The organism is Kineosporia babensis (assembly GCF_021129305.1).
Lineage (GTDB): Bacteria > Actinomycetota > Actinomycetes > Actinomycetales > Kineosporiaceae > Kineosporia > Kineosporia babensis.
The window spans coordinates 287221-341483 of the sequence record NZ_JAJOMB010000001.1 but is presented as its reverse complement, the minus strand read 5'-3'; the positions used below and the strand labels follow the sequence as shown (position 1 = coordinate 341483).

The 54263-nt window shown below is 68.4% G+C and carries 61 protein-coding genes (2 of these 61 only partly in view); 32 read left to right on the top strand and 29 right to left on the bottom strand.

What is annotated here, in order from left to right; translation table 11 throughout:
- The 6 genes from LR394_RS42620 to LR394_RS01480 form a co-directional block, all read left to right on the top strand.
- Window positions 1–631, top strand: the 3' portion of a protein-coding gene (locus LR394_RS42620; RefSeq protein WP_407936968.1) for a sensor histidine kinase. The gene continues 461 nt to the left of window position 1, outside the view; the window shows 631 of its 1092 coding nt (coding positions 462–1092); its start codon lies beyond the left edge, outside the window; its stop codon occupies window positions 629–631.
- Entirely contained in the window at window positions 601–1263 is a 663-nt protein-coding gene (locus tag LR394_RS42615) for a response regulator transcription factor (protein ID WP_231438482.1), read from the top strand. The genes LR394_RS42620 and LR394_RS42615 overlap by 31 nt, the downstream gene beginning before the upstream one ends.
- A gap of 100 nt (window positions 1264–1363) precedes the next feature.
- Complete coding sequence (locus LR394_RS01495) at window positions 1364–2893, top strand: molybdopterin-dependent oxidoreductase (RefSeq protein ID WP_231438481.1); 1530 nt, start codon at window positions 1364–1366, stop codon at window positions 2891–2893.
- Between the two features lie 92 nt (window positions 2894–2985).
- The gene (locus LR394_RS01490; RefSeq protein WP_269328467.1) at window positions 2986–3660 is read left to right on the top strand and encodes a fasciclin domain-containing protein; all 675 of its coding nucleotides are present in this window, start codon (window positions 2986–2988) and stop codon (window positions 3658–3660) included.
- A gap of 119 nt (window positions 3661–3779) precedes the next feature.
- Window positions 3780–4304, top strand: a complete 525-nt coding sequence (locus tag LR394_RS01485; RefSeq protein WP_231438480.1) for a hypothetical protein — start codon at window positions 3780–3782, stop codon at window positions 4302–4304.
- 40 nt (window positions 4305–4344) lie between these two features.
- Window positions 4345–5685 (top strand): plasmid pRiA4b ORF-3 family protein, encoded by a 1341-nt coding sequence (locus tag LR394_RS01480; RefSeq protein ID WP_231438479.1) that lies wholly within the window; start codon window positions 4345–4347, stop codon window positions 5683–5685.
- Here LR394_RS01480 and LR394_RS01475 read toward each other — a convergent pair.
- The gene (locus LR394_RS01475) at window positions 5654–6136 is read right to left on the bottom strand and encodes a MarR family winged helix-turn-helix transcriptional regulator (RefSeq protein WP_231438478.1); all 483 of its coding nucleotides are present in this window, start codon (window positions 6134–6136) and stop codon (window positions 5654–5656) included. The two genes, LR394_RS01480 and LR394_RS01475, sit on opposite strands and share 32 nt — an antisense overlap.
- An 84-nt stretch (window positions 6137–6220) precedes the next feature.
- Here LR394_RS01475 and LR394_RS01470 point away from each other — a divergent pair, with 84 nt between their 5' ends.
- From LR394_RS01470 to LR394_RS01460, 3 genes are read left to right on the top strand one after another with little or no spacing between them, the layout of a single operon-like run.
- On the top strand, window positions 6221–7042 hold the full coding sequence (locus LR394_RS01470) for an alpha/beta fold hydrolase (RefSeq protein ID WP_231438477.1): 822 nt from the start codon (window positions 6221–6223) through the stop codon (window positions 7040–7042).
- 52 nt (window positions 7043–7094) lie between these two features.
- The gene (locus tag LR394_RS01465) at window positions 7095–7850 is read left to right on the top strand and encodes a histidine phosphatase family protein (protein ID WP_231438476.1); all 756 of its coding nucleotides are present in this window, start codon (window positions 7095–7097) and stop codon (window positions 7848–7850) included.
- Between the two features lie 53 nt (window positions 7851–7903).
- On the top strand, window positions 7904–9430 hold the full coding sequence (locus tag LR394_RS01460; RefSeq protein WP_231438475.1) for a plasmid pRiA4b ORF-3 family protein: 1527 nt from the start codon (window positions 7904–7906) through the stop codon (window positions 9428–9430).
- A gap of 16 nt (window positions 9431–9446) precedes the next feature.
- Here LR394_RS01460 and LR394_RS01455 read toward each other — a convergent pair whose 3' ends face one another.
- From LR394_RS01455 to LR394_RS01440, 4 genes are all read right to left on the bottom strand, one after another.
- Window positions 9447–9707: a hypothetical protein gene (locus LR394_RS01455; RefSeq protein ID WP_231438474.1), complete on the bottom strand. Its 261-nt coding sequence runs from the start codon at window positions 9705–9707 to the stop codon at window positions 9447–9449.
- A gap of 139 nt (window positions 9708–9846) precedes the next feature.
- Entirely contained in the window at window positions 9847–10098 is a 252-nt protein-coding gene (locus LR394_RS01450; protein WP_231438473.1) for a hypothetical protein, read from the bottom strand.
- The gene (locus LR394_RS01445) at window positions 10095–10697 is read right to left on the bottom strand and encodes a toxin glutamine deamidase domain-containing protein (protein ID WP_231438472.1); all 603 of its coding nucleotides are present in this window, start codon (window positions 10695–10697) and stop codon (window positions 10095–10097) included. The genes LR394_RS01450 and LR394_RS01445 overlap by 4 nt, the downstream gene beginning before the upstream one ends.
- An 18-nt stretch (window positions 10698–10715) precedes the next feature.
- Window positions 10716–10976, bottom strand: coding sequence for a hypothetical protein (locus tag LR394_RS01440; protein WP_231438471.1), 261 nt, complete (start codon window positions 10974–10976; stop codon window positions 10716–10718).
- 208 nt (window positions 10977–11184) lie between these two features.
- Here LR394_RS01440 and LR394_RS01435 point away from each other — a divergent pair, with 208 nt between their 5' ends.
- Entirely contained in the window at window positions 11185–11667 is a 483-nt protein-coding gene (locus LR394_RS01435) for a RodZ family helix-turn-helix domain-containing protein (protein WP_231438470.1), read from the top strand.
- A 150-nt stretch (window positions 11668–11817) separates the two neighbouring features.
- On the opposite strand, the gene eda is transcribed toward LR394_RS01435, so the two are convergent.
- Both eda and edd read right to left on the bottom strand, forming a co-directional pair.
- Entirely contained in the window at window positions 11818–12465 is a 648-nt protein-coding gene (gene eda, locus LR394_RS01430; protein ID WP_231438469.1) for a bifunctional 4-hydroxy-2-oxoglutarate aldolase/2-dehydro-3-deoxy-phosphogluconate aldolase, read from the bottom strand.
- Window positions 12462–14372, bottom strand: coding sequence for a phosphogluconate dehydratase (gene edd, locus LR394_RS01425; protein WP_231438468.1), 1911 nt, complete (start codon window positions 14370–14372; stop codon window positions 12462–12464). The genes eda and edd overlap by 4 nt, the downstream gene beginning before the upstream one ends.
- Before the next feature lie 101 nt (window positions 14373–14473).
- Here edd and LR394_RS01420 point away from each other — a divergent pair, with 101 nt between their 5' ends.
- A complete protein-coding gene (locus LR394_RS01420) occupies window positions 14474–15667 on the top strand; it encodes an ROK family transcriptional regulator (RefSeq protein ID WP_231438467.1) in 1194 nt (397 codons plus the stop codon).
- Here LR394_RS01420 and LR394_RS01415 read toward each other — a convergent pair.
- Together LR394_RS01415 and LR394_RS01410 are read right to left on the bottom strand one after the other, a co-directional pair.
- Complete coding sequence (locus LR394_RS01415; RefSeq protein ID WP_231438872.1) at window positions 15657–17171, bottom strand: protein kinase domain-containing protein; 1515 nt, start codon at window positions 17169–17171, stop codon at window positions 15657–15659. The genes LR394_RS01420 and LR394_RS01415 overlap by 11 nt on opposite strands.
- Entirely contained in the window at window positions 17132–17398 is a 267-nt protein-coding gene (locus LR394_RS01410; protein ID WP_231438466.1) for a hypothetical protein, read from the bottom strand. The genes LR394_RS01415 and LR394_RS01410 overlap by 40 nt, the downstream gene beginning before the upstream one ends.
- Window positions 17399–17826: 428 nt before the next feature.
- On the opposite strand from LR394_RS01410, the gene LR394_RS01405 reads away from it, so the two are divergent.
- From LR394_RS01405 to LR394_RS01395, 3 genes are all read left to right on the top strand, one after another.
- Window positions 17827–18378, top strand: a complete 552-nt coding sequence (locus tag LR394_RS01405; protein WP_231438465.1) for a hypothetical protein — start codon at window positions 17827–17829, stop codon at window positions 18376–18378.
- Window positions 18368–19726 carry a DUF4407 domain-containing protein gene (locus tag LR394_RS01400; RefSeq protein WP_231438464.1) on the top strand — a complete coding sequence of 453 codons (1359 nt, stop codon included), beginning with the start codon at window positions 18368–18370 and terminating at the stop codon, window positions 19724–19726. Before LR394_RS01405 ends, LR394_RS01400 begins: the two co-directional genes overlap by 11 nt.
- Before the next feature lie 150 nt (window positions 19727–19876).
- Window positions 19877–20491, top strand: coding sequence for a hypothetical protein (locus LR394_RS01395; RefSeq protein WP_231438463.1), 615 nt, complete (start codon window positions 19877–19879; stop codon window positions 20489–20491).
- Between the two features lie 4 nt (window positions 20492–20495).
- Here the strand turns inward: LR394_RS01395 and LR394_RS01390 are convergent, their stop codons facing one another.
- Entirely contained in the window at window positions 20496–21599 is a 1104-nt protein-coding gene (locus LR394_RS01390; protein ID WP_231438462.1) for a hypothetical protein, read from the bottom strand.
- Between the two features lie 34 nt (window positions 21600–21633).
- A complete protein-coding gene (locus LR394_RS01385) occupies window positions 21634–22755 on the bottom strand; it encodes an SPFH domain-containing protein (RefSeq protein ID WP_231438461.1) in 1122 nt (373 codons plus the stop codon).
- 150 nt (window positions 22756–22905) lie between these two features.
- Between LR394_RS01385 and LR394_RS01380 the strand changes: the two genes are divergently transcribed.
- From LR394_RS01380 to LR394_RS01360, 5 genes are all read left to right on the top strand, one after another.
- Window positions 22906–23580 (top strand): uridine kinase family protein, encoded by a 675-nt coding sequence (locus tag LR394_RS01380; RefSeq protein WP_231438460.1) that lies wholly within the window; start codon window positions 22906–22908, stop codon window positions 23578–23580.
- Window positions 23581–23603: 23 nt separating this feature from the next.
- Window positions 23604–25505 carry a site-specific DNA-methyltransferase gene (locus LR394_RS01375; protein WP_231438459.1) on the top strand — a complete coding sequence of 634 codons (1902 nt, stop codon included), beginning with the start codon at window positions 23604–23606 and terminating at the stop codon, window positions 25503–25505.
- 5 nt (window positions 25506–25510) lie between these two features.
- Entirely contained in the window at window positions 25511–27619 is a 2109-nt protein-coding gene (locus LR394_RS01370; RefSeq protein ID WP_231438458.1) for a DEAD/DEAH box helicase family protein, read from the top strand.
- 112 nt (window positions 27620–27731) lie between these two features.
- On the top strand, window positions 27732–29099 hold the full coding sequence (locus LR394_RS01365) for a TolB family protein (RefSeq protein ID WP_231438457.1): 1368 nt from the start codon (window positions 27732–27734) through the stop codon (window positions 29097–29099).
- A gap of 105 nt (window positions 29100–29204) precedes the next feature.
- Window positions 29205–29873 carry a hypothetical protein gene (locus LR394_RS01360; protein ID WP_231438456.1) on the top strand — a complete coding sequence of 223 codons (669 nt, stop codon included), beginning with the start codon at window positions 29205–29207 and terminating at the stop codon, window positions 29871–29873.
- Here LR394_RS01360 and LR394_RS01355 read toward each other — a convergent pair.
- The 5 genes from LR394_RS01355 to LR394_RS01340 form a co-directional block, all read right to left on the bottom strand.
- Window positions 29870–30829, bottom strand: coding sequence for an SDR family NAD(P)-dependent oxidoreductase (locus LR394_RS01355; RefSeq protein ID WP_231438455.1), 960 nt, complete (start codon window positions 30827–30829; stop codon window positions 29870–29872). The genes LR394_RS01360 and LR394_RS01355 overlap by 4 nt on opposite strands.
- Before the next feature lie 23 nt (window positions 30830–30852).
- Window positions 30853–31455 carry a hypothetical protein gene (locus tag LR394_RS01350; protein ID WP_231438454.1) on the bottom strand — a complete coding sequence of 201 codons (603 nt, stop codon included), beginning with the start codon at window positions 31453–31455 and terminating at the stop codon, window positions 30853–30855.
- Window positions 31456–31491: 36 nt separating this feature from the next.
- Window positions 31492–31782, bottom strand: coding sequence for a helix-turn-helix domain-containing protein (locus LR394_RS43545; RefSeq protein WP_407936957.1), 291 nt, complete (start codon window positions 31780–31782; stop codon window positions 31492–31494).
- A 145-nt stretch (window positions 31783–31927) separates the two neighbouring features.
- On the bottom strand, window positions 31928–32170 hold the full coding sequence (locus LR394_RS01345; protein WP_231438453.1) for a hypothetical protein: 243 nt from the start codon (window positions 32168–32170) through the stop codon (window positions 31928–31930).
- Window positions 32171–32251: 81 nt separating this feature from the next.
- Window positions 32252–33151, bottom strand: a complete 900-nt coding sequence (locus LR394_RS01340; protein ID WP_231438452.1) for a LysR family transcriptional regulator — start codon at window positions 33149–33151, stop codon at window positions 32252–32254.
- A gap of 72 nt (window positions 33152–33223) precedes the next feature.
- On the opposite strand from LR394_RS01340, the gene dapA reads away from it, so the two are divergent.
- Together dapA and LR394_RS01330 are read left to right on the top strand one after the other, a co-directional pair.
- Window positions 33224–34135 (top strand): 4-hydroxy-tetrahydrodipicolinate synthase, encoded by a 912-nt coding sequence (dapA, locus tag LR394_RS01335; RefSeq protein ID WP_231438451.1) that lies wholly within the window; start codon window positions 33224–33226, stop codon window positions 34133–34135.
- A 115-nt stretch (window positions 34136–34250) separates the two neighbouring features.
- Window positions 34251–34511, top strand: coding sequence for a hypothetical protein (locus LR394_RS01330; RefSeq protein WP_231438450.1), 261 nt, complete (start codon window positions 34251–34253; stop codon window positions 34509–34511).
- Here LR394_RS01330 and LR394_RS01325 read toward each other — a convergent pair.
- Window positions 34500–35099 (bottom strand): 2'-5' RNA ligase family protein, encoded by a 600-nt coding sequence (locus LR394_RS01325; RefSeq protein WP_231438449.1) that lies wholly within the window; start codon window positions 35097–35099, stop codon window positions 34500–34502. The two genes, LR394_RS01330 and LR394_RS01325, sit on opposite strands and share 12 nt — an antisense overlap.
- A 45-nt stretch (window positions 35100–35144) precedes the next feature.
- Here LR394_RS01325 and LR394_RS01320 point away from each other — a divergent pair, with 45 nt between their 5' ends.
- Window positions 35145–35999, top strand: a complete 855-nt coding sequence (locus tag LR394_RS01320; RefSeq protein WP_231438448.1) for an NAD-dependent epimerase/dehydratase family protein — start codon at window positions 35145–35147, stop codon at window positions 35997–35999.
- On the opposite strand, the gene LR394_RS01315 is transcribed toward LR394_RS01320, so the two are convergent.
- Both LR394_RS01315 and LR394_RS01310 read right to left on the bottom strand, forming a co-directional pair.
- Complete coding sequence (locus tag LR394_RS01315) at window positions 35996–36472, bottom strand: nucleoside deaminase (RefSeq protein WP_231438447.1); 477 nt, start codon at window positions 36470–36472, stop codon at window positions 35996–35998. The two genes, LR394_RS01320 and LR394_RS01315, sit on opposite strands and share 4 nt — an antisense overlap.
- A gap of 71 nt (window positions 36473–36543) precedes the next feature.
- Complete coding sequence (locus LR394_RS01310) at window positions 36544–36990, bottom strand: BLUF domain-containing protein (protein ID WP_231438446.1); 447 nt, start codon at window positions 36988–36990, stop codon at window positions 36544–36546.
- Window positions 36991–37197: 207 nt separating this feature from the next.
- Here LR394_RS01310 and LR394_RS01305 point away from each other — a divergent pair, with 207 nt between their 5' ends.
- Window positions 37198–37677, top strand: a complete 480-nt coding sequence (locus LR394_RS01305) for a PGPGW domain-containing protein (RefSeq protein WP_231438445.1) — start codon at window positions 37198–37200, stop codon at window positions 37675–37677.
- A gap of 10 nt (window positions 37678–37687) precedes the next feature.
- The gene (gene thyA, locus LR394_RS01300; RefSeq protein ID WP_231438444.1) at window positions 37688–38584 is read left to right on the top strand and encodes a thymidylate synthase; all 897 of its coding nucleotides are present in this window, start codon (window positions 37688–37690) and stop codon (window positions 38582–38584) included.
- Between the two features lie 62 nt (window positions 38585–38646).
- On the opposite strand, the gene LR394_RS01295 is transcribed toward thyA, so the two are convergent.
- Together LR394_RS01295 and LR394_RS01290 are read right to left on the bottom strand one after the other, a co-directional pair.
- Window positions 38647–39996, bottom strand: a complete 1350-nt coding sequence (locus LR394_RS01295) for a family 43 glycosylhydrolase (RefSeq protein WP_231438443.1) — start codon at window positions 39994–39996, stop codon at window positions 38647–38649.
- A gap of 168 nt (window positions 39997–40164) precedes the next feature.
- On the bottom strand, window positions 40165–41031 hold the full coding sequence (locus LR394_RS01290) for a DODA-type extradiol aromatic ring-opening family dioxygenase (protein WP_231438442.1): 867 nt from the start codon (window positions 41029–41031) through the stop codon (window positions 40165–40167).
- Between the two features lie 152 nt (window positions 41032–41183).
- Between LR394_RS01290 and LR394_RS01285 the strand changes: the two genes are divergently transcribed.
- The 4 genes from LR394_RS01285 to LR394_RS01270 all read left to right on the top strand — a co-directional run bounded on the left by LR394_RS01285 (window position 41184) and on the right by LR394_RS01270 (window position 43667).
- A complete protein-coding gene (locus tag LR394_RS01285; protein ID WP_231438441.1) occupies window positions 41184–42020 on the top strand; it encodes a CPBP family intramembrane glutamic endopeptidase in 837 nt (278 codons plus the stop codon).
- Between the two features lie 63 nt (window positions 42021–42083).
- Window positions 42084–42863 carry an alpha/beta hydrolase gene (locus tag LR394_RS01280; protein ID WP_231438440.1) on the top strand — a complete coding sequence of 260 codons (780 nt, stop codon included), beginning with the start codon at window positions 42084–42086 and terminating at the stop codon, window positions 42861–42863.
- Between the two features lie 87 nt (window positions 42864–42950).
- The gene (locus LR394_RS01275; RefSeq protein ID WP_231438439.1) at window positions 42951–43400 is read left to right on the top strand and encodes a hypothetical protein; all 450 of its coding nucleotides are present in this window, start codon (window positions 42951–42953) and stop codon (window positions 43398–43400) included.
- A 78-nt stretch (window positions 43401–43478) separates the two neighbouring features.
- Window positions 43479–43667 carry a hypothetical protein gene (locus LR394_RS01270; protein ID WP_231438438.1) on the top strand — a complete coding sequence of 63 codons (189 nt, stop codon included), beginning with the start codon at window positions 43479–43481 and terminating at the stop codon, window positions 43665–43667.
- Between the two features lie 49 nt (window positions 43668–43716).
- On the opposite strand, the gene LR394_RS01265 is transcribed toward LR394_RS01270, so the two are convergent.
- The 3 genes from LR394_RS01265 to LR394_RS01255 form a co-directional block, all read right to left on the bottom strand.
- Entirely contained in the window at window positions 43717–43902 is a 186-nt protein-coding gene (locus LR394_RS01265; RefSeq protein ID WP_231438437.1) for a hypothetical protein, read from the bottom strand.
- A 329-nt stretch (window positions 43903–44231) separates the two neighbouring features.
- Window positions 44232–45200, bottom strand: a complete 969-nt coding sequence (locus LR394_RS01260; protein ID WP_231438436.1) for a hypothetical protein — start codon at window positions 45198–45200, stop codon at window positions 44232–44234.
- A 3-nt stretch (window positions 45201–45203) separates the two neighbouring features.
- The gene (locus LR394_RS01255) at window positions 45204–45794 is read right to left on the bottom strand and encodes a SigE family RNA polymerase sigma factor (RefSeq protein WP_231438435.1); all 591 of its coding nucleotides are present in this window, start codon (window positions 45792–45794) and stop codon (window positions 45204–45206) included.
- A gap of 207 nt (window positions 45795–46001) precedes the next feature.
- Here LR394_RS01255 and LR394_RS42610 point away from each other — a divergent pair, with 207 nt between their 5' ends.
- Window positions 46002–47810 (top strand): tetratricopeptide repeat protein, encoded by a 1809-nt coding sequence (locus tag LR394_RS42610; RefSeq protein WP_231438434.1) that lies wholly within the window; start codon window positions 46002–46004, stop codon window positions 47808–47810.
- Between the two features lie 63 nt (window positions 47811–47873).
- Window positions 47874–48482 carry a DUF4386 family protein gene (locus tag LR394_RS01245; RefSeq protein ID WP_231438433.1) on the top strand — a complete coding sequence of 203 codons (609 nt, stop codon included), beginning with the start codon at window positions 47874–47876 and terminating at the stop codon, window positions 48480–48482.
- A 76-nt stretch (window positions 48483–48558) separates the two neighbouring features.
- Here LR394_RS01245 and LR394_RS01240 read toward each other — a convergent pair whose 3' ends face one another.
- The 5 genes from LR394_RS01240 to LR394_RS01220 all read right to left on the bottom strand — a co-directional run bounded on the left by LR394_RS01240 (window position 48559) and on the right by LR394_RS01220 (window position 53092).
- Complete coding sequence (locus LR394_RS01240; protein WP_231438432.1) at window positions 48559–49458, bottom strand: hypothetical protein; 900 nt, start codon at window positions 49456–49458, stop codon at window positions 48559–48561.
- Between the two features lie 163 nt (window positions 49459–49621).
- Window positions 49622–50368 (bottom strand): hypothetical protein, encoded by a 747-nt coding sequence (locus LR394_RS01235; protein ID WP_231438431.1) that lies wholly within the window; start codon window positions 50366–50368, stop codon window positions 49622–49624.
- Window positions 50369–50438: 70 nt separating this feature from the next.
- A complete protein-coding gene (locus LR394_RS01230; protein WP_231438430.1) occupies window positions 50439–51656 on the bottom strand; it encodes a Dyp-type peroxidase in 1218 nt (405 codons plus the stop codon).
- Window positions 51653–52261 carry a copper chaperone PCu(A)C gene (locus tag LR394_RS01225; RefSeq protein WP_231438429.1) on the bottom strand — a complete coding sequence of 203 codons (609 nt, stop codon included), beginning with the start codon at window positions 52259–52261 and terminating at the stop codon, window positions 51653–51655. Before LR394_RS01225 ends, LR394_RS01230 begins: the two co-directional genes overlap by 4 nt.
- A 189-nt stretch (window positions 52262–52450) precedes the next feature.
- Window positions 52451–53092 carry a hypothetical protein gene (locus tag LR394_RS01220; RefSeq protein WP_231438428.1) on the bottom strand — a complete coding sequence of 214 codons (642 nt, stop codon included), beginning with the start codon at window positions 53090–53092 and terminating at the stop codon, window positions 52451–52453.
- Between the two features lie 371 nt (window positions 53093–53463).
- On the opposite strand from LR394_RS01220, the gene LR394_RS01215 reads away from it, so the two are divergent.
- A complete protein-coding gene (locus LR394_RS01215) occupies window positions 53464–53757 on the top strand; it encodes a DUF1540 domain-containing protein (protein ID WP_231438427.1) in 294 nt (97 codons plus the stop codon).
- A gap of 284 nt (window positions 53758–54041) precedes the next feature.
- Window positions 54042–54263, top strand: the 5' end (the start) of a protein-coding gene (locus LR394_RS01210) for a hypothetical protein (RefSeq protein WP_231438426.1). 528 nt of this gene lie beyond the right edge of the window; 222 of the gene's 750 nt are visible here — the first part of the coding sequence; the start codon lies at window positions 54042–54044; the stop codon falls past the right edge of the window.

Below are 54263 nucleotides of genomic sequence, written 5' to 3'. Positions count from 1 at the left end.
TGAGCGGGCGGCACAGGCGGAGGCACAGACGGCGGTGCTGGCCGAGCGGGCCCGGATCGCCCGAGACGTCCACGACGTGCTGGCGCATTCTCTGGCCGGCATCAACATGCAACTGGAACTGGCCGACGCTCTCCTTGACACCGGCGACCTTGACCGTATTCGCCAGGCCACTGCAACTGCGCAGGGCCTGGTCAAGGAGAGCCTGCAGCAGGCTCAGTGGACCGTGCACGCCCTCCGGGAAGACGCTCTACCCCTGGTTGAGAGCCTTACGTCCATGCTCGAATCGTCCGGGCATAGAGACGCGCTGACGGTCACCGGGACCGCCGGCGAGCTACCGGCCCAAGTAGTACAGAACCTGCTCCGCATCGCTCAGGAAGCCTTGACCAATGCCGGGCGGCACGCCCCCGGGGCAACGGTGCAGGTCGAGTTGGAGCACCGGGCCGAAGGTGTGGTGTTGCGGATCAGCAATGGACGGGTGGACGCACCGGTGTCGGTCAGTCCGGGAAGCGGGATGGGCCTGATCGGGATGCGCGAACGGGTGGCCCTGCTCGGGGGGACGATCGAGGCCGGTCCCGTGGTGGAAGGAACGTATATGGGTGGGTGGCGAGTGACTGCGGTGATTCCGGCGTGATCCGGGTGGTGGTGGCCGACGACCAGGCGGCCGTGCGTGAGCCCCTGGCCACGGTGCTCGACCTGCTGGACGACATCGAGGTCACGGCCGCGGTCGGCGACGGCGCCCAGGTGCTGGCCGCGCTGGCGGCCGGCCCGGCCGATGTGGTGCTGATGGATCTGCGGATGCCGGTGATGGACGGGATCGAGGCCACCCGGCGGATCACCGAAGAATTCCCGGATGTCGCCGTGGTCGTGCTGACCACCTTCGCCGACGACGAATCGATCATGGCCGCGCTGAGCGCCGGAGCGTGTGGCTACCTGACCAAGGACTCCGGCCGTCAGGACATCGCCCGGGCGATTCGCGCCGCTGCGGCCGGGCAGGCCGTCCTCGACCGGGCCGTGCAGGCCCGGCTGCTCGCCTCGGCCCGGAGCGCTGCGCCGTCCGGGGCTGAGATCCCGGCCGATCTGACCCCGCGCGAGCGTGAGGTGTTCACCCTGATCGGTCAGGGCCTGTCCAACCGGGCGATCGCCGGGCAGTTGTTCATCAGCGAGGCTACGGTGAAGACCCACATCAACAACCTTTTCGCCAAGGCTGGTATCCGCGACCGCGCCGATGCTGTGCGCCGGGCGGTGTCGGCCGGCCTGGCCTGATCCGGTAGAGCCGAAGCCGGACAAACCCTGAGGCCGAAGCCGGACCAAACCCTGAGGCGGCCGGCACCGAACCAGCTCTGATTCAAGGAGCTGGTTCGCCATGACCAAGCAGTCCGATCAGGAAAAGGCCGAACTGAGGCCGGTTCGGGGCGCTCTGTCCGGTTTGGTTACCGCAGCACTGGCTTTAGGTGTGGCCGAACTGGCGGCCGGGGCGATCGGCCGTTCGGTGGCTCCCGCCATCGTGGTCGGCGGAGCCGCGATCGACCGTACACCCCGGTGGCTCAAGGAATTTGCCATTGAGCAGTTCGGTGAGAAGGACAAGATTGTTCTTCTCAGTGGCATTTTCGTCACGGTGGCGCTACTTGCGGCAGTCATCGGTGTCATCGCCACTCGCTGGCGGCGCATCGGTCTCACCGGTGCCGCCTGCTTGGGCCTGATCGCCGCGCTCGCGGCGGCCACTCGTCCCCAGTTCGAACCGATCGATGTGGTGCCCTCTTTGGTCGCCGCGGTGGTGGCGGTGCTGGGGCTGGCCTGGTTGCTCTCGCTGACCGCGGTCGGGCATTCGGCCGGTCGAAGGGCGGTATTGGGGACGTCGTTGCTGGCTTTGGCGGCGATGGCCACCGGGGTTGCGGGGCGGCAGATCCAGAACCTGCGGACCGACGTGGCCGCGTCCCGAAGAGCTCTACGGTTGCCCAGGCCGGCCCTGCCCGCGGCTTCACTTCCTGAGGGCGCTGAGCTGAATGTGCCCGGTGTGAGCAGCTTCTACACCAAGCCGGCGGACTTCTACCGGGTCGACACGGCCTTGTCGGTGCCGAAACTGACCACGGACGAATGGAAGTTGCGGATCCACGGGATGGTCGGCGAGGAGCTGACCCTCTCCTTCGACGATCTGCTGGCCCGGCCGATCGTTGAACACGACATCACCATGACCTGCGTGTCCAACGAGGTCGGCGGCGGACTGGTCGGAACGGCGCGTTGGCTGGGTGTCGAGCTGGCGCCCCTGCTAAGAGAGGTGGGGGTGGACGCGAAATCCGATCAGCTGGTGGGTACCTCGGTCGATGGGATGACGATCGGCACCCCCGTTTCGGCGGTTCTGGACGGCCGTTCGGCCCTGCTGGCGATCGCGATGAACGGTGAACCGCTGCTGCCGGAGCACGGATTCCCCTGCCGAATGGTCGTCGCCGGTCTCTACGGCTACGTTAGTGCGACCAAATGGCTTGTCGATCTTGAGCTCTCACGTTTCGACGCATTCGACCCGTACTGGGTGCGCCGCGGCTGGGATCAGCAGGCCCCGATCAAGACCAGTTCCCGCATCGACACGCCGCGCCCGCTGTCCCGGGTGAAGGCCGGAAGGATTGCCGTGGCCGGTGTGGCCTGGGCTCAGCATCGCGGTATTTCACAGGTACAGGTGCGCGTCGACGGCGGCGCCTGGCAGGAGGCCAGACTGTCGGCCGAGGTGAACGACGACCTCTGGCGGCAGTGGGTGTGGGAATGGGACGCCCCCTCGGGCTCACACACCCTGCAGGTGCGGGCCGCCGACAGTTCGGGCGAGATCCAGACCGAGGACCGGGCCGAGCCCTTCCCGAACGGATCCTCCGGCTGGCAGTCCGTTCTGGTGACCGTCGAATAAATCTTCCTCGCAGACCAATCCGCCGCCAAGGCGGTACCGAACCACGGGCGAAGGTCCGAAAGCAGCACCCTCACAACGGAAGCAGGTTCATCATGAACACCTCGATCCGCAGGATTCTTGTGGCCGGCGTTGCTCTGAGCACCACCATCGGCCTGGCCGCCTGTGGCAGCGACTCGGAGTCCGACACCGCGTCCGAGCCGATGGACACCTCGATGGCCGCCACCCCGTCCACCGCCGGTGAGTCGATGGACAGCTCCGGCGGGGCGATGACCGGCCTGGTCGGCTCGGGCTGCGCCGCCTACGCCGAGGCGAACCCGGACGGCGCCGGCTCGGTCGAGGGCATGTCTGCCGACCCGGTCGCCACCGCGGCCAGCAACAATCCCATGCTGAAGACGTTGACGATGGCTGTTTCCGGTGAGCTGAACAAGAAGGTGAACCTGGTCGACACGCTGAACGGCGGCGAGTTCACCGTCTTCGCGCCGGTCGACGACGCCTTCGCCGAGGTGCCGGCCAAGACCATCGACACCCTGAAGAAGGACGACAAGCTGCTCACCCAGATTCTCACGTACCACGTTGTGGCCGGTGAGCTTTCGCCGGACCAGGTGGCCGGTGAGCAGACCACGGTCGAGGGCGGCACGGTGGACGTCACCGGCTCGGGCGACGACCTGAAGGTCAACGGCGCCAACGTGGTCTGTGGCGGGGTTAAGACGGCCAACGCCACGGTCTACCTGATCGACCAGGTTCTGATGCCGGCCGACGCCAAGTAAGGCGCTTTCCAGCTCGGGAGGTGTGGGGCCACGGCTCCACACCTCCCGCTGTGCGTTCCCGGTCGGCAGTACTACGGTTGCCGCTGCGCTGGACAACCTCGAGGCACTGGAGACCGCACGTGGAGATCGACGTCGTAGAACCCGCCGTCCGGGATGCCTTCGCGGCGTCCGTCGACGAGGAGCCGGAACAGTTCCACGCCGCGATCGAGGCCATCCTGGACCGGGGTGACGACTTCACCATCGCCGCCTTCCAGCTCGCCATCAACGTGGCCGCCGTGATCCTGCAGGACCTGCACGAGGGCGAACTGCCGGGCGAGGAGGAGATCGGCGACCTGGCCGAGGACTTCGCCGAGACTCAGGAAGAGTGGTCCGAGGTCAGCGCTGAGCTGGCCCGGACGTACATGAGCGCAGCCCTGGGTGAAGAGGCCGTTCTGGACGTGATGAGCCCGGGCGACGTCGCGGTGACCGGGTTCGCGCTCGGCGGCTGGCTGTTGTCCGCGTTCCTGCCCGAGGCCGATGAAGCCGCAGAAGCCGACCAGGCCGATGAAGCTGCTGACAGCGGCGAGCCGGGCGCGACCAAGGACTGGGACGACTACCTGGACGACATCCTCAAGGTGCTCTCCAGCGCCCTGGCCGAGGACTGACGATTCCCGGGCCGCGGCGGGCACCTGGCACGATGCTGCGATGGCCAAGGGAAAACGCCGCAGCCCGAACCGCACCGCCACTCGCGCCACCACCGCCGCCCCGGCGGCCGAGGCCGAGCTGATCAGCCTGCCGGAACCTCGGCAACTGAGCGACGAGGCGCATCTGCAGGTGCCGCCGGAGCAGCTCAGCGAGATGCGGGACATCACCCAGGGCGTGCTGGAGGACCTGGCCGCGGTCCGGACCCGGATGGACGCCGACCTGACCCTGGCCAGCGTGTTCCGGGTGTTCTCCGAGCTGGACGGCGACGAGCTGGACGAGCTCGACATCATGGCGGTCACGTCGATCATGGCGCAGCAGATGGTGGATCTGTGCCTGCGCGCCCCCTCCAGCACCGGCTTGGGCCTGCTGATGCTGCTGGCCGAGCAGGGCACCGTCACCAGCCGGATAGCAGCTCAGGCGGCGGCGGACCAGCTGCTGGCCGATGGAGTCGAGCCGCCCCGTTGGGCTGCCACCGAGCTCAAGGTTGTGCGGGCCTGGCGGGTCGGCGACGGGTACGGCGAGGCGGTCGGGGTCCTGTTCGCCTACGGGCATCGGGAACACGCGGTGACGGTGATGTTCGATCGGGACCTCGAGGGCTCGATCGTGGACGTCCTGTTGGCCGCGGACTCGACGGCCAGCGTTCTGCGGGCGGCGGCTCAGGAGCAGTTGGTCGAACGACCGGACCAGACGTTCGAGGACCTCGATGATCGCCGGGCCCTGGGGATGCTGCGGGAGGCCCTGGCCGGCGAACCGCTGCCGTTCAACGAGGAGTCAGCCGAACGCGTCTCCACTTTGCTTTATCTGGTGCACGCCCGGGCCCAGCAGATGGCCGTGCAACTGGAGGAGCCCGAAGTCGCGCTCTTCGACGACAAGCTGCTCACCCGGCTGTGGGAGATGCTCGAGTTCGGCGAAAACCCGCTGGCAAAGGGCATTTACCAGCTCAAGGTCACGATCGACGGCAGCGAACCGGCGATCTGGCGGCGGGTCGAGGTGCCGGGCACGATGGACCTCGATTCGCTGCACGTGGTCATCCAGGCCGCCTTCTCCGGGGACGACGCCGAGGCCTTCTCGTACCGGTACGGGCCGCAACCGCAGGAGATCATGGGCTCACTGCTGCAGGTGACCCAGATCGCGTCCGTCCTGGATGCGGCTCAGCCGCGTATCACCTGTGTGTACGGCGCCGAGGGGGAACGGCTCCTGGACATCGTGCTCGAGAAGACCGTTCCCGGGCAGGGCGATGTTCCGTACCCGCGATACCTGGACGGGCAGAACACCTCGCCCGAGGGCGTGGCTCCGGATGCGGCCGCGATCAACCGTCAGCTGGAGTCGTTCCACGACTGACCCAACCCGGGGTGTCGAAGCGCATCGGCTCGGTGCCCACCAGCGTCTGCAAGTGGGTCTCCAGGGCCCGCAGGTTCGTCTCGCCGATCTGCTGCGCCCACTGGGCGCGCAGGTCGTCGAAGATCGCTTCGCCGGTGCTCAGCACCTGCTGGCCCAGGTCAGTTACCTGTAGACGTTTGCGGCGAGCGTCCTCGGGGTCGGGACCGATCGCCACATAGCCGCGTTCCTGCAGCGTGGCGATGGTCTTGGCGGCGGACTGCTTGGTCACGGACATCCGGCGGCCGAGCTCCGAGGCGTTGTCCGCGCCGGCCGCGATGGCCCGCATCGCGAAGTCGTGCACCGGCCGGTGGTCCGGATAACCACGTTCGGCCAGCTCGGCGGTGGCCGAGTCGGCCAGGACGCGGAAGCCGCCGAGAAGAAGCAGGGCCAGGTCGGCGCCGGATCGGGACATACCCACAGACTAGCCAGCGCTAGACAATCGACAACCAAGCTGTCTATATTTTCGACAGTCAGGTTGTCGATTCGGGAGGTTGTCGTGATCGAGCACCATCACGAGGGTTCGCTGCACTACGTGTCTGCCGGCTCCGTCGGCCCGCCGGTCCTGCTGGTGCACGGGTTTCCGGAGAGCTGGTGGGCGTTCCACCGGATCATTCCGCGGCTGGCTGCTGCGCATCGGGTGTTCGCCGTGGATCTGCGCGGTTTCGGTGATTCGGACGTGGCGCCAGAAGGTTTCACGAGTGCGGACGCGGCCGAGGACCTGCATGCGCTGATCGCCCGGCTCGAGGTCGGGCCGGTGCACCTGGTGGGCCAGGACATCGCCGGGGCAACGGTTTTCCGCCTGGCTTCGGCCCATCCGGAAGACGTGCTGAGCTTCACCGCGATCGAGATGGGCCTGGCCGGATTCGGGCTCGAGGCGCTGGGAGACGTGACGCACGGCGGATCCTGGCACATCGGGGTGATGGCGGCGCCCGGCATTCCCGAGATGCTGCTGGCCGGCCGTGAGTCGCAATTCCTGGGAGACTTCGCTTTTCCGGCGATGACCGCGGTCGCGGGTGCGATCTCGCCGGAAGATGTGGCCGAATTCGCCCGGGGCTATGCCCGGCCCGGCGGCTGGCGGGGTGCGGCCGGTCTGTATCAGTCGATGCTCTCGGAGGGCACGCAACTTCAGGCTCTGCCCAAGCTGACCATGCCCGTGCTCGCTGTCGGCGGTGGGGGAGGCGCCTTCACGGCGAAGACGATGGAACAGGTTTCTGCGTCCCCGATCGAAGCTGTTCTGCTGGAGGGGGTGGGGCACTACGTGGCGATGGAGGCCCCCGATGCCCTGGCCGATGTTCTGCTTCGGCATTTCGGCCGGTAGCCGCACCGCAATAGGCCTTGCCGGAACGAGCTGCTCTGCTTGACTGAAGTACATGCAGCTGGTTCTGGTCCGGCACGGTCAGTCGTCCAACAACGCCCACTTCCTGGCCGAACTGGCCGCGCACCGGGCCCGGGTCGCCGAGGATCCCGGCGGCGCGCGGATCGGTGAGGAACTGGTCGGGTACCAGAATCGGGTTCCGGAGCCGGAGCTCACCGACCTGGGGGTGCGGCAGGCACAGGCGCTCGGCAGTGCGTTGGCCGAGGGTCGGCTGCCGTTCGCTCCCACCTACCTGTACGCCAGCCCGATGATCCGGGCGGTGTCCACCGCGCGTGCGTTGTCAGAGGCGTCCGGACTGCCGATCCTGTTGCAGCCGGATGCTTACGAGGTCGGCGGGGTTCAGGAGGTCGATCCCCGGACCGGAGTCCGAAGCAGGTGTGACGGGGCCGCATTACCGGCACTGCAGGGGTACGGCGGCAACGTTCTGGCTCCGCCGGGGCTGTTCCCGGCCGACGGCGGGCCGTGGTCCGGAGGATTCGAGACCGATCTGGAGGACGCGCTGCCGCGGGCCCAGCGGTTGTTGTCCGATCTGCTGATCACGCACCGGGTCGATGATGTGGTGGTGCTGGTCTGCCACCAGTTCTTCGCGCAGTTCGTGATGGCGGCCGCGCTGAAGTGGGAACGACCGCCGTGGAGGCGGTTTCGGCTGGACAACACCGCGCATGCGTCGTTGCGCCTGGAGCACGGAGAAGTCCTGACCGAGTGGGTGAACCGGGTCGAGCACCTGGACCCGGCCGACGTGACCAACTGATTTGCACCCCTGCGGTGTTGGCCTCGGGCGCCGCCGCCTGGCAGTCTCGACCCATGGCGAAGCGGCACAAGCGGGCCCCGAAGCGAACCGCAACTCGTTCCTCGGCGCCGCTGCAGGTGGTCCGGGACGACCTGTCCCTCCACGAATCCGATTCGGTATCAGGTGAATCGCCCGGGCCGACGGTGATCGACCTGGTCGACCGGCTGGACGACGACCTGGAGCTGCTGACGGTCGACGACGCCGAGGCGATGATCGGGGTGATGGCCCAGACCACCCTGAAAACGCTGAAAGAGGTGCGGCACCGGGCCGCGGCCGAAGAGGCGCTGAGCGCCCTCTTCGAAGTCTTCGGTGAGGGGGCACTGCCCAATCCTGAGGACGGCCCCGTCGGGGGCCCGGCGCCGAAGGAGCGCGCCGACGTCATCGAGCACGCGATCGCCCTGAACGCGCTCCTGCACAAGGTGACCGCCTATTGCGCAGCGCGGCCCGGCCCGACGGAACTCGGCCTGCTGCGCCTGATTCAGGATCTCGGACCGGAGCAGGCCCGGCGCACCGCCGCCCAGGCCGCCGACGAGCTGGCCGCGGCGCAGATCATTGCGCCGCGCTGGGCCACCGAACAGGCCGAGCTGGTGGTGGAACGAGCCTGGCGCTGGGGCGCCAAGTCCGGCGAACTGACCGCCGTCGGCTTCCAGCTCGAGCACGGCCACCGCCCCCAGGCGTTCTCGGTGCTGATCGACCACAGCCAGGGCGGCGGGATCAGCAACATCGTGCTGGTGGCCGGGAAGCGTGCTGCGGACCTGCGCGAGCAGCAGGCCGGATCGATGCGGGCCGAACCCGACGCGTTCTTCGAAGACGCCGACCCGGCCAAGGCTTTGAACGAACTGGCCGAGGCCCTGACCCGCAAGCCCTGCCCGGCAACTCCGGACGACGCGCTCAGCATCTACGCCGACCTTGGGCTGGTGCATCTGCGGGCCCGGCAGCTGGGCGCCGGCGACATCACTCTCTACGCCGACGCAGTGCTGCGGGACGGGCCGGAGGAGCTGCAGGAAGAGTCAGAGAAGCTGCCGGACGGGCCTGAGCAGCCCTCGGCAATCCTCAAGCTCAAGGTCACGCTGACCGGGAGCAAGCCCCCGATCTGGCGTCGCCTCGAGGTTGCCGACCAGAGCACGCTGAGCGAGCTCCACGCCGCCATCCAGGCAGCCTTCGGCTGGACCGGTTCACACTCGCCCGCGTTCGAGCAGAACAAGGAACTGGTGGACGACCTGCTCAGCCCCCTGGTTCAACTGCTCAGCACCAAGGGCGACAAGCTGGTCTACCGCTACGACGCCTGGGAGCACCAAGTCGCCGTCGAAGAGGCGCTGACGCCGAGCGAGGACGCGTCCTATCCGCGGTGCACCGGCGGCCGGCGGGCCGCTCCGCCCGAAGACAGCGGCGACATCAAGGGTTACGCGAACCTGCTGGAGATCCTGGAGAACCCCGACCACCCCGAGCACGCTCAGCGCCGGGAACACTCCGGCCCGATCGACGCCGCACTGCTGGACACCGAGGCAATCGACCAGCGAATGCAGTTGCTGCAGAGGTGAGTTGAGGCGCTAGGCCCTAGCCGTTCTCGGCCACGCTCAGGGCCAGCGCCTTGATCTCGTCCGCTCGTTCGGCCGCGCCCTTGAGCAGGTCGGTCAGCGCGTCGAGCTGGGTCTTCACCTCGGCCAGGCCCTGGACCACGTTCTCCGCCCCCAGCGCCGCGGCGGTGCTGCCGACTTCCTCGGCCTGCTGGGCGGCGCTGCCGCTCTCGTTCGTCGCCTCGTCGATCTTGCTGGTCACGCCGCTGATGAGTTCCGCGAGTTCGTCGATCTTGGACATCCGGGGGCGCCCCTGTCGTTTGCAACGTTGTCCGATAAGGGGTGAACCATATCGAAACCGGCAATTGTTGACCACCGTTCGTGTGCAAACTATGACCTTTGGTGAAGGCACCGGATCCGGAGAAAGACAAAGCCGGTGCTCAGTCGTATTCGCCCGAGGCGTCCGCGCCCAGCTGGCGCAGCACCTCCACGATCGACTCCTGCGAGGGGTGCACGACCCGCACGTCCTCGGCGGTGGCGACGTAGATGATGTTGGCCCGCTTGGCCGGGGTGATCACCCACAGGTCGTCGCGGATCCGGCCGAAGTCGAGGCTGAGGTCGTCGAAGCGCTGGCGACTGCCCTTCTCGGCGGCCCAGTGGTTCAGGTGCGAACGTACTTCTTCCTCGGTCATGCGGTCCTCCAACGGGATTCGCCGGGTAGCCGGAACACGGACTCGATCCCGACGATGCGCATCCGGGCCGGTGGCGGCCAGTTCCCGTACACGCCGAGCTGGGCGTCGGCGAACCGGAGGCCGTCCTGGGCGACGTGGGCGTTGAACCAGTGGCCGGTCCGGCCGAACGTCTTTCCGCCGGCCTTGAAGCTCTCGAAGTCGATGCCGATGATCGCGACGGTACCGGCCGGGCAGTCGGCGAGCTGCTTGGCGATGTGGTCGTAGGCCCGGATCTGGAAGTCGTTCAGATTCTCGGATTTCTCCGCCCGCAGGGAGTTCTCGGGCCGGGCTCCGGTCCAGGCCCAGATCTCGTCGTACTCGCCGACCAGGACGTCGCCCGCGGCGGCCACGGCCCGGTCGGTCTGGACGGTGGTGGCGAACGCGCGGGCGCAGTCGCCGCAGTTGTTCTCGAAGATCGCGTCCTGGTGGCGGCGGGGATTCACCCGGGCGATCCAGGCCGACGGATTGTCCCGGCCTGCCTGGTCCACCAGTTCCTGCAGCTCGGCGGTGTCTTCGGGATGGGCCACGTACCGGTACGGCTGGACCTGCGCGCGCGGCACACCGGCCAGCTCAGCCCTTCAAGGTTCCCCGGCCAGGTTCTCGGTCAGCGTCCTGATGTCCTGCGCCCGTTGCGAGGCGTCCAGCAGCAGGTCGGTCAGCTCGTCGAGCCGGCTCTTGACCTCGGTCAGGCTCTCGGTCGTGCTCCCGGCGCCGAGCGCGGCCGCGCTGGAACCGGCCTGCCGGGTCTCCTGCGCCGAGACGCTGCTGGCGAGGGCCGCGTCGTTGACCTTGCCGACGGTGCTGCCGATGCGTTGCGCGAGCTCCTCGATCCGGGACATCCGGGCTGTCTCCTCAACCGCGCCGATGCTGATTCCGGACAAAGTACCCAAAAGGCTGGATATCCCACCACGCCCGATGCCGGTCCAGAGCGGTCCGCAGATGAGAGCCCTTTCATCCGGCTCTCCTGAACGCCTCACCGGCGCCCGGAAAAGTACTCGTCATCGGCACCGAGGGGGTGCCGGACGAGAAGCGCCGAAGGAGACAGTCATGAAGGTTCGTAAGACTTGGGTCGTTGTCGGTACCGCCGCCGTGCTGGGTGTGGGCGCCGCGACTGCGGGTGCTGCGCTGGCCGACAGCGGGGTGAGCCTGAACGACCGCGCCACGGTTTCGTCCTCGGTGACCGAGCAGGGTTCGTCGGCTCAGGACGCTCAGCTGGACAACGACACCGCCGACACGGCGAACACGTCCAACACCGCGGACACCCCGAACGACACGGACAACACCCCGAACACCCCGAACGACGTGGACACCGCGAACACCCCGAACGACGTGGACAACACGCCGAACGATGTGGACACCGCGAACACCCCGAACGACGTGGACAACACGCCGAACGATGTGGACACCGCCAACACCCCGAACGACGTCAACACCCCCGACGACCGGGACGACGTGAACACGGCCAACACCCCGAACGACCGGGACGACAACGACGACGTGAACACGGCCGACACGCCGAACGAGCGCTGATCGTCGTCCACCCCCTCCCGTCCGGCCGGCGGCCTTGCGGATCTGGCGATCAGATCCGCAAGGCCGCTGGAGGAGAGGGTTTTTCGGGTAGGGCAACACCAAACTTGAGACGCCCGACCGCCTCAGCGGCCAGCGTCCCCTGGTCTGGGGTTACGCAGTCGGTCGAAGACCCTGAGTGGCGGCCGCGAGCGACGTAATGTGCTCCCAGTCACCTTCTTTCACCGACGACTTGGGAGTCAGCCAGGTTCCGCCGACGCATCCCACGTTGGGAAGAGCGAGGAACTCGGGCGCCGTCTGGGGGGTGACGCCGCCGGTCGGGCAGAAACGCAGCTGCGGCAGCGGTCCACCCACGGCCTTGAGCAGCGAAGTCCCGCCGACCACGGTGGCCGGGAAGAGCTTGGCCTCGGTGATGCCCCGCTCGATCAGGCGCATCATGTCCGACGGCGTGGCACAGCCGGCCAGGAACGGCAGGCCGACCCGCTCGAACCCGTCCAGCAGCCGGTCCGTGCTGCCCGGGCTGACCAGGAATCGCGCACCCGCCGCGGCCGAGGCCTCGGCCTGCTGCTCGGAGCAGACGGTGCCGGCGCCGATCAGCATCTCGGGCACCTCACGGGCGATCGCGGTGATTGCCCCGATCGCGGCCTGGGAGCGCAGCGTCACCTCGATGATGCCGATCCCGCCGGCCAGGAGGGCCTGGGCCAGGGGTACGGCGTTCTCGACGTCCTCCACGACGACGACCGGGATCACCGGGGAGACGTCGAGCAGGGAAGCGGTGGTGGTGGTCTGTACGGCGGTCATGCGGGGAGTCTTTCCTCAGTTACGGAGATGACGCGGGGCTCAGTGGGCTCGGCCGGGAACGTGCTGGTGGTCATACCGAGCGTGTCCCCGAAGACGCTGGCCCCCAGGTCGGCCGGGCCGACCGTGGCACGGAAGGCGGCGAACAGTTCCCGCCCGGCCCCGAACACGGGTGCCGCGTTGGGGGCGCTGGCCGGACGGGCCGCGAATTCGGCGGGGTCTACGTCCGCCTGCAAGGTGCTGGTGGTGCAGTCCAAGGTCATCACATCGCCGTCCTGCAGCCGGGCGATGGGTCCGCCGAAGGCCGCCTCGGGGGTGACGTGAATGGCCGCCGGGATGGCACCCGAGGCGCCGGACATCCGTCCATCGGTAACCAGAGCCACCTTCTGCCCACGGTCCTGCATCAGAGCCAGGGCAGAGGTGAGCCCGTGCAGTTCGGGCATGCCGTTGGCGGCCGGGCCCTGGTGCCGGATGACGATGATCGCGTCCTCGGTGAGCTCACCCGCCCGGAACGCCTTGAGGAAGTCGGCGTCGTTCTCGAACACCCGGGCCGGCGCCGTGATGACCTGGTGCTGCGGCGCCACCGCGGAGACCTTGACCACGGCCTGCCCGAGATTGCCGTGGACGATCCGCACGCCGCCCTCGGGGGAGAACGGATCGCTGACCGGGCGCAGCACGTCCAGGTCCAGGGACTTGGTCGGGCCGGGCCGCCAGGTGAGCTCGCCGTCCACGACGATCGGCTCTTCCGTGTAGCGCCACAGACCCGGGCCCGCGACGGTCTGGACGTCGTCGTGCAGCAGCCCGGCGCTGAGCAACTCGTGGATGAGCAGGCCGATCCCGCCGGCGGCGTGGAAGTGGTTTACGTCCGCCGAGCCATTGGGGTAGATGCGCGACAACAGGGGTACGACGCGTCCCAAATCACTGATGTCGTCCCAGGTCAGCGCGATGCCGGCGGCACGGGCGATGGCCACCAGGTGCAAGGTGTGGTTGGTCGAGCCGCCCGTGGCGAGCAGCCCGACGACGCCGTTCACGATCGCCTTCTCATCGATGACACGCGCGATCGGCGTGTACTCCGGGCCCTGGGCGGTGATCCCCGCGACCCGCGCGGCCGCCGCGTCGGTCAGTGCATCCCGCAGCTCGGTACCCGGGTTGGGCAGGCTCGCCCCCGGCAGGTGCAGGCCCATGACCTCCATCAGCAGCTGGTTGGAGTTGGCCGTGCCGTAGAACGTGCAGGTGCCCTCGCCGTGGTACGAGGCCGCCTCGGTGTCCAGCAGTTTCTGCCGGTCCACCAGCCCCTGCTCGTAGAGCTTGCGGACCTTGGCCTTCTCGCCGTTGGGGATGCCGCTGGTCATCGGCCCGGCCGGGATCAGCACGGTGGGCAGGTGCCCGAACGACAGCGCCCCGATCAGCAGCCCGGGCACGATCTTGTCGCAGACCCCGAGCATCACCGTGCCGTCGAACATGTCGTGCGAGAGCGCCACGGCCGCGGACATCGCGATCACGTCCCGGCTGAACAGCGACAGCTGCATGCCGTCGCGGCCCTGGGTGATCCCGTCGCACATGGCCGGCACGCCGCCGGCGAACTGCGCGATGCCGTGGGCGCGGATGACCGCCTTCTTGATCCGGGCGGGGTAGTGCTCGAACGGCCGATGGGCGGAGAGCAGGTCGTTGTAGGCCGAGACGATCGCGATGTTCGGCTTGGCGTTCCCGCGCAGCACCACCTTGTCCTCGGGGGCCATCGCGGCGAACCCGTGGGCGAGGTTGGCGCAGCCGAGCCGGCCGCGGGCGGGAGCGGACTGAATAGCTGCGTCTATACGCTCGAGGTACGCGGCGCGGGTGGTCTCTGAGCGCCGCGTGATGCGGTCAGTGACTTCCTGAATGGCCGCGATGGGCCCAACGGGTCCGTTCATGCCTCGGAGCCTAGGCCAGTTTGGTCTTCGAAGAACAGGGGTTTTGATTTTGAAAAGCTAAATTAGAGTGAACGGGTGGAGACGCTTGGAAGGGCCTGCGCGTGAGCGGTGCTGTGTCGGCGGTCACAGCTGGTGACGTGCTTCAGCTGGTTCGCGACGGCGAGGCGAGTTCGCGGGGAGATGTGGCGCGGCTCACCGGGCTGTCCCGGACCGCGGTCGCGGCCCGAGTAGATGCGCTGGTCGCGGCCCGCCTCGTGACCGAGACCGAATCCCCGGGGACCGGCGTCGGGCGGCCTCCCAAACGTCTCGAATTCGAAGCCGGGGCCGGGCTGGTGCTGGCCGCCGCGATCGGCCGCAGCCGCGCCCAGCTCACCGTATGTGACCTGACCGGGCGGGTTCTGGCCGCCGGCGAACATGAACAAGAGGTAGGCCAAGGGCCGGACGATGTTCTCCCGCGGGCGGTTGACCGGCTGCGGGCGCTGCTGCTGGAGGTCGGCGCAGACCCGGCGGACGTGCTGGGGATCGGGGTGAGCATCCCGGGCACGGTCGACCCGATCGCCGGCACCAGCCTGAACTCGGCCATCATGCGTGGCTGGGACGGCGTGCCGATCGCCCCGTACTTCGCCTCGCTGTCGGCCGCGCCGGTGGTGATCGAGAACGACACCAACGTCATCGCCCTGGCCGAACTCGACGCCCACCTCACCCGCTACCAGGACGCCCTGATCGTCAAGGCGTCCACCGGTCTGGGGGCCGGGATTGTCGCCGGCGGCGCTCTGCAGCACGGCGCCCGAGGCGCGGCCGGCGACATCGGCCACGTGAAATACCGCGGCGCTTCGGATGTTCCGTGCCGCTGCGGTGAGGTCGGCTGCCTGGAAGCGGCAGCCGGGGGTTGGGCCCTGGTGCGTGACCTGACCGCGCACGGGCGCTCGGTCTCGCACGTCCGGGATGTCGTTGCGCTCGCTCTGGAGGGCGACGTGGTGGCCCGGCGGGCGATCCGGGGCAGCGGGCAGGCCATCGGCGAAGTCCTGGCTGCGGCCGTGACCTTGCTGGATCCGGCGGTGATCGTGGTGGGTGGAGACATGGCCCCGGCCTACGACCTGCTGGTGGCCGGGCTGCGCGAAACCCTTTACCGGGACGCCACCACCGTTGCCGCCCGCGACCTGGATGTGCTGGTCGCGAGTCATGGCGCCGACTCCGGGGCCCGAGGTACGGCGGTGTTGGCGCTGCGACGAGTGCTCAGCCCGGCCGCGATCGACGAGCGGCTCAATCGGGCGCTGCGAGCAGTCAGGGTCTAAGCGTCGGGCGGGGTTGCTCTTGCGCCGGTCGCCGGGTGCGAGCAGGGCCGGCGACGAAGCGGAGAGCCCCGGCCAGGACAGCCAGGACGACGAACAGGCCCATCGACATCGTGGCCAGTGCCACCCAGAACGGGCGCAGGTTGACGGCCAGCAGGTGCAGCAGCAGCCCGAGCGCGAAGAAGCTGCCGATCAAGGAGGCCGGCCGGCTCAGCCACGAGTTCGTTCCGGCTCCGCGCGTGGATCGGCGGTTGATCACGATGCACACGGCCAGGATCAGCGGGTAGGCCAGCAGGGGCTTCCAGGCGGGGCCGTCGATCAGGGCGCGCAGCACGGGGGTGAGGAAGTCGGGCAGCACCTGGGTGTAAGCGCTGATGCTGGACATGAAGCGCTCGCCCTCGGCCATGATCGCCGGATTCTTGGGTAGGCCCTGACGTTTGGCGACCAGAAGGTAGGTGGGCTCGATGCAGCTGATCAGGAAGGACCACCACAGCAGGGCGCGCACCCGTAGGGAGACCTGATAGCGCCGAGTCCGGTCGACGGCGAGCCTGCCAAGGTTGGGCCGGCCGTGCGACCCGAGCCTGCGAACCCCGGCCCAAGCCGAGCCGGCTTGCGTCGACACCCAGGCGCCCGCGTCCTTGGTTCTTTGGACGAGAGCTTCGCGGACGAGGGGATCGAGCTTCAGAGTTTCCGAAATGCGGGCAAATTGCGGCTGGGCGTGGTTGTGAGCCAGAGCGTTCTGAGGTAGCGCGCGGTGCACCGGAACCCGCTCGTGCCGCAGCCAACGCCTGATTTCGGGTGCGCCCCAGCGCTGTTCCGGGTTGCGGGTGAGGAGCCCGGCCACCAGGGTTCGCTGCCGTTCGTCGGTGATGCCGGAGACGTCGACCTCGGTGGTGGCCAGCAGCAGGCGGGCCGTGTCGGAGCTGGTGGAAGCTTCGGGGCCGCGGATCATCTCGAAGACGATCTTGCCCAGGCTCCAGTACGGGCTCTTCGCGTGGCTGGCGTGGCTCAGCGCCTCGGGCGCCATGTACGCCAGCTTCACCTGCAGCGTGCCGAAGGCCTGGCTGGGACCGGTGCCCTTGATCCCGCCGAAGTCGCCCAGCACCAGGTCGATCGGATCGCGCCGGCGCAGCAGGACGTTGCCCGGCGAGAGGTCGATCTGGCGGCCGAGCCGGTTGGTCTCCCAGAAGTCCAGCGTGGTGACCAGTCGGGCCACGATCGCCTCGATCCGGGCGGGAGTCAGTCCCTGGCGTCCTTCGTCCCGGATCAGATCGCTCAGCGAGCCCTCGGGCACGTACTCCAAGGCCTCCCAGGCCAGCTTGCGGGAGCCACGCTGCGCGAAGCCCCAGTCGATCAGCCGGGGAACGTGCTTACTGAAGACGTCCTCGCCCAGCTGCTCACGCAGCCGATGGAGGTCCTCGCGCACCTTCTCGTTGAAGTCCTCGGCCTGAAGGCGCTCGTACAGCTTCAGCGCGACCAGGCGGCTGTGGCCCCGCTCGCGGACCAGCCAGACGTCCGCCTCTCCCCCGTTCCCAAGAGCGGATCTTCGCCCTGATCGACTGCGAGCACAAAGCGTTCGCTGAGCTCGTCGGGAAAGCGCAGATAGGCCAGATGCCCGGCTGGCTCGTCCGCGTGGGCGGGCCAGGCCAGCGTGGGGGCGACATCCCCAGGCTTCTGGACGATGGTCGCATCGGGCCTGGCTGCCGTGGTGGGGTCCGGATCGTCCGTGTCCAATGCCCCATCCTCCTCAGAACCTTTCAACCGCCCCGGATCGGGGCGCTGCATCCTGAATAGCACTGTCCGTGAGCGGCAGGCGAACGCGGTGGTCGGTCGGATGCTCTGAGTGAGGACGTCGGTGTATGTCGGTCTTTTCGGTTTCTATTGGGGCATAGCGGCTTCGGCGGCAGGCTCTGCAAGCCTGGTCGGATCGCTCAAGCGACTCATTGCCGAGGAAGCTGCCAAGCAGGCTATTCGGGGCAATCGAGGCGAGGAGCCGCGTGATTGAGCCAGCCAGAAGCACCGTACGGCCTAATCCGGCGGCCGTTTCCCGATGTTGCTCCGGGCGAGTGACTTACGTCGATGTACTAGCGATTGATCTTGCTCGGCAATGACTATCCGTGAGTGCAACTTCCGCCCGTCGCCGAACGCCTGATCGGCCAGCCGTGTCTGTGCTGACCGCAGTGACGCTGCTGGGCGCGGTGCTGGGCGGCGTCCGGGTTCTGCCGCTCCCACCGCCCGTGGTTCATCGGCTCGAGCTCGCCGACCGGTTTCTGGTGTCCGGCGACTCGGTGCTGCTGTACTGGCACGTGGAGCATGCCGACCGGATCGCGGTCTGGGAAGGCATCTGCGTCAAGCACGAGATCAACGTTCGCTCAGGTCGGGGTGTTTCGCCGCTGCCGCTGCGCACCGGCGGCTGGCTGCGCGTGGAGATCGCCAACCACCGGCACACCCGGCGCCTGAAACTCGGTCCGTTGCAGGTGGTGAAGGTACCCACGATCTCGCACGTGAGCCTGCCCGACCTGGACCTGCGCCGGATCTCCGACGCCCGGATCGAGAGCCTGGCCGGCCTGCTGAACCGGATCGGTGAACGTGTTCCCAGCTGGCGCACCGCCCGGCCGCCCGCGCCGCCCGGATCGGTGTGGGATCCGCTTGCCGACACTCTGCCCCTGCCGATCGTGGATCATCAATCCGAAAGCCCTGACCATGAAGAATGATTCACCGATCGGTATCACCGACGTCCTGATCTGGCTGTCCGGCGGCGACCGCGAGACTCTGGATCGTTCCCCGGCCGACCGGGCCCGGCACATCGGCTACGGCAGCATGTTCCTGGCCACCGCGGCCTTCGCCGCCGTCTCCGGTGCCGTGGCCCTGAGCATGACGATGGACGTCGGCCCGGTCGCGGCCACCGTTGCGGGCGTGGCCTGGGGCCTGCTGATCCTGGCGATCGACCGGATGCTGGTGCTCAGCATGACCCGGACGAAGGGGTTCCGGGGCTTCTGCGTCAGCCTGGGCACCGCCGCCCTGCGGATCGGCATGGCCCTGGTGCTCGGGGCCGTGGTGTCCACCCCACTGGTGCTGCGCATCTTCCAGCCGGAGATCGAGACCGAGATCAAGGTGATGCACGCCGAAGAAGCGGCCGCCTTCAAGGACCAGCTCGACGCCGACTCCCGGTTCAGCGGCATCCCCGCCCTGCAGCAGCAGATCGCGCAGCAGCAGGCCATCGTCGACGCCGGGCCCAGCGCATCCCCCGAGTCGGACCCGGCCGTGAAGACCGCCCGCGCTGCCCTGGCCACTGCGCAGGCTGCCTACGACGAGGCCGAGGAAGCCGTGGTCTGCGAGATCGAAGGCACCTGCGGCACCGGCCGGCGCGGCGCCGGCATCGCGTACGACGAGAAGGTCCGGATCCGCCAGAACGCCGCGAGCGACCTGCGCGCCGCCCGCGCCGACCTGCAGACCGCGCTGGCCACAGCCGGCTCGACCAGCCTGCAGCGCTCACGTAACCAGGTGGCCTCGGCCCGCGAACAGCTCGAGACCGACCGGGAGGAACTGGCCGACCTGAAGGCCGACAAGACCGCCGCCGAACGCGCTCAGCGCAGCACCCTGGCCGACGCCGACGGCCTGATGGCCCGGCTGGAGGCCCTGCACCGCCTGCTGGACAAGAAGCCGGCCCTGGCCTCCGCGCACTGGCTGCTGATGGCCCTGTTCATGATCATCGAGACGCTGCCGGTGCTGACCAAGACCCTGCAGCTGCTGGCCCCGCGCTCGTTGTACGAGTACCTCAGCGAACTGCGCGACGCGGACACGCTGGCCCAGGCCCGGGAGGCCTCCGACGAACGCCGCGAGGTCGAGCGCATCCGGTCCGAGGTGACCCGGGCGGCCGAGAACGACCTGACCGAGCGGCGGATCGACCTCCAGAAGGACGTGAACGCCCAGGTGGTGGCCAAGCAGAAGGAGGTCACCGAGGCGGCCCTGAACGCCTGGGGCGAGCAGGTCACCGCGCACACCGTGGAAGAGGTCGGACGCTGGGTGCCGCCCCGGACCACGGTCATCGACCTCGACTGACGAGCGGTGAGGCGGGCTCACCATCCGTACCGGGGTACGCCCGACCGGGGTAACGATTGCGGACCGATCATCGCAATGGCCGCGTCCAGGCGCTATAACTCCAGGTGGGGCTATCGGGGCAGGAGTTTGCTCCGGGGATTGGGGAGGACAGTGTCCGGCGCACTCGGTGAGCACTTCGCGACTCGGCGGATCAAGCGGTACGTGAAGGCTTATCAGGGCTCGTTCCACCGCCAGATCGAAGTGGTTCGCGAGGCCACGCCGGCCGGGCACGCGATCGAGGTGCTGGCGCGGATGCACCGCACGGCCGATCGCCAGGCCAGCAGTGCGGCCGGCCACCTGACCCCCGTAGAGCACCAGAAGGCGGCCGACCTAGGCCTTTTCCGGCTGGCCCAGGAATGGGGCACCGGATACCCCGCCCTGCGCGGCGCGATCCACGACCACCTCTGGCGCCGCAGCTTCGTCCTTACGTATTCCGGTGCGCTGGAATGGTTCACCGCCGCCCGCAACCGCGGTGAACTGAACGAGCCGATGACGCAGCTGCAGTGGCGGGCGATCAGCCACGCCATCGCGGCCAGCGAGGCGGCGACCCGGCCGATCTCCTACGACGAGCAGTTCACCCGGCCCCGGGTGGCCCGGCTGAAAGCTGAGGCGATCGGCCGGGTCTCGCGCCAGCACACCGCCGCGACCACGGTCAGCATCGAGCGCCGCACCCCGGAGCGCCAGGTGGCGGTCGAGCACGAGCGCCGCCTGGTCGCCACGGTGTGACCGGCTACTTGAACGCGTAGTAGGCGCCCACCACGGCGCCCACGACCACCAGCGCGGCCAGGATCGCCGAGACGATCTTGACCCAGCTGTAGGGCCGGTCGCCGATCATCTCCCCGGTCCGGGCGTTGATCATCACCCGCCAGACCTGGTTGTCGAACCGGTAGGCGGCCAGCCAGACCGGTAGCAGCAGCAGCTTGAAGGTCACCGCGTCCCACGAGGTGTTCATCGAGCTCACCCGCTGCTGGTCGCCGCCGATGTCCCGGGCGCAGTCGTTGCGGATCTGCCCGGAGGCGATGTCCTGGAACTTCACCAGCCCCTCGGGCGGCTCGACCTCGTACCGCAGGGTCTGGTAGCCGGCCAGGAACTCGGGCCGGTAGGGCACCACCATCGGCAGGTCCCAGGGCTCGAGCTTCTCCACCCGGTCGGCGGGTAGCCGCTGGACCGCGGAGACCAGCACATCGTCGAAAATCCGCCGCACCGTGCCGTACACCGGCGTCCAGGCGATCTTGCGGACCTGCCGCTCGCGCTCCTCGCCCTCGGAGTCGCGGTACGTCTCGGTCTCGTAGTAGTAGTCGCCGCGCTGGCCGTGGTAGACGGTGGTGGTGTCGCTGTCGTACGTCCAGAACGGCAGGTAGGTGCCCTCGAGCGACTCCCGGGCGGCCAGCGTCTTCAATGAGTTGGGGGCGAACCAGCGGCTTTTCACCCAGGCCTGGAACAGCTCCATGGCCTTGCCCGGATCGATGGCGAAGGGCAGGACCCCTTCCGGGGTGATCACCAGGTCGGCGTCCTGCTCCAGCACCACCGCGGCCCCGCAGAACGGGCAGGCGTCGGACATGTGGTCGGTCTCGGTCCGCGCCCCGCAACCGTTGCAGGTCATGGTGAGCGGGGCGATCTGGGTGGCCGGCTTGGCCTGGGCGGTGGCCAGCCACTCGTCGTAGGAGTGCTCGCGCACCACCCGTTCCGGCTCGCGTTCCACCTCCTGCTCGAAACCGCAGTAGGGGCACTTCAGCGCCGTGGTCCCCGGAGCGAACGTCAGCCGCGCGCCGCAGGAGGCACACGGGTACTGCTGCTGGGTGTACTGCGGCGTCGCGCTGTCGCTGTCTGTCATCCCTGACCTGCTCGCTCGGATACCAACGAAGGAACTACTGCGGGGGCAGCGGCGGCGGGCCCTGCGGCAGCAGACGGGCGATCTCCGGAACGTTGGACGCCTGCGTCCACTCATTGAGGCCGGCTCGCCACACGAGCGTGGTGGCGGTGAGCTGTCTGCCGGAGACCTGGGCCTGCAGTCCGGCCTCGTCCAGAGGACCGAGTTGCTGACCGTTCACGGCGACGTACCACTGGGCGGCCGTCGGCAGCGGCGGGGGACCGGCGGGAGCCGCCGGGGCTGTGGCCGGGGGCTGCGCGGCGGGCTGCTGGTACATCGAGGCGGCGGCCTGCTGACCGATACCCACACCCAGGCCGATGCCCATCGCGTCGCCGGCGCCGCCCGGGTTGTTGGAGGCGTTCTCGATCGCGTTGGCGGTCTGGAACTGGGTGTACTTGTTCAGGTCACCGAGCACACCCATCTGGGTGCGCTTGTCCATCGCCTGCTCGACCTCGGGCGGGAGCGAGACGTTCTCGATGATGAACTTCGGCACCGCGATGCCGTTGGGAGCCAGCTCCTCGGTCAGCGTGCCGGCCAGCCGGGCGGCGATCTGCTCCTGGTGCAGGGCCAGGTCGAGCACGGCCACCTGGGCGTGCGCCAGAGCCCCGGCCAGACGCCCGACGATGAGCTGGCGCAGGAACTCCTTGACCTCGTCGGTCTTGAACAGGCCGTCGGTGCCGACCAGCTCCTTGAGGAACCTGGCCGGGTCCACCACCCGGGCCGAGAAGGCGCCGAAGGCCCGCACCCGGACCATCCCGAAGTCGGCGTCACGCAGCATGATCGGGTTCTGCGTGCCCCACTTCAGCTCGGTGAACTGCCGGGTGCTGACGAAGTAGACCTCGGCCTTGAACGGCGAGTTGAACCCGTACTTCCAGCCCTTGAGCGTGCTCAGGACCGGCATGTTCTGGGTCTCGAGGGTGTGCGTGCCGGGCTGGAAGACGTCGGCGATGGTGCCCTCGTTGACGAAGACCGCCACCTGGGACTCGCGCACGATGAGCTGGGCGCCCATCTTGATCTCGTTCTGATACCGCGGGAACCGGTAGACCATCGTGTCGCGGCTGTCGTCCAGCCACTCGATGATGTCGACCAGCTCACCGCGGATCTTGTCGAACAAGCCCACCATTCCTCCTGCAGTCTGTTGCCCGGCCGGAACCTGCCCGGCCCGCGGGATCTTGCTCTCGAACAGACGACGCCCGCATCACCCACGTTGCATGGCCGACGTCCGCACTTGGCGCCCCACCCTCTCGCACCCGCCCCGTACCTTGCCTGAATGCGGACGGGACCGGGAGAGCCCAACGACCGAACCTGGCAACGGACGTCCCTGGCCGGGTTGGCGGGGTCGCTGGCCGGCCGCCGGGTGGTCGCCGTGGACGGTCGCGGCGCCAGCGGCAAGACCTCGCTGGCCCGGCGTCTGGCCGAGCACACCGGCGCCACGGTCGTCCACTCGGACGACGTCGCCTGGAACCACTCCCGCTTCGACTGGGACGAGCAGATGATCAGCGGCGTGCTGACCCCGTACCTGGCCGGTACGGGCGTGCACTACCAGCCGCCGGGCTGGGCATCGCACGGCCGGGACGGGCACATCACGGTTGCGGCCGATGCCGCGCTGCTGATCATCGAGGGGGTCGGCGTGTCCCGGCGCTCGCTGGTGCCCTACCTGGACGTGGCGATCTGGGTGCGCTCGGACTACGCGGACGCCAAGCGGCGCGGACTGGAGCGGGACATGGCCGAGCAGGGCACCGACCACGCCACCGCCGAGCGGCTGTGGGACGAGTGGGAGGCCGAGGAGGTGCCGTTCCTTCAGGACGACCGGCCCTGGGAACGTGCGGACGTGATCGTGGGCGCGGTGCCGGAAACGCCCGAACTACGTTACGACCCGAGCACGGAGGTACTGATCGGCGCGGGGCCGGGCTCCTACACTCCACCTGGACCGACTCCGAGCTGAGGAACCCGGTGGAGAGACTGCGGATGACTTCGCCCGACGCGGCGGACGGGAACGTGGACAAGCTCGCCGAACTCTTCCCCAGCGCGGTCACCGAGCAGGTCGGCGCGGACGAGGTGGTGCGCCGGGTGATCGACTTCGACATGCTGCGCCAGGAACTGGCCGGCGCCGCGGTGGAAGGGCCCCAGGAGCGCTACCACCTGGAGTGGCCGGGCAAGCGGAAGGCCGCGCTGGCGGCCAACACCCCGGTCGCGAAGACGTTGCGCCCGGTCCGCGCGGACTCGGTCGACTTCGACACCACGCGAAACCTGTTCATCGAGGGCGACAATCTGGACGCCCTGAAGCTGCTGCAGGAGTCCTACCTGGGCCAGGTCAAGCTGATCTACATCGACCCGCCCTACAACACCGGTAACGACTTCGTGTACAACGACGACTTCTCGGTCGGAACCGCCGAATATCTGCTTTCTTCAGGGCAGATGGACGCTTCGGGGGCCCGTCTGGTGCCCAACCCGGAGTCGGGTGGCCGGTTCCACAGCGACTGGCTGAGCATGATCTACGCCCGGCTGAAGCTGGCGCGTTCGTTCCTGAGCGACGACGGGATCATCGCGGTCAGCATCGACGACAAGGAACAGGCCCGGGTGGCCCAGATCCTGGACGAGCTGTTCGGCGACGACGGCCGGGTCGCCCAGGTGGTGGTCCAGGCCAACAAGGGCGGGCGGGACTACCTGGCACTGGCCCAGACCCATGAGTACCTGCTGATCTACGGGCGCAGCGGCGGCGCCGGGATCTACGATCTGCCGCGTGATGTCTCGGACCTGCCGCTGGCCGACGAGGTGGGCCGGTACGTGGCGCGTGACCTGCGCAATCGTAATCCGCGGTTCAGCCGGGCGAACCGGCCGAACCTGTTCTACCCGTTCTACGTGAACCCGGCGCTGACCGATGCGAACGGCTATGCGGCGGTGTCGCTGGAACCCTCGGACGAGTACCCGCTGGCGGCGGTGCCGTTGAACCGCGAGGGGGTGGAGAGTTGCTGGCGGTGGGGCCGGGAGAAGGTTTCCGCGGCCATCGTCGCCGGTGATCCGAAGGCCTCGACGGTGGTGGCCCGGCAGGTGCGGGGCGGCGCCTGGAACGTGTACGAGAAGCACCGGCCCTCGACCCAGAAGGTGAAGACGGTCTGGGACGAGAAGGAGGTGCGCACCGAGGCCGGTACCCGGGAGATCCGGGAGCTGTTCGGGGCCACGGTGTTCGACCACCCGAAACCGGTTGACCTGCTGAAGAAACTGATCGCCATCGCCACCACCCCGGACGCGCTGGTGCTGGACTTCTTCGCCGGATCGGGGGCCAGCGCGCATGCCGTGATGGCGCTGAACCGCGAGGACGGCGGGCGGCGCCGGTTCATCGCGGTGCAGTTGCCGGAGGCGTGTGCACCGGGGACCGAGGCTTTCAAGGCCGGATTTGAGACGATTGCGGAGGTCGCCAAAGAACGCCTGCGGCGGGCCGGGCGGGCGCTGGCGGCCGATCGCCCGTTGCTGGACAAAGGGTTTCGGGTGCTGCGGGTGGACAGCACGAACCTGGTCGATGCCGTGCGGGCGCCCGGGCCGGGCCCGCGGCGGGATCTGGTGGCCGACCTGGTCAAGCCGGATCGCACGCCGGAGGATCTGCTGTTCCAGGTGCTGCTGAGTTCGGCGCTACCGTTGGATGAGCCGATCGCTCAGGAAAAGCTGAATGGTAAGCAGGTTTTCGTGGTCGGTGAGCTGACCGCCTGCTTCGACGCCGGGATCGACCTTGACCTGATCCGGGCCCTGGCCGAACGCCGCCCGCCGCGACTGGTGCTGCGGGAGTCCGGCTTCGCCTCGGACCAGGACCTGATCAATGCCGGGCAGGTCTTCCGTGAGATCGTTCCGGACACCGACGTGAAGCTGATCTGAGCCGGATGAAGCTGCAGTTCAAGGTCCAGCACTATCAGACGCAGGCAGTGGCCGCGGTGGCTGACGTCTTCCTCGGACAGCCGCGCAGCACCGGCCCGCGCAATGCCGAGATCGCTCTTTCGCCGCTGCAGCTGATGGCCAACATCCATACCGTACAGGCCCAGCGAGACCTGCCCCTTTCGAGAACGTTCGCCGACAGCATCGGTGCCCCGGGCGTCCCCAATCTGGATGTCGAGATGGAGACCGGAACCGGTAAGACTTACGTGTACGGCAAGACCATTCTGGAGCTCAGTCGGCGCTATGGATGGAGCCGGTTCGTCGTGGTGGTGCCCTCGATCGCGATTCGTGAGGGCGTGAAACGGTCGTTCGACCTGACTGCCGAGCATTTTCAGCAGGAGTACGGCACCCGTCCCCGGACCTTCGTCTACAGTTCATCGCCGGCCGGGCTGCGCGAGGTGGAGCGCTTCGCCTCGGAGGCCGGGGTGCAGGTGATGATCATCAATCTGCAGGCGTTCAATGCACCGGGCCGGGAGAGCCGGCGGATCTACGACGAACTGGACGCGTTCCAAGGGCGCCGGCCGATCGACGTGCTGCGGGAAACCCGGCCGATCGTGATTGTGGACGAGCCGCAGAAGATCGGCTCCAGTAGATCGCTGGAGTCGTTGTCCCGATTCAATCCGCTGATGATGCTGCGGTATTCGGCGACGCATCGGGTGGAGCACGTCAAGGTGCACCGGCTGGATGCGGTGGCGGCCTTTCGGCAGAAGCTGGTGAAGAAAGTTGCGGTGCGTGGCCTGGAGTTGTCCGAGGACGGGCGCCGGATTCAGATCCGCGAGGTGATCAAGGCTCACCTGGAGAAGGAGCGTGAACTGTTCGGGCAGGGCGTCAAGGTACTTTCGCTGTTCTTCATCGACGAGGTGGCGAAGTACCGGGACTACGGGCGGCCGGGGGTACTCGGGCCCTATGCCGAGATGTTCGAGCAGGAGTATGCGGCGCTCAGCGCGGTGGTACCGGCCGATGGCGAATACGCCGACTATCTGCGCCGGGACAGCGCGGCTGCGGTGCATGGCGGCTACTTTTCGGTGGACAAGAAGAGCCGGCACTGGATCGACGGGGACGTGTACAAGACCGGCGACGAGGCCGGGCAGTCGAAGGACCTGGCCGCGTACGACCTGATTCTGCGGGACCAGGAACGGCTGCTTTCGCTGGACGAGCCGGTGCGGTTCATCTTCTCGCACTCGGCTCTGCGCGAGGGCTGGGACAATCCCAATGTTTTCGTGATGGGCATGCTCAAGCAGAGCGGTACCAGGATATCCCGGCGTCAGGAGATCGGGCGGGGGCTGCGGCTGGCGGTGAACCAGCAGGGCCGGCGGATGGACAATCCCCTGACGGTCCACGAGATCAACGTTCTGACCGTGGTCACCGACGAGTCCTACACCGAGTTCGTCGAAGGCCTGCAGAAGGAGAGCGACGGCGATTTCCCCGTCCCGGTGGACGATCGCCGGGCGAGACCTCGGGCCCTCGAGTTCGGTCCCGAGGCGCAACGGCTGTGGAATCTGATCAATCGCAAGGCGGTCTACCGGGTTTCCCTGGCCACCGACCGACTCGTCGCGGCCGGCATCGCTGCCCTCAATCGTCCGTTGCTCATGGATCCGGGGCCCGGCGGGAATTACGATCTGGTGGGCGAGATATCGGTGCGGACCGGCCTCACCCGCCGGACCACCGCTGATCTGCTGGAACAGGTCTCCGACGAAACCTTCACGCAGTTCCGGCGGAATCCGGAGGGTTTCATCGCCGAGGCCGCGCGTCGGATCAACGAGCAGAAGGCGGTCCAGACGGTCGGGCAGTTGACCTACGAGCTGCGGGACGAGCGCCACGAATACCGCTACGTCGATCCGGCCCCGATTGATGCCGACGCCCAGATCGTCGTGAAACTCCCTCGTGATTACGTCATTCCGACTCCGGCCGGTGATTACCGGCCGGACTGGGTGCTCGGGTTGGCGGACGGCAGTATCCGGCTGGTGGATTCGCTGACCGAGGATGATGCGCGGGTGCAGTGCGCCCGCCGCTGGCTGCCGGTCCTGCCGGTAGAGGCCGATCTGTGGCATAGGTAACGTTTGAGAAATCTCGCCGGGAAACCGTCAGCTGTCTGCCTAGCCTGTGAGTGTCATTGTCGCTCGGGGAAATTCAGCGGTATGCGGAGGGAACGCGAGAATGCGGTTTGACATGCGCAGTCGGGCAGCGGTGGGGGTCGTCACCGCCGCCGGGATCAGTGCGTTGCTGGCCTTGCCGGCCCAGGCGGCCGAAACGGCGGCGACCACGGAACTGGTCACTCAGACGGCGAGCGGGGCGGCGCCGACCGGAAATGCCAAGAACCCGGCGGTCAGCGCGGACGGCCGGTACGTCGCGTTCGCTTCTACCGACAGCGGGCTGACCAGCGATCCGGACGCCGGGGACTGGGACGTCTTTGTCCGGGACACCAAAACCGGAGTGACCAAAAAGATCTCGGTCGGGCTGAACGGCGCCCGGCCGAACGGCGGCAGCTACGACGTCGACATCTCGGCCGACGGGCGCTACGTGGCCTTCTCGTCCGACGCCACCAACCTGCTGCCCGGAGACTCCACGCCGTCGCTGTCGCCGCGGATCTTCGTCAAGGATCTACAGACCGGGAAACTGGCCAACATCTCCGCGGTGGCCGAGGCCACCGGCTACGGAGGTGAGAGCGAACCCTCCATCTCGGCCGACGGTGGCGTGGTCGCGTTCTCCTCGTCGAGGGACAACCTGGTTCCGGGCGACACGAACAAGGTCGGGGACGTGTTCGTCTGGAAACGGGAGACCGGCGAGCTCACCCGCGTCAGCGTCTCTTCCTCGGGAGAGCAGGCGCCTTACGGTTCCTACAACTCCGCCCTCGAGCCCGACCTCTCCGGGGACGGCAAGTGGGTGGCGTTCCGCTCCGGCGCCGCCAACCTGGTTCCCGGCGACACCAACGGCATCAGCGACGTCTTCCTGCACTCCCTGGAGACCTCTGAGACGACGAGGGTCTCGGTCGGCCCGAACGGTGAGCAGGCGACCGGCGGTGTCACCCCGATCAAGTACGGCACCGGCAGCCCGAGTCTCTCGCACGACGCCAGCGTGATCGCCTACGACGGCAGTTCGGTGGCGGGGATCGTGGAGGGCGAACCCGGCTACAACCGGCAGATCTACGTTCGGGACCGCGTTACCGGCGCTACCGAGTTGGCCAACGTCACGCTGACCGGCGAGCGCTCCACCGAGCACGGCAGTCAGCCGGCGCTCTCCCCGGACGGGCGGTTCGTGGGCTTCATGTCCTACGACAAGAACCTGGTCGAGGGGGACACCGACGAGGAGGACGTCTTCGTCCGGGACCTGGCCAACGACCGCACCGCGCGGGCTTCGGTGGCGGCCGACGGTTCGCAGGCGAACAACAGCAGTGGCATATGGGGTATAGCGCTTTCGGAGGGGGCACGGACGGTGGCCTTCACCTCGCTGGCGACCAACCTCGTCCCCGATTCGGTAGGCGGCAACCACCAGCTCTTCCAGCACCGCTTCGCCGGTGGGTTCTGGAACGCTCAGTAATATGGGACGCGGTTGTTCCGGGAGGATCCTCCCGGAACAACCGTTGTTCGAGGCCGTGCGTAGTGATGACGGACCTCGGTAGACCACCTGCTTGAACGGACTGCTGTGACCACTCCCGACCCGTCTGCCCGGATCGATGCTGCCCGTGACCCGTCGGCGCTGCGTAAGCACCTGATCGCCGCCGTGGCCGATGATCAGGTGCGGCTGACCTCGGCACGGGAGGCCAGCGCGGCGTTCGCCCTGTGGACGCCGCTCTACCTGGCCCGGCAGCCGTCGATCTGGGTGCTCGGGGTCGGTTCGCTGGGGCTGCTGGCCCTGGCCGACGTCCTGATCTTCAACCGGTACGTGTCCGCGTTCCCGTTCTGGAGCGCGCTGGGCTGGCTCCTGGCGGCCGTGCTGGTGGCCTACGCCCTGGTCATGGCGGTGGTGGGCTGGCGAGCGGTGCACACCTTCGACCGAGTGCTGTTCAGTGCCGACGACCCGCGGGCGCTGATCGGGGCTGACATCCGGGCCGAGGGCGATCAGCTCCTGGTCATCCTGAACAACCACGTCGCGCGGCGAATCGGGTTCGGCGACGGCAGTCGGCTGCGAGGTCTGCTGGGCGCCCGGCTGGGCACCGCGCTGGCCCAGCACCCGAAGGTGACAGTGCAGTTCACCGCGCAGAACGACCGGCTGGCCCGAACTTACTTCGAAGACCTCACCGCCGCGCTTCCGGCCGAGGACGGCTGGGTGCACAACCTGAGCGGCCGCACCGGCACTGCACGCCGGTCCTAGAGGTTGGTACCGGTCAGACCGGCCGACAGGGTCCAAAGCCGCTCGGCAGAAACGGGATCGATGGCGTAGGGGTTCACGCCGCGTGCGTGGCCCTCTTCGGTGCCCAGGTCGGCGATCGCCGCTACGTCCACGTCCTCGCAGTAGACGCCGCCCATGCCGTCGAGTTGTGGTGAGGTGGCTGCCCAGACGGTGGTGGCTGCCCCCTGGTCCGGAGTCTTCCAGGGGTAGATGTCGTTACCCGCCTCATCGATCCAGCCCAGGGCGACCATTTCGCGGTCCGGAAGGTGGCGCTGCAGCGGGGTGCGGATGCCGCCGGGGAACACTGAGAACGCCCGTACGCCAACCGGTTCGCCCAGCTTGTCCAGGTGGCGGGCGAACAGCACGTTGGCGGTCTTGGCCTGCCCGTACGCCTGCCACTTCTCGTAGCCGTTGTGGAACTGCAGGTCGTCCCACCGGATGTCCGAAGCCTTGTGCCCCCAGGAGCTCAGGCTGATCACCCGTGCTCCCTCGGCCCGGACCAGCGCAGGCCACAGCAGTGCGGTCAGGGCGAAGTGCCCGAGGTGATTGGTGGCGAACTGCGCCTCCCAGCCCGGTCCCACCCGGGTCAGCGGCGTAGCCATGACGGCGGCGTTGTTGATCAGCAGGTCCAGGCTCTTCCGGCCGGTCAGGAAGGACTCGGTGAAGGCCCGCACACTGCCGAGGTCGGCCAGGTCCAGCTCGGCCACCTCCACTCCCTTGATACCGCCCAGCTGCTGCGCCGCGACATCCGGACGTCTCGCGGGCACCACCACCGTGGCCCCGGCGGCGGCCAGCGCCTGCGTGGTCGAGATGCCGATCCCCGAGTACCCGCCGGTCACGATCGCCACCTGGCCGGTCAGATCGATACCGCTGAGCACCTCTGCCGTAGTCGTTTCCGGACCGAAGCCCGATCCGGTCGGACGCTGATAAGAAACCATGTCCTCGACGCTACGCAGTGGCCCTACGACGTTCCAGGGTGAGCCGCACCCACCCTGATCTGCAGCGCGGGAAACATCGGGGGCGAGCTGAACAGCGCCGGATCCGGCCGGAAGTGAACGGTCGTCCCGGTACTGCCCTGCTCTTCGAGCGGCACCAGCCCGGTCACCGGAATCCCGTGTTCGTAGCGCTGCGTCCACGACCGGTCGTGACGCCGATTGGTGTGCACCAGCCACGTGCTCAACGCAGCCACCACCGACATCCCTCGGCGCGGATGGCCGTCCGGCAGCGTCTGCGCCTGCGGAAAATCGAAGAAACGCAGATCTTTCGTGCTCATCACCGGCTTCTTCACCGGTTCGCCGGCCTCGTCGTACCGGGTGTCGGTGCCCCGCCCGTCATCGCTCACCGACACCGAACCATCGGCGTGCCATTCCACCGAGCAGTTCCCCACTCGTCCCTTGCTTTCCGCCTCGTCGGCCGCATACGCCAGCACCTCGAGAACCAGATGGAGGACGCCGGTGGGCGCGAACGCCGTCGGCTTGCCGCGGATTTCGGCCAGGTGAGCGGCATCCACCGCTCGCGCCCAGTCATGCGTGGTGTTGTGCCAGGCGGGTGCCTCATTCCCCATGAATGCAATTGTCTCAGTGACGGGGATGAGTGTCGGTCAGGCTACCAACGGACTGTGTGGACGGAACGAGATGTCGAGGTCGGCATCCAGTGCTGCGGCCAGGCGAGCCAGGAGTGGCACAGTGGGAGTGGCACCCCCGGACTCCAGACGGGAGAGCTGAGGCTGAGTCATCCCAGCTCGATCGGCAAGTTCTGCCTGAGTCAGGCCGAGGGCAGCTCGCCGGTCATGGACCAGTTGCCCGAGCATGAGGGCCGCGCGTGCCTCTGCATATGCTTCGGCGTGCTCGTCTGCTCCGGTGCGCTCCCACCGGCTGTGGCCGTTCGTCATCATTTCCCCAATCCGGAGAACCACTTACGCTCGTATACCTCGGTCGCAGGCGCATGGGCCTCGTGGCCTTCCGCGCACGCCTGCTGCGCTGCCACAGCTCGCTCCACCTCTGCCCGTTCCACCTGTCTCGTTTTCCGAAAGACGGTCAGGAGAACCACGCGTGCGCCTGGTGCCAGCCAGTAGCTGATCCGGACGGCGTCCCGAGCCAAGTGGAACGCAATTCCCGGGTCTTGCCTCGCAGGTGGCGCGAATAGGGCTCACCCAACGTCTCGGCGCGTTCGGAGAGGATGTCGGCCATCGCCTCGACCTTGGCATATTCAATGAGCGTCAACGTCCCGAGCCACTCGCGGACCTCCGGCTCGAGCTCGATGACGTGGTGTCTCGTCACATATGAACGATATACCTTCCTTGGTATGTCCTGAGGGTAGTCGCGTCGCCGGTTCTTGCCTAGAGGTCCGTTAGGGCCACGTCAGGCGTCTGTCTTGCTCAGTTCCCGGAGGACGGCCTGGATTGCGGGGCTGGCGTTGGCGCTGCGGCGCCAGGCGGCGTAGACCTCTCGCTTGGGGGCTCGCTTCAGGGGGAGTGACAGCAGGTCTTCGCGTAGCGGGGGGCGGGCCAGGCGGGGGATCAAGGCTATGACGTCGCCGGAGGCTACGAGGGAGAGTTGGGTGCTGAAGTCGTCGATCAGGTGGCGGACGTCTGGTTCTACTCCGGCACCGGCGAACAGACGTCGAAACCATTGGTGGCACACGGTTCCCGGGGGAGAGGTGACCCAGGCGTGGCCGGCCAGGTCGGAGACCGCCAGGGGGCGATCCAGTTCGGCGAGGGGGTGGGAGCGATGGAGGACGACGTCACCGACGTCTGTGTGGATGTGCCGCTGCAGCATGGAGGGGGAGAGGGCTACCGGGAGTCCGTCGGCGTCGTGGGTGAGCGCCAGGTCGGCAGTGCCGGCGTCCACGCTGCGGAGGGCTTGTTCGGGGTCTTCTTCGGAGATGTGCAGCCGTAGTTCGGGGGCGTGGGTGGAGAGCGCAGGGACGACGGGGGCGAGCAGGCCGCGGACGCCGGTGGAGAAGGCGACTACGCGCAGGGTTCCGCTGGGGGCGCCGTCGGCCACCGAACGGGCGGCCTCGGCGCAGTGCTCGAGGGCCTGGAAGACCGAGGGGGCGGTGTCGACGATGGCCTGCCCGGCCGGGGTCAGGACCACGCCGCGACCGGCCGGGGCCAGGACGGGCACGCCGACCTCGCGTTCCAGGCGTTTGATCTGCTGGGACACGGCCGAGGCGGTGAAGCCCAGCTCGTCGGCGGCCCGGGCCAGGGTGCCCAGCGTGGCCACGGAACGCAGGGCGCGCAGGGCGGTCACATCGATCATGAAGCCAGGCTACGCAATACCGCCAAGAATGCTTTGCTGGACCGTGGGCATCGGATTCGTCAGGATGGCCCCATGACCTCCACGCCCGTGCCTGCTGACCTGCTCTTCGGCTCCAACCTGGTGGCCATGGTGAGCCCGATGAAGCCGGACGGCTCGATCGACTCCGCGGCCGTGACCAGCCTGGTCGAGCACCTGCTGAGCACCGGCTGCGACGGCATCGTGGTCAACGGCACCACCGGCGAGTCGGCCACGCTGTCCGACGCCGAGGCGATGGAGCTGATCCGCACGGTCAAGGCCCAGGTGCAGGGCCAGGCCAAGGTGATCGCCGGGGTCGGCACCTACGACACGAAGGCGACGATCGCCAAGGCGCGCGAGGCCGAGGCGGCCGGCGCGGACGCCCTGCTGCTGGTCACGCCGTATTACAACCGTCCCACCCAGGCCGGGGTGGTGGCCCACAGCCGCGCGGTCGCCGACTCGACCGGGCTGCCGATCATGCTCTACGACGTGCCGGCCCGTACCGGACTGGCGCTGGCCGCGTCCACGATCGTCGAACTGGCGGCGCACCCCCGGATCCAGGCGATCAAGGACGCGAAGGGCGACCTGTTCGAGGCGATGACGGTGATGGCGCGCACCGGGCTGGCCTACTACAGCGGCATCGACGAACTGAACCTGCCCTACCTCGCCAGCGGCGCCACCGGAGTGGTCAGCGTCGTCGGCAACGTGGTGGCCGACCGCAACGAAGAGCTGATCCGGGCGGTGCGCAAGCACGATCTGGACCGGGCCCAGGAGGTGGCTGCCGCGCTGATCCCGCTGACCGACGCGATCATGCGGACCTCGTCCGGCGCGATCATGGCCAAGGCCGCCCTCACCGAACTGGGCGTCATCCCGAGCGCCGCGGTACGGATGCCCCTCCTCGAATCCCCCGACGAGGACCTGCGCAAGCTCCGCGCCGCCCTCCTCACCATCGCCACCCCCGTCCCCTGATCTCACCGACCCGGGTTCACCAGCGTTAGTGGCGCTGGAAGCGTTCCAAAGCCGCAATTGCCGTCACCAGCGCTGGTGAACCGGTGGTCGAACGCGCGGCCGTAGGGTGGGTGGCGTGGATGATCAGGATCAGGCTTTGAGGAGCGCGGCTGCGTGGCAGTGGCGCTGGCCCGGGCTGGCGGTGGGCGGCATCGAGATGATCGAGGGCACGCTGATCTTCCCGATCGAAGGGGTCGGGGTGAAGGCGGTCTGGGACGAGCAGGACGTGGAGGCCGCCCGGCGGACCTACCCGGACCAGCCGGTCGCGCTCTCGCCGGACGGCCTGCTGATTCTCATCGGCCCGCACGCCTCTGCGATGGCCGCCTCAATGGCCTAGCGGCGCCCGGCCCACCGAAGCGAGTTCGAAGCCCCCGGCCTTGGTGCTGACCTCGAGCAGGTGCACGGCGTCGACGTGCAGGGGTGCGTGACTGGGCCGCACTCGCCGTAGCTTGCGGGCCAGTTCGTCGGTGGATGCCTCGTCGTAGGCGTAACCGAGGGTCAGGTGGGTGACGCCGGGGTGGAAGGTGTCGGCCTCGGGGCCCCGTAACTCGCGAATAGCGGAGCGGATCACGGTGATCAGCGCCTGCAGGGGCTCGTCCTCGAGGTCGCACAGGGCGCCGGTGGCGTAGGCCAGTGGGCTGCCGGCGGTGATCTGGAACGGCTCCACGGCCTTCAGTTGTTCGCCCAGCGCCTTGAGCAGGCCAGTCCGTTCGTCGGCGGTGACCTGGGCCGCCGGGGCGTCCCCGACCTTGGCCAGGGTGATCCGCATTGCGTGGTCGGGCACGGTGGCGATGGGGAATCCGGCCATCGCCTCGCGGCAGTCCTGGAACAGCCTGGCCGCAGCGGTGTCTCGCTCCAGGTCGGGCACCAGGCAGACGAACAGCCAGGACTCTCCGGCGGGCCACGGGATCTCGAACGGTTTCACCAGGCCAGGTTAGAGGGCATTGACGCGGCGGCTAGATTCGCAGGCATGACCGGACGCGTTGTTGTCACTGGAGCCGCGGGCAAGCTGGGCCGGGTGGTGGTGGACGACCTGGCCGCCCACGGCTGGGACGTGCTGGCGGTGGACCGGGTGCCGGTGCCCGGCTGGAGCGGGGACTTCGTCCGCGCCGATCTGACCGATTACGGCCAAGTGCTGGAGATCGTCTCAGGAGCAGTGGACGAACGGGGTCCGCGTCCGCAGGCAGTGGTGCACCTGGCTGCCGTACCCGCTCCGGGTCTGATCCCGAACTCGGCCACGTTCGCCAACAACGCCCCGGCCACCTGGAACGTGTTCAACGCCGCCCGCAGCGCCGGGGTGCACAAGGTGGTCTGGGCCTCCAGCGAAACCGTTCTGGGTCTGCCCTTCGACGCTCCACCGCCCTACGTGCCCGTCGACGAAAACTACGCACCGCGTCCCGAATCGACGTACTCCCTGGTGAAGACGCTAGAAGAGGAGATGGCGACGCAGTTCTGCCGCTGGGACCCGCAGTTGAGCATGATCGGCCTGCGCTTCTCCAATGTCATGTACCCCGAGGACTACGCCGAATTCCCCTCGTTCGACGCCGATCCCAGGAAGCGCAAGTGGAACCTGTGGGGCTACATCGATGCCCGCGACGGCGCCCAGGCCGTGCGGCGCTCGCTGGAGCACCAGGGCACCGGGCGCGAGGTGTTCATCATCGCCAACTCCGACACCGTGATGTCTCGCTCCAGTGCCTCGCTGATGGCCGAGGTCTTTCCGGACGTGGAGATCCGCAAGGACCTGGGCGAGCACGAGACCCTGCTGTCGATCGACAAGGCCCGCCGGGTACTGGGTTACGCGCCGGAGCACACCTGGCGTCGTTAGTTCCGGGCGGCGAAGACCTGGAACGGCTCGAGCGCTCCGACGCCGTCGACCGGGCCTTCCAGCTGGATGTCCACCGAGGCGCTGTCGAGGATGTCCTTGCAGCGCAGGCCGAAACGCGGACCCGGTGCCAGGTACTGTGTGAAGTCCGTTACAGCAGCGGCGAAGACGATGCGGGAGAGCCCGGCCCAGACCATGCCGGTGGCGCACATCGGGCAGGGCTCACCGCTGGCGATCATGATCCCGCCCGGTACCCGCTCGGCCGGGCCCAGGCGCCGGGCGTTGACCACGGCCTCCAGTTCGGCGTGGGCGCGCACGTCGCCGGTGCTCGGGACCGCGTTCATCCCCTCGGCGATCATCTCGCCCTCGGCCGAGAGCAGCACCGCGCCGAACGGATGGTCTCCGCGCTGCACGGCCAGGTGGGCCAGCTCGATGGAACGCCGGAGGTGACCCTCGAACTCCAGAACACCGCTCATGACCACGCTCCCGCCGGTTCAGCAGATCCTGGTCAGAGCCAACACCACTTCACCGGGTTCGGCCATACGGGTCACCCCGGGGTCGCGACGCCGGCCTCGAGTTCCAGCAGAGCCCGGGCCATCGAGGGGTTCATCAGCAGGTCGAAGGTGGGCCGGGCATCGCTCAGCCGCACCGGGTCGACCGAGATCAGGCTGAAGACGGTGTCGGTGGTGATGGTGGCCAGCCGCATCCGCCAGGCCTCGAAGGCCCGGCCGTCGCGGTGGCCGCGGTGCACGGCGGTGACGTCGCGGTGCAGGGAGTCCCGGCGGATCCGGGCGTAGGTATGCTCCACCGCGCCCTCCGGTCCTTCCAGCAACTGGACGAAGTACGACCGGTCCCGCGGCACGTCGTGCACGTGCAGCAGGCAGCCGGTGACGTCGACCTCGGCGTTGTTGTCCCGGCTGGTGCCGAGGAACGCCTCCATCTCGGACTCGCTCAGATCCATCACGGCCCGGCTGGCGTAGATCAGTTCGAACACGGTGGGTCCCTGCCTCTCCGCTCGCCTGCGTCTTCGGCATCCGGGCGGCCGGGGTTGAGCCGCCAGGCGCAGAAGAAATCGCACGCTGAGGTGGATACCGGCCGGAACCCTCCCAGCCCTTTCGCCCGTTGGGCAGCATGGCCGCGCAGGCTCGGCGAGAGCGCGGTGGAATGGGCAGGACAGGACGAACGGCGGCAGGAGACGGCGATGAGAGTGCCCGGGACGAACGCCCTGAAGAGCATCGCGCTGCAGGTCGTCGGCTGGGCTCTGGTGCTGGCCGGAATTGCGGCGCTGGTGCTGCCCGGGCCGGGTCTGCTGGCGCTGTTCGCCGGCATGGCCGTGCTGGCCACCCAGTACGAATGGGCTGAGCAGCGGCTGGAGCCGGTCAAGAAGGCGGCGCTGCGGACGGCGGCGGACAGTGTGGCCAACCCGCTGCGCATTGCGATGTCGGTGGTGGGGATCGCGGCGTTGATGGCCACAGGGGTGGTCTGGGGTGTCGGCACGCCGGTGCCGTCCTGGTGGCCCGTCGACGACGCTTGGTGGCTCAAAGGCGGGTGGGGAGTGGGAGCGTCCCTGATTGTGTCGGGACTGATCGCCGCGGCCACCGTCGTCTACTCGTACCTGAACTTCCGTGAGATCAAGCAGGAGGAAGAGCGGGAGGATCGGGCCGAGCAACTCGGCAGGTAACCTGACCCGCGTGGAGTACCTGCCTTTCGACCAGCGTCAGCCCTCTTCCGAGTACCGGAACGTGCTCGGGAACATCCTCAAGGACGGCATCGAGGTACCCACCCGTCAGGGTGTCGGCGCGCTGACCCTGATGCAGCAGACCATGAGGTTCCCCCTGAACCAGGGCTTCCCGCTGATCACCGAGCGCAGCGTCAAGGCGTTCTGGCGTAAGGCCATCGGCGAGCTGTGCGCCTTCATCAACGGCGCAACAACTATGGACGAGTTCGCTGAGTTCGGTTGCGACTGGTGGGGGGCGTGGGCCACCCCGGAAAAAACCATCAAGAAGGGCATCGAGCCGGGCACACTCGGCCCCGGCTCGTACGGCGGCGCCTTCCACGACTTCCCCACCGCTGAGGGACCGGGATTCGACCAGTTCCGGCACCTGGTCGAGCAGTTGCGCGAACTGCCGGGCGACCGAACGCATTTCGTCTCGCCGTGGATCCCGCAGTACCAGATCCGGGGCGAGGGCAAGCTGCCCAGGACCACGATCGCGCCCTGCCACGGCTGGGTTCACGTGCGTGTGCTCGGCGGCCGGCTGCACCTGCACATGTTCCAGCGCTCGGGCGACGTGCCGGTGGGCGTGCCCTCGAACATCGTGCAGTACGCGGCGCTGACCCTGATGCTGGAGCAGCTCACCGGCTACCCGGCCGACACGTACTACCACACCATTTCGGACGCCCACATCTACCTCGACCAGAAGGAAGCGGTCGAGACGATGCTGCAGCGCGAGCCCCTGCCCTTCCCGACCGTGCACCTCACCGAGGCCGGCCGCGCGGTCGCCGACATTCACGACTTCCGGGCCGAGCACTTCGAGGTCACCGACTACCAGCCGCATCCCGGCATTCGCGGCATTCCGGTTGCCACCTGAGGTTCGGCTGGTGGTTCCTGGTCGAGGACTGCTGGAGCTGGCCCTCGACCAGGAACCAACGGTCAGCCGGGCCGTTTGACCTGAAGGCGGTTGCCCTTCGGGCCGGTCCACTCCAGTTCGACCAGACCGGCCACCGCGGCGTCGTCCACCCGGGCCGGGTTGGAGTAGTAGCCGCTGGCCGGGTTCAGGAAGAACGTGGCCCACAGCTTGCCGGTGTGGTCGACGAAGAAGTTGTTGTGCCCGATGCCCACCCCGGCGGTATAGCGCTCTGAGTAAGGGCCTTCGAACTTGTCCGACACCGCCACCACCGTGTCGTACTGGTATTGCTTGTGCCCGCTGAGCGGCTCCCGGGAGAAGCGGGGGCTGCCGTCCGCATCCAGCGTGGTGCGGTTCCAGGCGGCCAGCAGGTGGTAGTACTTCTTCTCGTACTTGATCACGAAGGCGCCCTCCAGGTAGGGCTCCTGGTTGTACGGTTTCTCCTGGAACTTGGGCAGATTCGTCGGGGTGACGATGTCTTCCATGTCGTCGGTGAACTTGGCGTACAGGTGGCTGTGCAGCACCAGCCAGGCGTTCTTGCCCTCGGAGTACATGCTGCCGTCGATGAAGTGGTAGCGCTCCTTGTCCACCCAGTCGGGGCCGGGCGCCAGGTCGCCGAAGGGCTTTTCCAGGTTGCCCTTGGCCACCCGGTACGGGCCCTCCACGCCGCCCTCGCTGATCAGCAGGAACGAGCCAACCTTGGCCGAATGGTCGCCCATGCAGGCCATGATGTACCAGACGCCGCGGTGGTAGTGGATTTCCGGTGCCCAGACGTTACCGCGCTTGCCGAACTGGCCGTCGTCCTCCCACCACTCCTGCCAGGGGGCCACGTACGTGGTGTCGGAGGTGTTCTCACTGGCGAACTCGGGCGACCAGACCTTGCCCTTGTCGGCCTTGGGCCGGATCTTGGTGGTTTCGGCCAGCTTCCACGGGCCCTTCACCGAACGTGAGGTCCAGACGAAGATGCCGTCGTTGTACGGGCCCGGGCCGGGCAGGCCCTCGGCGTTGGTGGTACCGGTGGCCACGTACAGCGGCTTGCCGTCCACGATGAAGCAGTTCACGTAGGTGTCGCGGATCCAGACCCGCCCGAGTTCCTCGTCGCGCGGGCGCAGTTCGAGCGGCATGACGAAGGAGTTCTCCTTCGTGGGCCACAGTTCCGGCCGGGGGTCGGCCAGGCCGTAGGGCTGCGGGTCGGGCCAGTTCTCCGGGTACTTGCCCTTCGGCGGCCTGGGCGCGGCCAGGGCTCCCGAAACCGCCGGGGCCGCTGAAGCTGCCGAAGCCGAGGCGGCCGGCAAAGCCGCTGCTCCGAGCACCCCGGCCGCACCTCCGAGGAGTCCCCGGCGGCCCACCTTCAGCCCGTCACCGAATCCGGTCATTGATCCACGACCTCCTTCGCCTGCGCAGGACAACGCTGCCCTGCCGTGTGAAGACGCTATGTCAGCCGAATTTCGTCAGGCAAGAGGATCGGGGCAAAAATTTGCAACGATGGAAAATTCGGGCGGGGGACGACCTGCCCAAGGCGCGCCGAGGCCCGTCCGTTGCTGCTACGCCATCTGGACCGAGCGGATCGAGTTGCCCATCACCATTCTGCCGAAAGCAGTTTCGATGCCCTGACCTGGGGCGGATGCCGCGCCGAGGGTGAGCAGCAGGGGTACGAAGTGGTCCGCCGTGGGGTGCGCGACCTGGGCGCCGGGGGCCTTGACCCGGTAGTCGACCAGGGCGTCCACGTCGCCGCGGGCCATCGCGTCCTCGGCCCAGGCATCGAAGGCCTGGTTGTGCCCGATCAGTTCGGGCTGCCGGAACACCGCGAAACTGTGCGTCATGAAGCCGGAGCCGATCACCAGGATTCCCTCCGAGCGCAGCGACCGGATCCGCTCACCCAGCCTGAGCAGGGCCGACGGGTTCATGCTGGGCATGCTCAGCTGGATCACCGGGACGTCGGCGGCGGGGTACATGGCCATCATCGGGATGAACGCACCGTGATCGAGGCCGCGGTTGACGAACTGGTGCAGCGGCTCGGTGTCGGCCAGCGTGCCCGCCACCTGCCGGGCCAGTGCGGTGGCGTCGGGCGAGCGGTACTTCAGCTGGTAGTAGCGCGGATGGAAGCCGCCGAAGTCGTAGTACAGCTCGGTGCCGGCCTCCGAGGCCGAGATCGCCAGCGGCGCGTTCTCCCAGTGCGCCGAAACGATCACGATGCCCCGGGGCTTGGGCATCGACTGCCCCCAGGTGTACAGATCGCGCAGCCAGGCCGCGTCGTCCAGGGTGGGCGGCGCCCCGTGGCTGACGAACAACGAGGGCAGCGGGCCGTCGGAGGGTTCCCAGAGCCGCTGCGCCCGGGCCTGCGGGAGCACGTCGGCGAGCAGGTCGTCGTAGGCGCCGGCGGGCACCTTCGGATTGAACGGATCGGACATGGCGGGCTCCCGGGGACGGAGGGTGGCGTTCTCCCAGTAGCGTACTTGAATGTTGAACTATTTCCGAGCGATCGCTGCGGCGACCAAAGTGGCTGCCGGCCTAGCCTTAAGTTCCATTGAGCCCGCGCTGTCCGGCCGGTGATCATGTGGGCATGCGGGATCACTGGGGCCCGGCGCTCCTGGGCTGGTGCAGTTTCGTCGTCGCCCTGGCCACGGCCGGTTTTGCCGTCGAGGTCCTGGAGCAGTCGGTCGCCGATCCGCCGGACCTGCTAGCCAAGGCCGTTCCGGCGGTGATCGTCCTGGCGATTGCCGTACCCGCGGTGCTGCTGGTGCATCGGCGGGACCGGTCGGTGCTGGCGCTGGCCCGCCCGGGGCAGGCGCTCACCGGCATCCTGGTCACGTTCGCGGCGGCGGCCGTGGTGATCGGGCCGGCCTGGCTGGCCGGTTGGATCAGCTTCACCTCGCTGGACGGGGCGGCGCTCCTGGGCTTTCTGGTGGTCAACAGCCTGGTGGCGCTGGCGCTGGAGGCGGTGCCCGAAGAACTGGCTTTCCGGGGTTCGGTCTACGGCTCGCTGCGGGGCGCCCTGCGTCCTCGCTGGGCCGGTGTTGTGGCGACGGCAAGCTTCGTGCTGGCGCCCGGGGCGTCCATCGCGCTTGCTGCCGCGGCCGGTAAGGCGTTCGGAGTTGTCACGGAACCGGTCACCTTTGCACCGGGCGGGCAGGACCCGATTTCGTACGCAATGCTGCTGACCTGCTTCGGTGCGGTGCTGCTGCTGGCTCGCGAGGCGACCGGATCGATCTGGACCGCGGTCGGGCTGCACCTGAGTTTCCTCACCGTCAACCGGATCGTGTTCAGCGACGACCGTGACACCGGCATCGGGGTCAGCGCCGAGGCCGGTGCCGAACTGCTGGTGCTGGCTTACCTTTTGCTGGCCGCCCTCGCCCTGGCCGGGCTTCGCCGGCGCTTGACACCTCAGGTAGTGTCCTGAACAGCTTCGCGTGCCGCTGGCGGACTGCGTCAGGCATGGAGGGGTCGAACCGTAAGGTCAGCATTGACTTTCGAGATCTCCACCCGGATCGACGTGGTGCCCGCGGCACCTGAGTTCACCGGTGCACGCCCGGCCGTCATCGTGTTCCCGGGCGGGGCGTACCGCTTCCACGCTCCGCACGAGGGCCTTGGTATCGCGCACTGGCTGGCCTCGATCGGGGTGCACGCGTTCCATTTCCGCTACCCCTTCCCGTCCGAATTCGACTGGCCCGGGCCCCTGGTGGCGGCCCGGCAGGCGCTCAGCTGGGTGCGTGCGCACGACCTCGACAGCGGGCTGGACATCGGCAAGGTCGGCGTCTACGGATCCAGCGCCGGTGGGCATCTGGCCGGGCTGCTCGCGGCCGGCGCGGTGCTGAGCTTCGAGGAGCTCCAGACGCAGCCGGAGAAGCCAGATTTCAGCATCCTGGCCTACACCGTGGCGGATGTCCGGCTGCTGCCGGAGGCGCCGGTCGAGACGATGACCAACGGACGTCTGCACCTGCGGGACGAGTTCTCACCGGCCCGGCACATCTCGGCCGGGATGGGCCCGGTCTTCGCCTGGTGCCCGCTGAACGATCCGCCGGGCCTGCCCAACACCCTGGAACTGGCCCGGGCCTGCGCGGCGGCCGGAGTGAGCTGCGAGCTGCACATCTTTCCCGAGGGCTATCACGGCATCGGGCTGGCCGACGGCGTGTCGTGGGGCGAGGCACCCGAGGGGGAGCGGATGCCCCCGATGACCAGCATTCCGCACACCGCGAGCTGGACCGGGCTGTGCGAACGCTGGCTGACCGACGTGGTGGCGTAAACCCGATGCGGTGGCGTGGCCCGGAGGTGCTGGCGTGACCCGGACGGCCCTACGCCCGGGCCCGGCACCTGCCTAGCCTTGGGCTTCATGGCTAACGGGCAGACCGAGCAGGTAGATGCGCAGGCCGTTACCGCCGCCTGGAGCAGAGCCCAGGCGGCTCTCGAGGACGGCAACCAGGCCGACGCGATCCGCTACGGCGTGAAGGCGCTGGAGCTTGATCCGGGCTTCCGGGTGCACGCGCCGGTCCACAGCGTCTTCGGGGTGCACGACGTCCACGGCACCGCTTCGCGCCGGGTCACCGGGCATGAACTGGTGCCGCACACCTGGGCCCTGTACGTGCCGCACCTGGAGGTGGTGGCGGTGACCCGTTCGTTCTGGGACGAGTTCACCACGTCCGCCGAGATTCACCGGTTCGCCGAGCGGATCGGTGAATTCACCGAACCGGCCTGGATCCGCTACGACCCCTGGGTCTGGATGATGCACATCGAGTACTCCCGGGGCGACCCGTTCACCGTCCCGCTCGCCTGGCCCGAGTAGCCCGTCCGGCTCATCCGCCCCGGGACCGGGAGTGACCGGCCGGGCACCACTCAGGTAGCTGCTCTAGGCTTGCCCGGCATGAGTGAGTCGTCACCGGGCATGGAGCAGATCGAGCAGGCGATGGCCGTCCTCGCGGCGGCCAGACCCGATGATCTGCCGTACGAGTTCGTGTACCGCCTGCGGGCCTGGCACGAGCAGGAAGTGCTGAGGCTCGAGGTCAAGCAGCCGCAGCAGAACTACGACTGGTTCGCCGGTCAGCAGAACTGAACGGGCCGCCGGCTGAGACCTCTCAGCCGGCGACTCAGGACCAGGCGACTCAGTACAACGGGACGCTCAGCTCGGCCGGTACCTCGATCGGCCAGTAGGCGTCCCAGGTCCGCCACCGGCAGCGCAGCCGATACTCGCAGCGGCCCACCCAGCGGTACTCCGCGCAGATCAGGAAGCCGGTCAGGATCAGCGCACTGCTGACCCCGAACAGCACGCTCATCAGCAGCGCCGTCACGCCGTTCCCCCTTCGTGCGAAGGGGGAATCGAAGCATCGGCGGCGGGCGCGCGGGCGGATGTCCGGCCGCACGAGTGTCACCCGATCTGCGGCAGAATCTGCGAAACCTCTCTCCCGGCTCCGACCAGCCGGGAGAGAGGCGATCCAGGGGCCCCGTCGAGGGAGGGACTCGACGGGACCAGGCTGCCCAGGGCCTCAGTCATGGAACTGACGCCCTGAGCAGGATTCGATGCGGCTCTCGTGGCCGACGGATCCGCATCTCCTCAGCGCATCAGTCGTCCGGCCCGGGGCAAAGGTTGCCCACGTTGCCAAAGATTTTTCTGAGGCGCTTACCCGGAGGTGGCGGTGGCTGCCACCAGGTGGACCGGGCCCCTTCCGCTCTGCAGCTCGATCGTGGTGTCACCCCCGTGCGAGGGGATCTGCAGGGTGGTGACGAACCCCGGGGCCTGGTCGGGCAGCGTCACCCGGTGATCCTCCAGCCCCTTGCCCTTGACCACGATGTTCATCGCGTTCCCGGTGTACAGGGTCACCGTGCGGGCCCGCGGCGAGGCGGTCACCGTGACCACCGCTCCGTTGGTCTGCATCCAGCGGGTGATGCCCTCGTTGTCCTGCTCGGGCAGGCCACCGCTGAACGAGAGCTGGAACGGCCCGTCGACACTGGCGGCGGAGTCCGGCGCCACGAAGTTGAGCAGCGGCGCGGCCGAGGCGGCCTTCTTGCGGATCGTCTTCATGTCGTTGCGGGTGCCGATCGCCAGCCAGTCCTCGTTGGCCGCGCCCAGTTCGATCTGCTGGCCGTTGGCCAGGGCGCTGACCGTGCTGGAGGCCGCCTGTTCACCCGCGGGCCTGTTCGCGGACCCGTTCTTGGTGGAACTGGTCGAGGGTGTCCTGGGCTGGTTGCTCTCGGTTTCTTCGTCACCCTTGGCGCTACTGGTCCCGTCCGGGGCCGGCTGCTTGGTCCGGGACTCCTCCGGGTCAGAACGGCTGGGGCTGGGGGTCGGTGAGGTCGGGCTGTCGCTCGGGGTGGGTACGGCCGGCACCAGAACGGGAAGATCCTTGGCCGGCGTACCGCTTTCGGAAGGGCCCAGCTGCGACACAGCGACGGTGACCCCACCGCCGATCAGGATCGCGGCCGCGGCCGACAGCAGTACCGGACGGCGCCGCGGCAGCTGGTCCGGGCGACGGCGCAGCGGCACCACGTTGGTGCGCTCACCGTCGATCCGGCGCCGGATCGCGGCCACGTCGGGCTCGTGATCCGCACCCAGTCCACGCAGAGCTTCGAGCAGTTCATCCTCGGGCACGGATCACGCCTCCTTCCTGGTCGTCCGGGTGGCTCGGGCACTGCTCGCGGCAGCGGCCAGCTCGCCCGGGGCCAGCTGACTGCGCAGCTGGGCAAGGCCTTTCGAGGTCTGACTCTTGACCGTCCCCAGGCTGATGCCCAGGGTGCGGGCGACCTCCTCCTCAGGTAGGTCGAGGACGTGGCGCATCACCACGCAGGCTCTGCGTCCCGGTGGGAGCGAAAGCACCGCAGCCTGTAGGTCGACCGCGCCACCCACATCCGGAGAGTGGTAGAACCACCGGGTCAGCGGCGCCATCAGGCGATGCCGCTGCCGGTCGCGGACCGCCGTCCGAACGCGCTCCACCGACAGGTTGACCACGATCTTGCGCACATAGGCCAGCGGGCTGTCCGCCGCCTGCACCCGGTCCCAGCGTTCCCAGGCCGAGGCCAGGGCTTCCCCGACCACGTCGTCGGCCTCGGTCCGGTTACCGGTCATGCTGTACGCCAGCCGGGCCAGCTCACGGTGATGGCGACGGAAGAAGTCCTCGAACTCGGCCTTGGCACTCGCTTTGCCGGGCCGGACCGCGCTGCTTCCCGTCGCCGGGGGTTTGCTCATCCGTGGAGCCGTCTCCTTGTCCTGGTTCAAGAGCCGTACGAAAAGCGCCCGAATGCCCGCGGGCGCCTCCCGTACGCGCTCTAGGTCGGGTGAGAACCAGCAAAGGTTGCCCGCTCCGCCGGGAAATTATGTTTTGCCGCTGCTAAGTGCATGTAGCAGTGGTGTCGTGCTCTGGGGCGGATCCCCCTCCTCTGGCAAAATCGGGGCGTGGGGGAATCGGGGGCGATGACACCGGGTGAAGACGGCTGCACGGAGGGCTTCGAAGCGGCCCGGGAGGCGGCCGAGGAGCTGGCCGGCCGGGCGCCGGTCGACGCTTTGCTGGGCGTTCTGGCGTACTTTCACCCGGACGGGGTCGGCGTCGAACTACTGGCGCGGCTGCCCGATCTCGCCCCGGCCGCCCAGGCCCTCGCCGCCACCGGGGCGGTCAACCGCCCGGCCGGCCACAACGTCCTTTGTTTGACTCCCCGCGCCGCCCGCACGGTTCGCGACCGAGACGTCCGCGACGCCACCACGGCCGGCCGGCTCGACCGGCTCGCCGGGGTGATTCACGGGCTGGTCAGCGCCGATCCCGGTGAGGATGCCGATCCGGCCGAGTCCCGCCGGCTCGGCCTGGAGTTGGTGGGCCACGCGCTCACGCTCTGGAATCGCGCGCTGGAGGTGGCCGAATGGGGGCACCGCGGGGCGATCGAGCCGGTCAGCCGGGTGGCGATTCAGGCAGTCTCGCACCTGCAGACGGTCGGTGATCTGGAACGGGCCATCGAGGCGACCGAGGACGTTCTCGGCGGCTGTCGCCGGGTTCTGGGCGACGGGCATCGGGTCACCCTGCTGGCGGCCAGCCGGCTGGGCAGCTTGTTGCTCTCGATGGGAGACGTTGCGCGGGCTGCCGATCTTCTGGCCCCGGTGTTCGTGGCCGGGTTCGGGTCGGACCTTCCGGGCCCCGACGATCTGGCCCGGCCCGAGATGATCACCATGACGCACAACCTGGCCTACGCCCGCGGCGCGGCCGGTCAGGTGGCCGAGGCGATCCCGCTGTACGAGAAGGCCTTCGCCGCCAGTTGCTCGGTGTACGGCGACGGGCACCCCACCAGCCTGACCATCCTGGGGAATCTGGCCGAGAGCTACCGTGCCGTCGGCGACTACGGCCGGGCCGTCCCGCTGCTGCGCCAGGTGCTGGAGGAGCGCCAGGACAACCTCGGCCTCGATCACCCCGACACCCTGACCGCGGCCAACAACCTGATCGGGGCGTACAGCGACCTGGACGGCACCGCGGTCCCGGTCAGCGTGTTCGAGAAGATCTACACCAGCCGGGCCCGGGTGCTCGGCGCCGACCACCCCAGCACCCTGATCTCGCAGAGCAACCTGGCCAGCGCCCATCAGCGGGCCGGCGACCTGCCGCAGGCGATCACGCTGATGAAGGAGGTTCTCCGGCTGCGCCGGGCCAAACTCGGCCCCCAGCACCCGGACACGCTCACCGTGATGAGCAACCTCAGCGCCGCCTACGCCGACTCGGGCAAGGTGCTGCGCGGCTACCGGATGTGCCGCAAGGTGGTGGCCGGCCGCCGGGTGACCCTGGGCGAGCGCCACCCCGACACCCTGCTCTCGATGAACAACCTGGCCCAGGCCCACCTCGCGGTCGGCCGGACCAAGGCCGCGCTGAACCTGCACGCCCGGGTGCTCAGCGACCGCAGCGCCCTGCTCGGCGCCGACCACCTGGACACCCTGGCCTCGATGAACAACCTGGCCTCGGCGCTGAACCGGGCCGGCCACCCGGCCGACGCCCGGCCGCTGCACGAGCAGGCTCTGGCCGGGCGCCGCCGGATCCTCGGCCCGACCCATCAGGACACCCTGGCCTCGATGAACAACCTGGCCTTCGCCCATCAGGCGCTGGGCGAGCGGTCCGCGGCCCTGGCGCTTTTCGAGGAGGCGTTCCGGGGTGCCCAGGGCACGCTCGGCGAGACCCATTCGGTGACCCGCAAATTCGAGGACAACCTGCGGCGGGCCCGAACCCGGCAGTGAATCGGGGGCGTCTCAGGGTTGCCCCGGATGGTTCGGGGCCGGCCGGGGCGGGATCTTGGCAGCATGTCCAGTGTTGGGGGTCGCACCACCGCGCGTCGTCCGGCGGCACTCGCCGGCAGCCTTTTCATCGTGGCCACGATCAGTTTCGCGATCGGCAACTCTCTGCTCACCGAGGCACTCGATCAGGGCGCCCGGAACGGAAAACTACTGTTCGGCGTGCTGTTCCAGACGGTGTGCGCGATCGCCGTCGTTGTCATCGGGGTGATCCTGCGGGATCTGCTGGCGCCTACCGGGCCCCGACAGGCGGCCACCTACCTGGGGTTGCGGGTGGCCGAAGGCGTGGTGATCGTGGCGTTCGGGCTGTACTTCATCATCTCGCTGGAGGCCTTCTCCGGTTACCAGGCAACGATTTACGCCTTCACCGGAGTCGGCGGGGTGGTGCTTTGCAGCCTGTTGCGCAGCGCGGGCGCGGTGCCGAACTGGCTCAGTGGGCTGGGGCTGGTCGGCTACCTGGTGCTGCTGGCCGGGGTCGTCACCGAGTTCGCCGGTGGCGTCGACCTCGACTCCAACGCCGGCTTCCTTTTCCTGGCGCCGGGTTCGGTGTTCGAGGTGGTCTTCCCGCTGCTGCTGATCGTGCGCGGCCTGCCGTCGCGCCGGGCCCTCGTCGGGTGAGTGCTGGAGTGGCCGGCCGATCGATCAAGATCGGCCGGCCACAACGTCTTCCATTGACTTCGGCGCTACGACTGCGCTACTTGGTGACGGTGACGCCGACTCCCCAGGAGATGCTCGGGGCGCTGGTCTCGTCGCCGCGGTAGGCGAACCGGAACACGCCCGAGCGCTTGGCGGTGACCGTGACGCTGGTGCTGTCCCCGGTGGACGGCACCGTGCGGACCGTCTTGAAGGTGGACTGGGTGTTCGGCTTGAACTGCAGCTTCACCGTCGGCCCGAACTTCTCGTTCTTGCCGGTGTCCCAGCTGGCCCGGGTGAGCTGCGAGGTCAAGGTGATCTTGGCGCCCGACTTCACCTTGTCCTTCGAGACCCGGTCGTTGTTCTTGCCCCAGCTGGTCCGGCGCAGCAGCTGCAGCTCGGTGGTGATGTTGTCGCGGCCGCTCGAGGTCTTGGTGCAGTTGCCGTCGGCGTCGCACTCCAGCTCGGTGTCGTCGTCGCGGTTGTTGCCGTTGGCGTCGTCGAAGGCGTACACGTAGGCGTTCTGCTTGCCCGCCATCGCGTTGCCCTGGAACTCGCCGGTGCCGATCAGGTCGAGCGTGTCCTGCCCGGCCGGGCACTTCAGGGTGGCCGGGCCGGTGTAGGTGTAGGTGCAGGCGCCGAACCAGGTGGCGTGCGCGCTGGTGCCGACCAGATCCCCGGTCACCGCCCACTTCATCGCGTGGTCGGCGTCGTCGCAGCTGGTGCTCACGCCGAACTGCACGGTCTTCGGCGCGATGCCGAGCGTGAGTTTCTGCGGGGTGGTGCCGGTGATCTTGCAGTCGTCGCCGTCCGTGGCTGCTCTCTCGGCGGACTTGACGATTTTCTCCAGCGGCTCAGGAGTGCCGGAACTGGCGGCGCTGGCTGCCCCGGCGGGGGCGAGCAGCCCGACAGTCAGGGCCGTGGCAGCACCGAGGGCAAGGATGAGTGGACGAGTTCGCATGCGCGGGTCCAAACGGAAGACGACGATGTGGCCCGCTCATCATTGCCCAGATCGCTGGCGCTACGAGCCCGTACACGCGCCCGCCCGGCGCATCGGTGAAACTTAAGGTGCAGTTGGGGTTCTTGGTTAAATCGGGACGGTTTCCGTGACGGCCCGCTGACGCTCAGGAGGCATCTGCCGGTGGCAGCCCGGCCAGGATCCGGGTCCGAAGTTCCCGAGCAGGTCTACCGCGGTAAGCCGCCAGAGCATCGGCCAGGACCTCGCGGACGTCCGGATCGGGATGATCGGCCAGGTACGCCAACTCGTGGCTGTCGCCGCGCGAGCGGGTGCCGAGGGCCATGAGTGCCAGAATGATCTCGTCGTCGGTGGTGGCGTCCCGAAGCTGTCTCATCAGCTCGGGTTTGGTGGGTCTGCGGTCGTCCCGGGAGAAGCGCCGGCGGATCCGGGCTGCGCCGGGCGTTCCGGGTTGCAGGCAGACCGGGCAGGCGCAGGGTGCGGTGCCATGCGCGCCCGGTAAGTAGCGCCAGCCGATCCCCTGGGGGATGGCCCGGACGTGCCTGACCTCTTGTGCCGTGACGGCACGGAGAACGAAGACTTCCTGACCGCTGCTGTCCGGCATGCCCCGGAGGAGGGCCGCGGCCTGTGCTGCGCTGAGGTGCTGCGGCTCGGCGGTGTACCGGCCAACCGTGACCGGGGTGTGGTCGGGCAGCCGGAACTGCACCGCGGCCAGCGGCCCGGGCTGCCACCTGCGCAGTTCGCGAGCCCACTGATGGGTCTGGACGAAGGACGGCAGGACCGGCATGCAGTAGACGCCACGTTCGCCGTTGAGGCGGCGACTGCGCGCAGCGATTCCCGAACGGACGACGCGGGCCGCGTTCCGCTCCGGGGTCAGGTGCACGAAATCTGCCATGAGTCCGCATTGTAGGGATTGGGTGCTGGGTGCCGGTCGTAACGACCGCCACCCAGCACCGTCCGTACTTTCAGCCCACCAGCGCCTGGCCGATGAACTCGCCCTCGGCGCATCCCGGCGGCACCACGAAGGTGGCTGAGCCGATGTGCGTGATCCACTCGTTCATCGCGTCCGCCTCGGCCAGCCGGGTCTGCACGGCCACGAAGGCCTTGGCGGCATCGGCCTGGTACGCCGCGAAAAGCAGACCGCAGTCCGGTTTTCCGTCGGCCGAAGGGCCGTCGTCGTAGCTGAACGCGCGCCGGAGCATGCGTTCTTCCGGCACCCGGGCCGTGGCCTGCACGACGTGGGCCTCCTGGGCGACGATGGGGAAGCCGTTCTGGTCCACCGCAGCGGTATCTGGATCGTCCTGCTCGCTACCCCCGGTGACCGGACTGCCGTCACTCATTTTCCGGGCCATCGCCATTTCCTTGGCGGGGCGGCCCAGGTCGTCCCAGTCGTCGAGGTCCATCCGGATCCGGCGGAAGACCAGCATGCTGCCGCCCTTCAGCCAGTCCGGGCCGGTCGAGAACACCGTGTCGGTGAACTCGGTGGTGGCGCCGGGCGGGTTGGCCGTGCCGTCCCGCTGGCCGAACAGGTTGCGGTGGGTGGTCCCGGCCGGCTCGCTGCCCCGGGCGGGGTTGAAGCCGCTCTGGCACCAGCGCACCGTGGCCAAGCTCCGGGCGTCACGAGTCAGGCGACGTAGGGCGTACGACAGGGGTACGGCGTCGTCGCTGCACACCTGGATCAGCAGATCCCCTCCGGACCAGCGGTCTTCGAGCTGGTCGGTGGCGAACGTGGGTAGGTTGCGGATCACGTCGGGGCAGTCGTCGGGCCGTCCGATTGCGTCGAACAGCCCCGGGCCGAAGCCGAATGTCACGGTCAGCCGCGACGGCAACGCGGGCAGTTCCGGATCGTTGGCGGCCAGAGGAACCTCACCGCGCATCATCCGGGCTGCGTCGTCGGTGAGCAGGCGGAGCAGCCGGCGCACGTGCTCCACGTCCGAGCCCGGCTTCAGGTCCAGCGCGAGGAACCGCACGTGGGCCTGAGCAGCGTCTTCGATACCGGGCTGGTGAACGCCGTAGAACGCGACGTTCTCCGAGCCTTTTGCTTCCTCTACGACCTGGCTGACAGCAGGGGAGTCATTTCCCGACAGCGCCAGGCCGGCCGCCGCGCCGGCCAGCCCACCGCCGGCGAGGGTGGCGCCGCCCCCGAGCAGGAGGCGGCGCCGGCTCAACGGAGGCTGGCTCACTTGGCGGCGTCTTCCATCTCGCCCATCTCGTCCGAGTCGCCCATGTCCATCTCGGTGTCGTACTTCTCTTCACCGGCGGTGGTCTCCTTGGCCAGCGCGGTGAACTCCTGGGTGGAACCGTCGCCGAGGGTCAGGCGCACGGTGACCTCGTCGCCGGCCTCGATCGGCTCGGTCATGTTCAGCACCATCAGGTGGTCGCCGCCCGGAGCCAGTTCGTGCTCGCCCCCGGCCGGAACGGTGAAGCCGCCCTCCTTCTCCTGCATGATCATCTCGTTGCCCTTCATCACCATCTCGTGCAGCTCGGTGGTGTCCGAGGCGGAGGTCTTGGCCGACTCCACCACCACGTCCTGGTCGCCGGTGTTGGTGATCGTGCCGAAGATCGCGGTCATCCCGGCCTTCGCGTCGGCCGTCTTCACCCACTGGTCGGCGATGTTCAGGCGGTCGGCGGCGGTTGCGCTCGCGTCGCCCCCGACCACCTTGACGTTGTCGGCGGCCGCGTCGCTGTCGGTGGCCGAGTCGCTGGAGCAGGCCGAAAGGGCGGCCACGGCGACGAGCGCGGAGGCAGCGAAGGCGAAACGGCGGGAGCGCTTGAGGTTTGCGGGCATGGCGATGGAACTCCTTGAAAGTCTGAAGCGAAATGTGAGACGTGGGGGCGCGCCGACGCAGGTCGGTTCGGCTTACGGGCCTGATTGAGGACGCGTCAGCGCACCTGGATCGGTCAGCGCGGATTCGGTCAGCGCGCGGGCTGGGTTCTAGGACCGGGCCCTTGAGGTTGAGAACGGATCACTCAGTGATCAGGCGAAAGCCAGGACGGGCCGCGGTGGTCCGCGCCGTCCGGCTGCTCCGACCAGCGGCTCGGGGCGCAGCGGAAGAACCTGCGGCGCCTGGGCCCGGCGTTGACGAGCGACGATCAGGAAGGTCGGCAGGCGCCCGGGCAGCTTCGGCAGGATCCACGAAAGCATCCGCCAAAGTGCGGTTTCGCCCCGGCTGAGCAGCAGGCCGAGCACCCCGGCGGCGCCCAGGTGGGCCAGCGTCATCAGCGGCGAGCTCATCGGCATCGCGGTCATCACGGTACCGGCGCCGTCGTGGCACAGCAGGCTGCTCGATTCACCCGGATGGCCCAAGTGGGTGGACATCTGGGTACAGGTGGTGCCCATCGCGCCGTCGAAAAGCCCGAACAGCGAGTGCAGGCCGTACTGCACGGCAATCATCGTGGCCCCGACCGGCACCGCGCCGCGCAGCTTGCCCGCGGCCATCGCCGCCGGTGAGGCCAGCAGCAGGCCCAGCGCCAGCAGCAGGAACGGTGACGGGGCCGCGCCCCCGGCCAGTGCGTGGGCGAGGGCGGCGAGAGAAACTGCGCAGGCCGAGAAGACTCCGGCGCGAAGCACACGGAGTTTGCCCTGAACGAGCTGAAGCTCGGCAGCCCGCGCACTCACCGAGCCAGGATAGCCAACGCCTGCGACACACCCCGGGCCGCCCGGCGAAAGGTGACCGGATCGCCGGCCAGGACGAGTTACGGGTCGGCCGCCCTGCGAATCCGAACGACACGCGCGGGCCCGCGACGGAGCAAGAAATTTCGCCGATCAACTTGGCGCGAATGACCGATATGAATTGCGTGCGATTGTGCTGACGATATTCGCACGGCCCGTCTGAGCTGCAATGACTAGTGGGCAGGTAGAGAAAGGTAATGCTTTGCTCAGACTTTGAGGAAAGCATTACCTTACTATTTCTGAATTGCGCGGCTGGGAAATAGCTGATGCTCTTTGGGCGGAGCAGATATTCGGATTCGCTTGAGAAGAGGTTCGCCATGACCACGATGCCCGCGGTGAGTGAGTGCTCGGTCGACGGCTGCGGCTACAACCACGACGGCTGCCACGCCTTCGCCATCACGGTGGCGGGCAACAACGGCAGTGCCGACTGCGGCACCTTCATCCCGCTCGCCCGCAAGGGTGGCCTGGACAAGGTGGTCGCCCAGGTCGGCGCCTGCCAGCGCACCGACTGCAGCTTCAACAGCAACCTGGAGTGCTCCGCCAAGGACGTCCGGATCGGCCCGGGATCCGGCAGCGCGGGCGCCAACTGCCTGACGTACCAGCCGGCCTGAGCTTCGGCCGGTTCTGCGGTGGGGTGATCGGTGCGCCGATCACCCCATTTGCGGTCGATCGTCGTAAAGACCGCCAGCTGAGTGATTCCTGAGAAGAAGCACCATCGAATCCGGCGAAAACCATCCCCACCGTTCACAGCTGACTCTAAGCTTGCGCGGCGGCCGGGCACTTCCGGACCGCCCGCCGCCTCTGCCGTCGCAGTAGGCGAGCTTCGAACTCAGCGAACGGATTCGCCATGTCCGCCAGTGCCTCGCGAGCTCCTCGCGTCCGTTTCTTCTCTGCCGTGGGCGCCGCCCTTCTGGGCGCTGCCGTGCTGGTCGCCGGTACCGGCGCCGAGAGCGGCCAGGCGCTCGCCGCGCAGCCCGTTTCCGCGCCGCTGGCCCAGGCCGCGGCCCCGGCTGCCGATCTGACGCAGATCCGCCCGGCGGCTGCGAAGACGCCGGTCCAGATCTGGAAGGCCTCCCGCGCGAAGGCCAAGAAGGCCAAGACCGTGCGGGTGCAGGCC

Bases quoted from the DNA above. Each gene is read 5' to 3' on its own strand.
- LR394_RS01305 (WP_231438445.1), top strand. From the start codon at position 37,198: ATGAGAGTGCCCGGGACGAACGCCCTGAAGAGCATCGCGCTGCAGGTC.
- LR394_RS01435 (WP_231438470.1), top strand. From the start codon at position 11,185: ATGAAGGTTCGTAAGACTTGGGTCGTTGTCGGTACCGCCGCCGTGCTG.
- LR394_RS01315 (WP_231438447.1), bottom strand. From the start codon at position 36,472: ATGAGCGGTGTTCTGGAGTTCGAGGGTCACCTCCGGCGTTCCATCGAG.
- LR394_RS01285 (WP_231438441.1), top strand. From the start codon at position 41,184: ATGCGGGATCACTGGGGCCCGGCGCTCCTGGGCTGGTGCAGTTTCGTC.
- LR394_RS01320 (WP_231438448.1), top strand. From the start codon at position 35,145: ATGACCGGACGCGTTGTTGTCACTGGAGCCGCGGGCAAGCTGGGCCGG.
- LR394_RS01350 (WP_231438454.1), bottom strand. From the start codon at position 31,455: ATGGGGAATGAGGCACCCGCCTGGCACAACACCACGCATGACTGGGCG.
- LR394_RS01295 (WP_231438443.1), bottom strand. From the start codon at position 39,996: ATGACCGGATTCGGTGACGGGCTGAAGGTGGGCCGCCGGGGACTCCTC.
- LR394_RS01225 (WP_231438429.1), bottom strand. From the start codon at position 52,261: ATGCCCGCAAACCTCAAGCGCTCCCGCCGTTTCGCCTTCGCTGCCTCC.
- LR394_RS01375 (WP_231438459.1), top strand. From the start codon at position 23,604: ATGACTTCGCCCGACGCGGCGGACGGGAACGTGGACAAGCTCGCCGAA.
- LR394_RS01460 (WP_231438475.1), top strand. From the start codon at position 7,904: ATGGCGAAGCGGCACAAGCGGGCCCCGAAGCGAACCGCAACTCGTTCC.
- edd (WP_231438468.1), bottom strand. From the start codon at position 14,372: ATGAACGGACCCGTTGGGCCCATCGCGGCCATTCAGGAAGTCACTGAC.
- LR394_RS01235 (WP_231438431.1), bottom strand. From the start codon at position 50,368: ATGGCAGATTTCGTGCACCTGACCCCGGAGCGGAACGCGGCCCGCGTC.
- LR394_RS01440 (WP_231438471.1), bottom strand. From the start codon at position 10,976: ATGTCCCGGATCGAGGAGCTCGCGCAACGCATCGGCAGCACCGTCGGC.
- LR394_RS01215 (WP_231438427.1), top strand. From the start codon at position 53,464: ATGACCACGATGCCCGCGGTGAGTGAGTGCTCGGTCGACGGCTGCGGC.
- eda (WP_231438469.1), bottom strand. From the start codon at position 12,465: ATGACCGCCGTACAGACCACCACCACCGCTTCCCTGCTCGACGTCTCC.
- LR394_RS01290 (WP_231438442.1), bottom strand. From the start codon at position 41,031: ATGTCCGATCCGTTCAATCCGAAGGTGCCCGCCGGCGCCTACGACGAC.
- LR394_RS01455 (WP_231438474.1), bottom strand. From the start codon at position 9,707: ATGTCCAAGATCGACGAACTCGCGGAACTCATCAGCGGCGTGACCAGC.
- LR394_RS01275 (WP_231438439.1), top strand. From the start codon at position 42,951: ATGGCTAACGGGCAGACCGAGCAGGTAGATGCGCAGGCCGTTACCGCC.
- LR394_RS01255 (WP_231438435.1), bottom strand. From the start codon at position 45,794: ATGAGCAAACCCCCGGCGACGGGAAGCAGCGCGGTCCGGCCCGGCAAA.
- LR394_RS01240 (WP_231438432.1), bottom strand. From the start codon at position 49,458: ATGCGAACTCGTCCACTCATCCTTGCCCTCGGTGCTGCCACGGCCCTG.
- LR394_RS01495 (WP_231438481.1), top strand. From the start codon at position 1,364: ATGACCAAGCAGTCCGATCAGGAAAAGGCCGAACTGAGGCCGGTTCGG.
- LR394_RS01370 (WP_231438458.1), top strand. From the start codon at position 25,511: ATGAAGCTGCAGTTCAAGGTCCAGCACTATCAGACGCAGGCAGTGGCC.
- LR394_RS01245 (WP_231438433.1), top strand. From the start codon at position 47,874: ATGTCCAGTGTTGGGGGTCGCACCACCGCGCGTCGTCCGGCGGCACTC.
- LR394_RS01390 (WP_231438462.1), bottom strand. From the start codon at position 21,599: ATGACAGACAGCGACAGCGCGACGCCGCAGTACACCCAGCAGCAGTAC.
- LR394_RS01465 (WP_231438476.1), top strand. From the start codon at position 7,095: ATGCAGCTGGTTCTGGTCCGGCACGGTCAGTCGTCCAACAACGCCCAC.
- LR394_RS01490 (WP_269328467.1), top strand. From the start codon at position 2,986: ATGAACACCTCGATCCGCAGGATTCTTGTGGCCGGCGTTGCTCTGAGC.
- LR394_RS01270 (WP_231438438.1), top strand. From the start codon at position 43,479: ATGAGTGAGTCGTCACCGGGCATGGAGCAGATCGAGCAGGCGATGGCC.
- LR394_RS01365 (WP_231438457.1), top strand. From the start codon at position 27,732: ATGCGCAGTCGGGCAGCGGTGGGGGTCGTCACCGCCGCCGGGATCAGT.
- LR394_RS01450 (WP_231438473.1), bottom strand. From the start codon at position 10,098: ATGACCGAGGAAGAAGTACGTTCGCACCTGAACCACTGGGCCGCCGAG.
- LR394_RS01355 (WP_231438455.1), bottom strand. From the start codon at position 30,829: ATGGTTTCTTATCAGCGTCCGACCGGATCGGGCTTCGGTCCGGAAACG.
- LR394_RS01380 (WP_231438460.1), top strand. From the start codon at position 22,906: ATGCGGACGGGACCGGGAGAGCCCAACGACCGAACCTGGCAACGGACG.
- LR394_RS01400 (WP_231438464.1), top strand. From the start codon at position 18,368: ATGAAGAATGATTCACCGATCGGTATCACCGACGTCCTGATCTGGCTG.
- LR394_RS01475 (WP_231438478.1), bottom strand. From the start codon at position 6,136: ATGTCCCGATCCGGCGCCGACCTGGCCCTGCTTCTTCTCGGCGGCTTC.
- LR394_RS01340 (WP_231438452.1), bottom strand. From the start codon at position 33,151: ATGATCGATGTGACCGCCCTGCGCGCCCTGCGTTCCGTGGCCACGCTG.
- dapA (WP_231438451.1), top strand. From the start codon at position 33,224: ATGACCTCCACGCCCGTGCCTGCTGACCTGCTCTTCGGCTCCAACCTG.
- LR394_RS43545 (WP_407936957.1), bottom strand. From the start codon at position 31,782: ATGACGAACGGCCACAGCCGGTGGGAGCGCACCGGAGCAGACGAGCAC.
- LR394_RS01480 (WP_231438479.1), top strand. From the start codon at position 4,345: ATGGCCAAGGGAAAACGCCGCAGCCCGAACCGCACCGCCACTCGCGCC.